The sequence below is a fragment of the Schleiferilactobacillus shenzhenensis LY-73 genome (assembly GCF_000469325.1).
In the GTDB taxonomy this organism is placed as follows: Bacteria; Bacillota; Bacilli; order Lactobacillales; family Lactobacillaceae; genus Schleiferilactobacillus; species Schleiferilactobacillus shenzhenensis.
On sequence record NZ_KI271588.1, the window covers coordinates 1 to 43,072 of the forward strand.

At 56.3% G+C, this 43,072-nt stretch carries 38 protein-coding genes and 1 pseudogene; 10 read left to right on the plus strand and 29 right to left on the minus strand.

Annotation, left to right across the window (positions count from 1 at the left end; genetic code table 11):
• Nucleotides 1–89 precede the first annotated feature (89 nt).
• Nucleotides 90–1,109: a sugar kinase gene (locus L248_RS06890; protein ID WP_022529424.1), complete on the plus strand. Its 1,020-nt coding sequence runs from the start codon at nt 90–92 to the stop codon at nt 1,107–1,109.
• Between the two features lie 286 nt (nt 1,110–1,395).
• On the opposite strand, the gene L248_RS06895 is transcribed toward L248_RS06890, so the two are convergent.
• The 3 genes from L248_RS06895 to L248_RS06905 form a co-directional block, all read right to left on the minus strand.
• Nucleotides 1,396–2,223, minus strand: coding sequence for an AraC family transcriptional regulator (locus L248_RS06895; protein WP_022529425.1), 828 nt, complete (start codon nt 2,221–2,223; stop codon nt 1,396–1,398).
• A gap of 230 nt (nt 2,224–2,453) precedes the next feature.
• The gene (locus L248_RS06900; protein ID WP_022529426.1) at nt 2,454–4,241 is read right to left on the minus strand and encodes an ABC transporter ATP-binding protein; all 1,788 of its coding nucleotides are present in this window, start codon (nt 4,239–4,241) and stop codon (nt 2,454–2,456) included.
• On the minus strand, nt 4,234–6,027 hold the full coding sequence (locus tag L248_RS06905) for an ABC transporter ATP-binding protein (protein WP_051999890.1): 1,794 nt from the start codon (nt 6,025–6,027) through the stop codon (nt 4,234–4,236). Before L248_RS06905 ends, L248_RS06900 begins: the two co-directional genes overlap by 8 nt.
• A 317-nt stretch (nt 6,028–6,344) precedes the next feature.
• On the opposite strand from L248_RS06905, the gene L248_RS16415 reads away from it, so the two are divergent.
• Nucleotides 6,345–6,467 (plus strand): hypothetical protein, encoded by a 123-nt coding sequence (locus L248_RS16415; protein WP_022529429.1) that lies wholly within the window; start codon nt 6,345–6,347, stop codon nt 6,465–6,467.
• A gap of 162 nt (nt 6,468–6,629) precedes the next feature.
• On the opposite strand, the gene L248_RS06910 is transcribed toward L248_RS16415, so the two are convergent.
• Together L248_RS06910 and L248_RS06915 are read right to left on the minus strand one after the other, a co-directional pair.
• Nucleotides 6,630–7,676: a helix-turn-helix domain-containing protein gene (locus L248_RS06910; RefSeq protein WP_040535432.1), complete on the minus strand. Its 1,047-nt coding sequence runs from the start codon at nt 7,674–7,676 to the stop codon at nt 6,630–6,632.
• Nucleotides 7,666–8,568: a helix-turn-helix domain-containing protein gene (locus L248_RS06915; RefSeq protein ID WP_022529433.1), complete on the minus strand. Its 903-nt coding sequence runs from the start codon at nt 8,566–8,568 to the stop codon at nt 7,666–7,668. The genes L248_RS06910 and L248_RS06915 overlap by 11 nt, the downstream gene beginning before the upstream one ends.
• 438 nt (nt 8,569–9,006) lie before the next feature.
• Here L248_RS06915 and L248_RS06920 point away from each other — a divergent pair, with 438 nt between their 5' ends.
• Nucleotides 9,007–9,678: a hypothetical protein gene (locus L248_RS06920; protein ID WP_022529434.1), complete on the plus strand. Its 672-nt coding sequence runs from the start codon at nt 9,007–9,009 to the stop codon at nt 9,676–9,678.
• Nucleotides 9,679–9,762: 84 nt separating this feature from the next.
• On the opposite strand, the gene L248_RS06925 is transcribed toward L248_RS06920, so the two are convergent.
• From L248_RS06925 to L248_RS06940, 4 genes are all read right to left on the minus strand, one after another.
• Complete coding sequence (locus tag L248_RS06925) at nt 9,763–12,294, minus strand: AAA family ATPase (RefSeq protein WP_022529435.1); 2,532 nt, start codon at nt 12,292–12,294, stop codon at nt 9,763–9,765.
• A 21-nt stretch (nt 12,295–12,315) separates the two neighbouring features.
• Nucleotides 12,316–13,035 (minus strand): RodZ family helix-turn-helix domain-containing protein, encoded by a 720-nt coding sequence (locus L248_RS06930; RefSeq protein ID WP_022529436.1) that lies wholly within the window; start codon nt 13,033–13,035, stop codon nt 12,316–12,318.
• A gap of 77 nt (nt 13,036–13,112) precedes the next feature.
• Nucleotides 13,113–14,015, minus strand: coding sequence for a helix-turn-helix domain-containing protein (locus tag L248_RS06935; protein WP_022529437.1), 903 nt, complete (start codon nt 14,013–14,015; stop codon nt 13,113–13,115).
• A complete protein-coding gene (locus L248_RS06940; RefSeq protein WP_022529438.1) occupies nt 13,993–14,910 on the minus strand; it encodes a hypothetical protein in 918 nt (305 codons plus the stop codon). The genes L248_RS06935 and L248_RS06940 overlap by 23 nt, the downstream gene beginning before the upstream one ends.
• A 462-nt stretch (nt 14,911–15,372) precedes the next feature.
• Between L248_RS06940 and L248_RS06945 the strand changes: the two genes are divergently transcribed.
• Both L248_RS06945 and L248_RS06950 read left to right on the plus strand, forming a co-directional pair.
• Nucleotides 15,373–15,606: a hypothetical protein gene (locus L248_RS06945; RefSeq protein ID WP_040535437.1), complete on the plus strand. Its 234-nt coding sequence runs from the start codon at nt 15,373–15,375 to the stop codon at nt 15,604–15,606.
• The gene (locus L248_RS06950; protein WP_051999891.1) at nt 15,607–16,383 is read left to right on the plus strand and encodes an acyltransferase domain-containing protein; all 777 of its coding nucleotides are present in this window, start codon (nt 15,607–15,609) and stop codon (nt 16,381–16,383) included.
• 135 nt (nt 16,384–16,518) lie between these two features.
• On the opposite strand, the gene L248_RS06955 is transcribed toward L248_RS06950, so the two are convergent.
• The 11 genes and pseudogenes from L248_RS06955 to dhaK form a co-directional block, all read right to left on the minus strand.
• Entirely contained in the window at nt 16,519–18,198 is a 1,680-nt protein-coding gene (locus L248_RS06955) for an ATP-binding cassette domain-containing protein (protein WP_022529441.1), read from the minus strand.
• Between the two features lie 316 nt (nt 18,199–18,514).
• On the minus strand, nt 18,515–19,345 hold the full coding sequence (locus L248_RS16420; protein ID WP_281169983.1) for an ATP-binding cassette domain-containing protein: 831 nt from the start codon (nt 19,343–19,345) through the stop codon (nt 18,515–18,517).
• Nucleotides 19,328–19,951, minus strand: a pseudogene (locus tag L248_RS16425) (ABC transporter transmembrane domain-containing protein); the annotation flags it as partial. The pseudogene L248_RS16425 and the gene L248_RS16420, both read right to left, overlap by 18 nt.
• A 15-nt stretch (nt 19,952–19,966) precedes the next feature.
• Nucleotides 19,967–20,155 (minus strand): hypothetical protein, encoded by a 189-nt coding sequence (locus L248_RS15840; protein ID WP_022529443.1) that lies wholly within the window; start codon nt 20,153–20,155, stop codon nt 19,967–19,969.
• Nucleotides 20,156–20,563: 408 nt separating this feature from the next.
• Nucleotides 20,564–21,994 carry an aldehyde dehydrogenase family protein gene (locus L248_RS06965; RefSeq protein WP_051999894.1) on the minus strand — a complete coding sequence of 477 codons (1,431 nt, stop codon included), beginning with the start codon at nt 21,992–21,994 and terminating at the stop codon, nt 20,564–20,566.
• Between the two features lie 289 nt (nt 21,995–22,283).
• A complete protein-coding gene (locus L248_RS06970) occupies nt 22,284–22,904 on the minus strand; it encodes a hypothetical protein (protein ID WP_022529445.1) in 621 nt (206 codons plus the stop codon).
• A gap of 12 nt (nt 22,905–22,916) precedes the next feature.
• The gene (locus L248_RS06975; RefSeq protein WP_040535440.1) at nt 22,917–23,786 is read right to left on the minus strand and encodes a GRP family sugar transporter; all 870 of its coding nucleotides are present in this window, start codon (nt 23,784–23,786) and stop codon (nt 22,917–22,919) included.
• 143 nt (nt 23,787–23,929) lie between these two features.
• On the minus strand, nt 23,930–24,784 hold the full coding sequence (locus L248_RS15150; RefSeq protein WP_022529447.1) for a M20/M25/M40 family metallo-hydrolase: 855 nt from the start codon (nt 24,782–24,784) through the stop codon (nt 23,930–23,932).
• A gap of 360 nt (nt 24,785–25,144) precedes the next feature.
• Nucleotides 25,145–25,525 carry a dihydroxyacetone kinase phosphoryl donor subunit DhaM gene (dhaM, locus tag L248_RS06985; protein WP_022529448.1) on the minus strand — a complete coding sequence of 127 codons (381 nt, stop codon included), beginning with the start codon at nt 25,523–25,525 and terminating at the stop codon, nt 25,145–25,147.
• A 15-nt stretch (nt 25,526–25,540) separates the two neighbouring features.
• Nucleotides 25,541–26,119: a dihydroxyacetone kinase subunit DhaL gene (gene dhaL, locus L248_RS06990; RefSeq protein WP_022529449.1), complete on the minus strand. Its 579-nt coding sequence runs from the start codon at nt 26,117–26,119 to the stop codon at nt 25,541–25,543.
• On the minus strand, nt 26,109–27,137 hold the full coding sequence (gene dhaK, locus L248_RS06995) for a dihydroxyacetone kinase subunit DhaK (RefSeq protein WP_022529450.1): 1,029 nt from the start codon (nt 27,135–27,137) through the stop codon (nt 26,109–26,111). The genes dhaL and dhaK overlap by 11 nt, the downstream gene beginning before the upstream one ends.
• Before the next feature lie 211 nt (nt 27,138–27,348).
• On the opposite strand from dhaK, the gene L248_RS07000 reads away from it, so the two are divergent.
• A complete protein-coding gene (locus L248_RS07000) occupies nt 27,349–28,719 on the plus strand; it encodes an FAD-dependent oxidoreductase (RefSeq protein WP_022529451.1) in 1,371 nt (456 codons plus the stop codon).
• A gap of 129 nt (nt 28,720–28,848) precedes the next feature.
• On the opposite strand, the gene L248_RS07005 is transcribed toward L248_RS07000, so the two are convergent.
• Together L248_RS07005 and L248_RS07010 are read right to left on the minus strand one after the other, a co-directional pair.
• Entirely contained in the window at nt 28,849–29,652 is an 804-nt protein-coding gene (locus tag L248_RS07005) for a hypothetical protein (protein WP_022529452.1), read from the minus strand.
• 93 nt (nt 29,653–29,745) lie between these two features.
• The gene (locus L248_RS07010; protein WP_040535444.1) at nt 29,746–30,618 is read right to left on the minus strand and encodes a LysR family transcriptional regulator; all 873 of its coding nucleotides are present in this window, start codon (nt 30,616–30,618) and stop codon (nt 29,746–29,748) included.
• A 114-nt stretch (nt 30,619–30,732) separates the two neighbouring features.
• Here L248_RS07010 and L248_RS07015 point away from each other — a divergent pair, with 114 nt between their 5' ends.
• Both L248_RS07015 and L248_RS07020 read left to right on the plus strand, forming a co-directional pair.
• On the plus strand, nt 30,733–31,146 hold the full coding sequence (locus tag L248_RS07015) for a cupin domain-containing protein (RefSeq protein WP_022529454.1): 414 nt from the start codon (nt 30,733–30,735) through the stop codon (nt 31,144–31,146).
• 1 nt (nt 31,147) lies between these two features.
• A complete protein-coding gene (locus L248_RS07020; RefSeq protein WP_022529455.1) occupies nt 31,148–31,468 on the plus strand; it encodes a carboxymuconolactone decarboxylase family protein in 321 nt (106 codons plus the stop codon).
• A 53-nt stretch (nt 31,469–31,521) separates the two neighbouring features.
• Here the strand turns inward: L248_RS07020 and L248_RS07025 are convergent, their stop codons facing one another.
• Entirely contained in the window at nt 31,522–34,338 is a 2,817-nt protein-coding gene (locus L248_RS07025; protein ID WP_155828588.1) for a WxL domain-containing protein, read from the minus strand.
• A gap of 657 nt (nt 34,339–34,995) precedes the next feature.
• Between L248_RS07025 and L248_RS16520 the strand changes: the two genes are divergently transcribed.
• A complete protein-coding gene (locus L248_RS16520) occupies nt 34,996–35,139 on the plus strand; it encodes a helix-turn-helix domain-containing protein (RefSeq protein ID WP_425423447.1) in 144 nt (47 codons plus the stop codon).
• On the opposite strand, the gene crcB is transcribed toward L248_RS16520, so the two are convergent.
• The 3 genes from crcB to rfbB form a co-directional block, all read right to left on the minus strand.
• Complete coding sequence (gene crcB, locus L248_RS07030; RefSeq protein ID WP_022529457.1) at nt 35,129–35,479, minus strand: fluoride efflux transporter CrcB; 351 nt, start codon at nt 35,477–35,479, stop codon at nt 35,129–35,131. The two genes, L248_RS16520 and crcB, sit on opposite strands and share 11 nt — an antisense overlap.
• Nucleotides 35,476–35,883, minus strand: a complete 408-nt coding sequence (locus L248_RS07035) for a FluC/FEX family fluoride channel (RefSeq protein ID WP_051999896.1) — start codon at nt 35,881–35,883, stop codon at nt 35,476–35,478. Before L248_RS07035 ends, crcB begins: the two co-directional genes overlap by 4 nt.
• Nucleotides 35,884–36,050: 167 nt before the next feature.
• Nucleotides 36,051–37,031 carry a dTDP-glucose 4,6-dehydratase gene (gene rfbB / locus L248_RS07040; RefSeq protein WP_022529459.1) on the minus strand — a complete coding sequence of 327 codons (981 nt, stop codon included), beginning with the start codon at nt 37,029–37,031 and terminating at the stop codon, nt 36,051–36,053.
• Nucleotides 37,032–37,158: 127 nt separating this feature from the next.
• Here rfbB and L248_RS07045 point away from each other — a divergent pair, with 127 nt between their 5' ends.
• Complete coding sequence (locus L248_RS07045; protein WP_022529460.1) at nt 37,159–37,953, plus strand: N-formylglutamate amidohydrolase; 795 nt, start codon at nt 37,159–37,161, stop codon at nt 37,951–37,953.
• On the opposite strand, the gene L248_RS07050 is transcribed toward L248_RS07045, so the two are convergent.
• From L248_RS07050 to L248_RS07060, 3 genes are all read right to left on the minus strand, one after another.
• A complete protein-coding gene (locus L248_RS07050; RefSeq protein WP_022529461.1) occupies nt 37,906–40,218 on the minus strand; it encodes an HAD-IC family P-type ATPase in 2,313 nt (770 codons plus the stop codon). The two genes, L248_RS07045 and L248_RS07050, sit on opposite strands and share 48 nt — an antisense overlap.
• A gap of 109 nt (nt 40,219–40,327) precedes the next feature.
• Nucleotides 40,328–41,614 carry a phosphopyruvate hydratase gene (eno, locus tag L248_RS07055; RefSeq protein ID WP_022529462.1) on the minus strand — a complete coding sequence of 429 codons (1,287 nt, stop codon included), beginning with the start codon at nt 41,612–41,614 and terminating at the stop codon, nt 40,328–40,330.
• 204 nt (nt 41,615–41,818) lie between these two features.
• A complete protein-coding gene (locus L248_RS07060) occupies nt 41,819–42,802 on the minus strand; it encodes a hypothetical protein (protein ID WP_022529463.1) in 984 nt (327 codons plus the stop codon).
• Nucleotides 42,803–43,072: the final 270 nt, after the last annotated feature.

Sequence of the window (43,072 nt, forward strand, 5' to 3'; positions counted from 1 at the left end):
TCGGTATCTGATATATTAGCTATAGGAAACCGCTTCACAGCATGCTATACTGAACCGAGATAAGAGGTATGGAAGGGACGACCTAACGAATGGATAAAGTACTGACCATGGGTGAAATGATGCTGCGGCTGAAGCCGCCGGAATACCAGCGGATCCTCCAAGCGGACAGCTTCGCCGCGAACTACGGCGGCTCCGAGGCGAACGTGGCGGTGTCGCTGGCACTGCTGGGTGACAACGCGGCCTACCTGACCAAGCTGCCGGATAACGCTTTGGGCGACACCGCCCTGGCCACCGTGCGCAAGTATGGCGTCGACACCCGCCTGATCCGCCGCGGCGGCCCCCGTCTGGGCATCTATTTCTTTGAGAAAGGCACCAGTGTTCGCGGCACCAACGTGGTCTACGACCGCGCCGGCAGCTCCTTTGCGTTAGCCCGCGCTGACGAATTCGATTGGCCGACACTGCTCGCTGGTGTGACCTATTTCTATTTCTCCGGGATCACCGCCGCCCTCTCCGCCGAACTGCGCACCGCCCTGCTGGCCGCTTGCCAGTACTGCCAAGCCCATGACATCACCGTGGTCTGCGACGTGAACTACCGGGGCAAGATGTGGTCGCCCGCGGAAGCCCAAGCCGCCATGGCTCAGCTCATGCCCTTCGTCAATATCTGTATCGCCAACGACGAGGACTTCGCCGGGGCGCTGGGCATTGACGCCTTCGACGGCGATATGACCCGGGGCATCGAACAGAAAGACAGCTTCGTGGCCGCCATGCAGTCGATTCAGAAACAGTATCCCAGCATCCACACCGTCGCCAGCGTGGTCCGGGACATGCCCACCGCCGACGACAACACTTGCACTGCTCTGCTCGTCCAGGGCGATGGCGTCTGGCAAGGCCGTACCTACCACGTCCACGTCATGGAAGGCGTCGCCAGCGGTGATGCTTTCGGGGCCGCGCTGGTGCACGGGCTGATCAACGGCTTCGCGCCGCAGGAATTGATTGATTACGCCAGTACAGCCAGTGTGCTGAAGCTGACGATCCATGGTGATTTGAATATCATTACGGATGCGGATATTCGGAAGGCACTGGCCAGTAGCAGTAATGTGAGCCGGTAGTCTCCACAGTCAGAAAAAGCTCCCCTGCAACCACCTTGATGGCGGTTCAGGGGAGCTTTTTCATTCGTGCCGCTGCCGATACGCATCGACAATCCAGTAGCCCAGTACAAACGGCAAATTGATCTAAAACGGCATAAAACAATACAGCCACCCAATCGGCGACGGCCAGGCATGGACGACGACCGCCACAATCAAACTGGCGCCTCATCCGCCCAGCGGCAAGCCGTACGTGTAATACAACACTTGTTTCTCACACGGTGTGCATTTCTTCCTCTGGTGCATTTCTTCACCGCTCGGCCGACGGCGTTCGGCCAAAGTGCTTCTTGAACTGCTTGGAGAAATACAGCGGGTCAAGGTACCCCACCCGGGTGGCCACTTCCTTGATGGTCAGCTGATCATTGTGCAGGAGCTCCTCCGCCCGCTGCATGCGAATGCGGGTCAGGTAGCTGCTGGGGGTCTCACCGGTCACCGTCTTGAAGAGGCGGGACAGGTGGGCACTGCTGACGTGGAGGCTGGCGGCCAGCTGGGCCAGAGAGACATCCTCATCGTAATGGGCGTTCAGATAATACGTGGCCTGGGTGACCACCGCCTGCGTTTCCGCCGGCGAGTCCGGCGACTGCTCCCCGCCTAAGATTTGATCGTCGGCGACGCAGTTCTCCGGCAGTGCCCGCAACAAATACACCAGCAGCTCAGTCACCATCGCCCGCTCCAGCAGCTGCTTGCCCAGCGCCTGGCGATGGTTCTCGCTGATCAGCTGATGCACCACTGCAAAAAACTCGTGCCACTGGTTACCCAAATCGATAACAGAATTGGCAAAGGGCAGCTTATCACTGCCAATCCCCGGCAGGACGAAGTTGCGGAAGCCGATGTGCACCTGGTAGCTGAACGTCCCCGCCGGCTGACTCTCCTGGTGCCACGTGTGGGGGTTGAACATCAGCACCTGGCCCTTGGTGATGTGGAAGCGCTGGTCGCCAATCAAGTAATTGGCGCAACCGTCGACCATGATGGAGATCTCGGGGAAGTCGTGCTGATGCAGCCGATTGTCCCCGACCTTGGTATTCTTGTAAGGAAACACGTAGAGCACTTCCGGTACGGTGCCGGATAAGTCCAGCATAGTGATCACTCCCCTGGTGCTCTTAGATAGTTATATTATACCGTTTTCACGGGAGAAAGGCGCGGCGGTTGAGCCGGCGGCTGCTCCCTTCTCTGAGCCGGAAGACTACGGGCTGCGCACACATTTTGCCGGCCCAGTCACCCGGGAGTCCAACTCGCCAGGTCGCATGCCCCCCTTTTCTCCCCGGCACCAAAAAAGGAAGCACCGCCCTTGGGTGCTTCCAACCTTTCTTACAGTGCCTTCAACATCCGGTACTGGGCATCATACAACTCGAAGTATGGCCCACGGTCCTGCATCAGGCTGTCGTGGTTGCCCCGCTCGACGATCTCGCCGTGGTCGATGACGAAGATCTGGTCGGCGTTCTGAATCGTGGACAGCCGGTGAGCGATGATGAAACTCGTTCGGCCCTTGAGCAGGGCGTTGAGCCCCTGTTGCAAGAGAATCTCCGTCTGGGTGTCAATGGCGGCGGTGGCCTCGTCCAGGATCAGGATCCGCGGGTCCGCCAGCAGCGTCCGGGCGAAGGCAATCAGCTGGCGCTGGCCAGCAGACAAGGTCGAGCCCCGCTCCTGCAGCTCCGTGTGGTAGCCGTTCTTCAGATGGCGGATGAAGTCATCCGCCCGGACCACCTTGGCGGCGGCAATGACCTCCTCCTCCGTGGCGTCCAGCTTGCCGTAGCGGATGTTGTCGAGAATCGTACCGGAGAAGATGAAGGTATCTTGGAGCATCACCCCCATCTGCTGGCGCAGGGACTTCAGAGTGACCTTACTGATGTCAACGCCGTCGATGAGGATCTCCCCCTCGGTCACGTTGTAGAAGCGGGACAGCAGGTTGATGACAGTGGACTTGCCGGCGCCGGTGGGTCCCACCAGGGCGATGGACTGCCCCGGAGTGGCGTGGAAATTGATGTGGTGCAGGATCATCGGGCCGTCTTGGTCATACTTGAAGGAGACGTCGTTGAAGCGCACGTCCCCGCGAATCGGCGGCAGGGCAAAGGCGTCCGGTGCATCCTTGATTTCGGGTTTCTCATCCAGAGTCTCGAAGATCCGTTCCAAATACGCTGTGGCGGTGATCAGCGAATTGTAGAAGTTACCAATGTTAATGACCGGGTTCCAGAAGTTGTTGATGTAACCGATGAAGGCAATCAGCGTCCCGGTGGTGACAGCGACCCCGACGTGGTTGACGCCGACGAAGTAGATCAACGCCGTGGTCATGACGGCAATGTTCTGCACCCCAGGCCACAAGGCGAACTGGATTTTCACTGCATGCATCCAGGTGTCGCGATATTCGTTAGAGACATCGGCGAAGCGCTGCTCAGCGTTCTTTTCTTGCGCGAACCCCTGAGTCACTTTGATGCCGGCGATGCTTTCGTGGATGTACGCGTTCAGGTTCGACTGTTTATTACTCAGAATCTGGTACGCCACCCGCTGCTTGTTCTTCACGACCCAGGCCCAGACGAACAGGATGGGCAGGAACGCCATACTGAACAGCGTCAGCTTCCAGTCGATGACGAACATGAAGATCAGTGTGACGATCAGGCTGATGAGGTCAGAAATCAGGTTGATGAGCCCGTTGCTGAGCAGGTCGGACAGCGTGTTGATGTAATTCACCACCCGAATCAGGATCTTCCCGTGGGGCCGCGTGTCGAAGTAAGAAAACGGCAGCGTCTGCAGGTGGTCGAAGATGTCCGAGCGCATGTCCTTGAGCATGTCCTGACCAATCTCAGTGATCGCCCAGATGCGGTAGCGCATGCAGAAGAACGCGACGACCAGGGTCACCAGGAAGATGCCGGCGATGAGCCATAACTGGCGCATGTCCTTGTTGGGAATCGCCGAGTCGATGGCCACCTTGGTCAGGTACGGGCCAAGGATCACGGCGACGTTGGCCACCAGAATGCTGCCCAGGACGATCATCAGCCGGCCCAGGTATGGTTTCAAATACTTGCCCAGACGTTTGTAATAACCCCAGTTGAATTCTTGTTCCAGTGCTTCGTCTTCGTTGTAGGTATTGCGTTTAGCCATTGGTAATCGCCTCCCCAGTGCGGTTGTCGTGGTGTGCCGGGTGCGGGGCCGGGCTGACACCCAGCGCCCCCAGCTGTTTCTCGTACGTGTCGTAATAGTAGCCGTGCAGGGCGAGCAGCTCCTCGTGGGTACCCCGCTCGATGATGCGGCCTTTCTTCAAAACAATGATCTGGTCGGCCTGCCGAATGGAAGAAATACGGGTGGCGATGATGAACGTCGTCTTGTCCTTGGTGATGCGCCGCAGTTCTTTCTGAATCTTGGCCTCGGTCTCCATGTCCAGCGCGGACGTGGTGTCGTCCAGAATCAGGATCGACGGGTCCTTGACCAGTGCCCGGGTCAGCGAGATACGCTGCTTCTGGCCGCCGGACAAGCCGACGCCCCGCTCGCCGACGACGGTGTCGTAACCGTCGGGCATTTCTTCAATAAAGTTATCCGCATCGGCAACGCTGGCCATGTCCCGGATGAAGTGGGGATTGGCCTCGCGGTTGCCGTAGTTGATGTTGTCTTCAATGGTGTCGGAGAACAGGAACTGGTCCTGCATGACAATGGTCACCTGGTCGCGGAGCTGCCGGACGGGGTATTGCTTCGCGTTCTTGCCGTCGATCAGAACCTCACCGGTGGTGGGATCGTAGAACCGGGTGATCAAGTTCATCAGGGTAGACTTGCCGGACCCGGTCTCCCCCAGAATACCCATGGTCTGGCCGGGGGTGACCTTAAAGTTGATGTCGTGGAGCACAGGCTGGGTCGGGTCGTCCGCGTATTCGAAATTGACGTGGCGGAACTCGACGGTGCCCTTGATGTGCTCGTAATGGGCCGCGTCCGCCACCGGAATGGCCGACTTGGCGCCCAGCATCTGGCGAATCTTAATGGTCGCCGCCGAGAACCGCTGGATATCGTTGATCAGCCAGCCGCTCATCCGCATGGGCTGGTTCAGCATCCACAGGAAGCCGTTGAAGGCCACCAAGTCGCCCAGGGTCATGCTGCCGTTGATGACGAAGTAACCGCCCAGGAGCAGGGCCACCACGGTGAGCATGGAGGCAAGGAAGTCCAGGATGGGCAGGTAGCGGCGAGACACCGCTGCCGAGTCCATGTTTTTCTGCTTGTATTCATTGTTCAGCTTGTCAAACTTCTGAATCTCGTACGGTTCTCGGGTGAAAGCCTTGACCACCCGGTTACCGGAGATATTTTCTTCCACCATGGAGTTCAGCCGGGCGAAGCTCTGGCGAATCTGGAAGAACACGGGGTGGGCCGAGTTGCTCATCATGATCGTCAGGACCCCGATGATCGGCGTCACGGCCACCAGGGCCAGCATCAGCGGCCAAGAGATGGTGCTCATCACGACTACCGCCGTGAAGAACCAGAGCACACACTCGATGACGTTGTAAGAGACCCAGGAAACGAAGTGCCGGATGGCGTCCATGTCCCCGGTCATCCGGGCCATGATGTCCCCTGTCCGGACCGTATTGAAGAAATTGAAGTCCAGTGTCTGAAGCTTGTTGAACAGGTCCTTGCGCACGTCGTACAGCGTGTTCTGGCCGACCCGTTCGAAGAGGATCTGGTACAGGTAGCGCATCAGCGTCCGGGCCACCGTGGTGCCCATCATCACCGCCAGCATCCACGGCAGCTGATCCGTGTGCCCTTGGTTGATGACCACGTCGATGATCTTCCCGCCCAGCAGCGGTACGACGATAATGCCCAGCGCGTTGCCGACAATCAGCAGCGCTGCCAGCACCATTCTCCCCTTGTACTGCCTGGCATACCGCCAGATCCATTGATAAGGATTCATTGTGTTTTTCCTCCCGTAATCGATTGTTACTGTCAAGGAGCTATTATGCGGGATTGGCGGGAGAAGAGAATGGATTTATTTGTCGGTAAGCATGGAGAAATATGATGATAAGACCCTCGGGCAAAGTGCGCCCGAGGGTCTTATCGGGAACATTGGGGTGCTCGTGTGAAGGCTGCACTCGCTACACTGTGTAATGGCACACTTTCAACGAGTGCTTTTGAGAGGATGTGAAAGCAAAGCGGTTGCGGGTATACTTATGGCTGAGGGGGCGTACTTTTCGTCTCCATGCTACTAATTACACGAAAGGGGGAAACGCCATGTGTGAATACAACTTGCGGAATCGGATCGTGACGACGATTATCAAAAAGGCACCAGTAGCAATGGCTGCCTTGGGCGCGGTGACTGTGATCGTTGGCTTGTTTTATAACGCCATCAGTTAACCAACGTCAAATGTAGAACCAGACTCTGGCGAGTTGATAGAGAACAATAAGAACCAGGACAAAGCCATACAATTACCGGATGGTTTTGCCCTGGTTTGTTTTGATGATTCGTTGTTCTTTTTTCCTCTTTGTTCCATGATCCTGCAATGAGTCGAACTGTCATCATTTGGAGTTTCCGTATGCGTTTTGCTCGTACTCAACTGGGTCAAAGGGGTGAATATTGTAATAAAAATAGAATCCTGCAGGTATTCTACTCAAATCACCGCCGTATATTTGCTCTTTAGCTCGCCGTGCTAATGGGACGCGCTCATCCTCTCGAATGGACTTTGTCCACACATCCCAAGCATGGGTAAGATATTCACCAAAATCCGAATCAAGTGTGGACATGCTGGCGAGGAAGTCAGCCATTTCAGCTTCCACTGCGCCTCGCTCACCTTGCCCATAGCGCGCACACATGTGGGCATCATATAACAGCATCCGTGCTTCAGCCTCTGTCGGTGGCCATTGCATTTGTTTTGCAATAGAATACACTCTCTCGCCTAAATCAAATCGGCGATGTATATTACAAAAGGTTAAAGTATTCGCCATCAATACCCATACCCAGTGATTCCGTTCCTGATTGCTGACGTCAACTGCGGCCCCCGACATTGCCTTCAAGAGATAATCGATAGTCGTGTCTGGTTTATACCACTGCATCAGTGTAGACAAGACAATCAGATCATAGGTGCTGAAATATTTAAGAGAATTGAAATAAGCCTGTGACTCTTTTACCATTGTAGGAACATCGGGAACATCCAAAGTATTCACAGCAGCCAATACCCGAATCAACATATAATAGTTCAATTTGTGATAAATCAGCCCTGTCTGTTCAAACGCGTTCTTTTCTTGGTCAAATAGATGGGCAAACATCGCCCACGCATCTTTCTGCTTCCCTCCTTGATTAAAAAGCATCAGCGCATCATTCATCGGTCCTACGAAGTCATCTGGATCATTCCCAGAAAATTCGGTTTGAATATCCCCAATGTCTTCCCGCAGTCTGGTCAGTATTAGCCAAAACGCTGGGGCAGAAAGTTGAGAGCCTCCGCTTTCAAAACGGCTAACTGCAGCTTGGCTTGCTTTGTCTTGTCCAATATCAGCCAAAGTCAGATTATTGACTGCACGCAAGCGTTTGAAAAACGTGCCAAGTGATTCTGGTTTTTCAGCCTTCATGGTGATCATCTCCTTGTGCCACCAGCATAAACGTCAGTTGGTTCCACTCAATAAATTGGCTCAGATAATTATCAGCACCAAATAGAGTAAATCCATTAATCAATTTAACAAATTCCTGTTTAAACCGCTGAGCCTGTTTTGGTTGTTCCAGAACCGTAATAGCAAATTCGGTAAGGCGAATTTCCGCTACTGGATATTCCCCGCCATCCCCTGGCGAACCAATCTTCTGAACCAGTTCAATCAAAGCATGGGCCTGCTGAAAATGACCTTGACGACCGCGTAACAGTGCAAGTTGGGTTACTAACGGGACATCCGCACGTAATGCATCTCGCAAGTTAACGTGCGCCTTGGCGCGGTCAGTCATGTAGTGCTCAGCAGAATCCACAGAGCTGGGGCGTACTTTAATCAACGCGCTGGCAAGTATCTTATCAGCCTCAGACCAATCAGTCATCCTAAACAAATAATCAACTGTCCGATCGACAATCAATGGGTTAAGCGGGACCATGTCTGGATAAAGAATATGGCCAATTAAGTGAGCCGCAAAAATTCCGCTTCGATTCTGGGGTTGTCGGTTTTCCTCCATAATCGTCATTTTCCGGGAGAACTCCTTCCAGGCGATGTATGAAGGATAAGACCGAAAGGCAGAAAACGCTTGACTAAAAGTACCATTGAAGTACCGTTCAGATTTAGGAACAAAAAGGCTCCAATCCAAGTGCAACCGGTTAACAAGTGCCACCATATCTGTTGCGGATAACTGTGCCTTACCGTTTTCAAATTTTGAAAGCGCAGCAACAGAGCATATGCCATCAGTTGCTTCTTTCAAAGTGACTCCCCGTTCTTTACGAAGTGCCTGAAATTTTGGACCAATCCATGAATTATCTGCTACGACCATAACCAGAATCTCCCCCCATGTTAAGACACACCAGCAATTGCATTCACTCTGAGTTATTATCTCACGCAAACTGTAAAATTAATAGGCGGAAGGGGCGATGACAATTTGCCCACGACAAGGCAATCGTATTCCGTTATTGATTAAAGAAAGTTACTGGTCGCTGCAACTGATACGTATACTTCAGCAGAATTCGCTGCTTTTACATATACTGGCCGTCACGGTACCCGCTTTGCTGTTTCGAAACTTTACGGCCTGGAACAATACCGCCTGTCATTAAGGGACGTCCCTTAACAAACAACGTGACAACTGATTAGGCACTGATTTGGAACACCAAGAATAAACACTGGCTCGTGATTCCATTATCGTAATCAACACAACCCGCCGTTCATGGCTGTGTTACCGTAAAGGACAGTTTGATATCAACGGAGGAATGCAATTATGAGTGAACGTCCCGTATTTGGGCCCAAGGCGCTCTCAAATCAGCAGAGCGGCACACCTGCTTCGACGCCTCAACAAGATCAGCAGCAAGCATCACCCGCCCAAACAAGCAATACTGGGCAAACTGCCGCTAATCAGCAGAGTAATCAGTCCCACCCCCAGGTGAATCCATCTTCCCAGGCCGTCCTAGACGCCGCCAAGACGGCCGCAAAAACCGGGAAGGCGGTTGTCGGTACTGGCCTCCACTGGTTTGGCCAAGTTCTGAAAATGCAGCCTGCTGGCACTTGGATCAAGTACTTCCTGATTTCGGCCTTGGGTTTTGCCGTTATGTTGGATTCAGATCAGGTGACCGGCCAAGTGTATCCACTCAGCGTCAACATCATCAACTTTCTCCTTTATCCGCTGACTGCCACAATTTTTCGCACCCTGGGCGATCTTATTCATCACCGCCCGGGTCAGTACAGTCAGAACCTGGCCGAAGCCAGTCTTTGGGACATGGCCTTCTATGGCAATGGCGATGGCGAGTTAAGCAGAGGATTCTCTTGGGTCGTCATCTTTTTCTACGGCTTACGGTTCCTCTTTTTCGTCATGAAGTATTACTTCAGCTATATCATTGGCCCGGTCGCGTTCCTTTTCTTATTGCACAAAGCACGGCAGGCCAATAACCAGTGACCCGCTGATGCAAATAAAAAGGCGGTAGTGACAGCACGGAACGTGGTTGTCACTATCGCTTTTTGTGTATCGTTGGCGGCGGCACTAGATGTCCCAGCTCAAGCTGGCCACGACAGTGCCGTCTTGAATTTGTTTCACATCGTCTGTATCCAAATGGTCGACCAGCCAGAGCTTGTGCTGCTGAACCAGTTTTTCAGCGAAAGTCCGCGCCCACCGACCGTTGGCCTGTTCTTTCGCTGGGATTTGCTGGTAATGGGCAGCGACGACTTTCTTCAGTAGCGCAGAATTCACATGGAGATGGCGGGTAATCAAGCGATTGACGATCTCCGCCACTTCATCCGGGGTATAAGGCTGGAACTCCAGTGTATAGGGGACCCGCGACCGCAAGCCAGGGTTAGCATCCAAGAAGTGCTGCATGGGTTGTGTATACCCGGCAAAAATAGCGACGAAATCCTGGCGATGGTTTTCTAACTCGGTAATGAAGGTCTCCACGGCCTTCTGCCCAAAATCTTGGTTGTCATTCTCGGTGACTAATTGATACGCTTCGTCAACGAAGAGAACGCCGCCGAGTGCATCGCGGATAGCCTTACTCGTCTTTTCTTCTGTTTCACCGATATACCGGCCAATGAGTTGGGGTCGAGCCACTTCGATGACCGTGTCTTTGGGCAAAACCCCCAGATTGTAGAACAGTTTGGCCAGAATACGGGCCACCGTTGTCTTGCCTGTCCCTGGGTCGCCAGCAAACACCATGTGATAAGTCGGCTTATCATTATCATCCAGCTTATCCCCCACCTTTTGGGTCACGCGAACTTGGTCGACGAGATCGTGAATTGCATTCTTGACGGTTTGTTGGCCGACGAGGTCATCTAGCTGTTTGAGTAGTGCGGTGACCGTATCTGCTTTCGCCTGCGCATCTCCGCCAAGTAAATCGTCGATGTCTGTCTTGAGAATCGTGGAATCATCTCGCTTGGGGTCTGCCATGACGTTATTGGCGACGACGCGCAGCAGTTTGTCATTGAAGTTTCTGATCCACCGCCCGTTACTGTGATCGACATCAGCCGCGTATGCCTTGACGACTGTGGCCCGATAGTAATCCGGATCGACCTTAAATTCTTTCCCGGCAATTTGCTTCAGACCAATCGTGGCGACTTCAGCGGGCGTGTAATCGGTGAAATGAAATACGTTCGGCGTGCGGGACCGGATACCAGGATTCATGTTTATGAAATCCTGCATTGGCTGAGTATAACCGGCAAAAATAATCATCAATTCGTTACGGTGATCCTCCATATATTGCATAATGGTATCCACCGCTTCCTGTCCCCAGTTCGTACTGCCCTGTTGATAGAGGGTGTACGCCTCGTCAATGAACAAGACGCCGCCAAGCGCACTGTCCAAGACGGCTTTCGTTTTCAATGCCGTGCCGCCAATGTTCTCCGCCACCAAATCAGCGCGCCCCACTTCGACATAGTTATCTTTGGGCAGCACCCGCTCCTGAAACATGATTTTACCTACTAAGCGGGCAACTGTGGTCTTGCCTGTCCCCGGGTTGCCCAAAAACAGGGAATGCAATGACTGTGTTACCCCTGGCAGGCCTTTTTCTATCCGGCGGCGATTGAAGACGGCAAGTTGAATAAACTGGTGAACTTCCGTCTTAACTTGCGTGAGTCCAATCATCGCATCGAGCTGCGTCAGTGCCGCCGGCATGCGGGTCTTGAGCGGCGTCTGAGTACCGTCTTGGGTTTTATCTTTAGCCTCCGGGGCATCCGGCTGGGGATCCGCTTTGCTTGGCGCCGGCTTAGCTGGTGCGCCGTCTGTGGTACTTGTTGCTTTCTTATCCACCTGGACGATTGCACCAGGCACTTGGACGGTACTGCCTTCGTCCTGAGAAATCGTAATCAGATGTGTTGCATCAACATTCGCTGCCTTAAGGACTGCACTGCTGTCTTTGACCTCTGCATTGGCATGGCCTTCCGCCACAACCAATTTATCTGCTCGAAATACAGACCCGGTACGCACGGCAAAAGTAAAAATACGCGGGTTGGTGTTAACCAAATATAAGGTATCCGCGTCTACCTCGCTATTGTCAATAATCATTAAACAACGCCGCACCTGTGTCATCTGCAGTGTCAACTTTGATTTGGCGACAGAGATATCATCGATATCGCATTGGCTGATAATCAGCGTGCTAGTTTTGTCCGAATACACGGCGTTTTGTTGAGGGTCACTCTGTAGGACGGTACACGCAGTGAGTCCAATCGTTCCCCCAGTAACCGCCAAAGTCGGCCAAGCTTGAGATGTTTCAAAAATCACACCGCGGGCAATCAGTGTGCACTGGGCCGTGATGTAACACGTATTGCCGGTCATCGCATGGGAATCCATGGTGAGATTTTCTAAATTCAGTGTGCCGCTCTCCACAACTTGGAAGCGCGTCTCCAGGACGACATCACTGGGCTGCTCCCCCAGTCCGCGCATCCGCACATTAGCGACACGGTAACCCCTGGGTTCTGAGTAATGTCCGGGTTCCAGTAAAATTGTGTCTCCGGCCCGGGTCATATCCATGGCCTCTGCAAACGTGTGCTTGCCAAACCCGCGGCCGACGGTAATCGAACGTCCCATGCAAGTGTCTCCTCTCTACGATTACTTGCTAAATAATGAAAACAACCCGACAACGATGCCCAGAACACCGGCAACACCGCTTAACACAAATTTGATGACAGTGAAAAGAGGCCGCAATATCCAGTACGGCCAAGCGCGGCTGCCTTGAGGGGCTGGCTGGCTAAAGAAGGCCAAGCCCGTCAGTGTATGTGCGGGTTGGCAGTGATTGCGCAGCCACCAAGTAATCGGCGGGAAGAAAAGAACACAGAGAATCTGGTAGACTTGCGGCCCCATCAGTTCAAACGGATCAAGTATCCGGTTCACTTCCCACATTCGGTAGTACCAAATACCAAGAAAAGACACGGGTTGCGTGGTCACAAAATAGAGAGCTGCGGCCAATGCGTAATACACAAGCCAAAAAACCAACCCTTTTTGATTCAGCAACTGCCCAATCCCATCGATGATAATGCCGGCTTGGCCAGCTTGCCGTTCAGCGGGATCCACGGTTGAAGCACCCGCGGATTGCGCCCCAGCGCCAAACTTGGGTTGTGTATTTGCCCCCGCGGGCTGGGTGGATGACGTCTCCTGCCCAGCATCGGAGTCTGCGGCAGCCGAATCCTGCGTGAACGCGCCCGCACCAAACGGTGCCGCCGTCCCAGGAGTTTCAGTACTTTGCTGCACTGGGACGGTTGGTTTAGGCGCGTCTGCTGGTGCCGTATCATTCTTCAAAGTGTCCGGTCCAAATACTGGTTTGTCAGCCATCTATACTTCCCCACTTTTCTAATAGAGCGATGTTAACACAAGGCGTTCACAATCAGCTTGATTATTACGGAAATGGATTAATCGGCAAGCTTATCCGGGTTTTGTTGCATTCTTAATAGACTGTTGTCGTTTTGTTGCTGGGGAATCAACCACCTAGTAATGGCTGGTTCTCGACCAAAAGTACGCACGACGTCCGGAGACGCCAACCGAGCGAACAACTGCATTGCGCGCACAACCTCTTGGGTGGCTGCAGGTGCCCCTGTCTGTGCTCGCACAACAGTCTGCAAAACCTGACTGACAAGTGCCCACACGGCATCGTGCCACAGGGGAAACTGAATCAAGGCCACCATGTGAGCGGCTTGTTTAGGTTGCCGTCTTTCAAAATCCACCAGGGCGATGGCCGTGAGTAATTGATTGAAGGCGGCACGGGAAGATGCCGACGGCTGGATTTTCTGCACCGCATGGGCGAGACTCGTAACTTGCTCTGGTGTCGCCACCCGGGCGAGGGCCGCACCAAGAAAAAGATCCATCTGACCATGGGAGGCGGTATTCATGAAATAATCGAAGCACGTATTCACGAGTGCCGCGTCGGCCGACTGCCACTGGGGAAACCAGCGCATCAGGTGGAATTGGATAAGCCACAGGGCCGCCTGCCGATTCTTCACGGACCATTCAGGAGCCGCCGCGATTGCGCCAGACAATTGTTCCAAGGCCAAGGCGCTGCCCGCAGCCAGTGCCTTTTGCAACGCAGGCAAAAAGCAGACGGGGACGATTACCGCAGCCGACTGGGCGGGGGCAAAGAAGCTCTCCCAATCCAGCTGCAGCCGATCAATCAGGGCGATCAGGGTAACCGCAGCAAGGTGAGACTGTCCGTTCTCGAAACGAGATAATGTGGAGGGTGCACAGATACCGATACTGGCCTGGTTAATCGTGATTCCCCGTTCTTCACGGTATTGCTTAAATTGCTGACCAAACGTCATGCACTTTGCACCCCTTCTCGTTGTTCGTACCATAATGCCAAATAAGCGATGCACCCCGGGAAAGGTGCACAGCACCAGCTTCGCGGAGATCATGCTGTAAAGCCTGAGCTTGCGCGGTCTGCAAACCCTGCTGGGCGGGTGCGCGATGCCAGGCCAGGATGAGCCGACTGAGCTGCAGGCAAACCCTGACCGCCGTCGGCGTGTTGTCGGCGCTGCCCAACCGCTGAGCAATGTGCTGCCATCGCTCAGCCTGACCAAGGTGCCCGTGGCGAGCGGCTGTAATCACCCCGGCAACAGTAATCAATGTTACAACCTGCGTTTGGCGGTCGTCATCAAGCCGGACATGAAGTAAGATGTGTTGTAATAAAGCATCACGGTCTGATTCAGAAACGATAAGGACCAAAAAAACGGCTGTTTGGAGTTCTGCTTCGCTATAATACTGCACACGGGAAAAGTAGTGCACCGCCACCGCGCTTTCGACAGATTGATCCATTGGGCGAGTAAAAACCAACTTGACCGCATCGGCTTGCAAACGATAAAGGGGTATCTTTGTGAGATCGAATTGCGCTTGATACAGGCTGATAGCCTCGGTAATCTTTTGCTGCCGTGTGCGCGCTGTGGCGGCATCGCTAAGAAGGATGCTGATTGTTTCAAAAAGTGATGGTACGTGCTGCGCGGCATGGTATTCTCCTGCCAAGACGGTCAAAGGCACGGGAAAGTGTATGAGCAGCTGACCAAAAAGATCGCCCGAAAGAGAACTATGACCGGACTCAAAGCGGCTCAAAGTGGCGGCGGTCGTCACTGGCGCTGCCGCATCAGCGAGCAAGAGCCGATTCATGATCCGCCAGCGGTTGAACTCTCGAGCCAATGTGGATTGCTTCGGCTCTTTCTCCATGTGTCTCCCCCCGATCGGCTTTTCTCAAATCAACGTGTTCATTCTATTGGATAACCGAGGGAAACGGCCGGAACTTGCATAATCGAAAATTTTTGGCCATTCACCGCCGCTTTTTTTCGTGGCTGGCATACTTTTTGGCGCCGATTATCCTGGAATCCAGTGGCGTTAATGGTTAGCCTACGCCATCTCAAGGATATCGTTAGCGTGATTACTTTAGAAATTTGCAACAGCTGAGCCCCATATTTCCATTTTGCCAAACATTCCCGTCACAAAGCCTTCACAACCGGCGCGTAGTATACAAACTGTCAGCAAGGCAACTTCCTCCCCCAAAACGAACGGCCTTGCTGGTTATCCTCCCTCATATTTCTTCTTGTTACCCGCTGCCGGTCCTCCCCCGGCGGCGGTTTTTTGGTGGCGCGCACATGATACAATTGATGGGCAAGGAAACGGAGGCCATCTGCCATGCACCAAAATAGACGCATGCCGCATAACCGAACAGATCAGCATAATGCGCAAATTCATAATCGTTTTGATGGCATTGCTAAACACGTGACCAATACCAAGCGGCTTAATCATGATGTGCGGATGTCACTGCAAGAAGTCATCGGCGATCTTGCCCAGCCTCATCTCGCACGGGCGAAGACAGCAACGGATCTCAATCGAATATTAGGCATCGTGCCAGGAAGGATCAAGTGAGTGAACCTATCAACGATGTTAACGCTGGTCAACATGCCGCCCCAAGCCCAAGAACAAATACGCAATCAGAAAATTAGTTTTTCTCAGTGGCAGCATTGCCTCACGAATTCCCCCAAACAATTTATCGCCCAGCTCCTCGCCGACCCAGCACTGGCGCTGACTGTCCTCTCCCGCCTCGCAGCCGAAGACGATGCTTACTTCCCCGCCCATGGCCTCAGTCAGCAAGTCTACATTGACTCTTACCGTGACCTGACCATCTGGGCGGAGGATCACCACGCCAAGACCGGGGTCTGGGGGATCACCGAAGTGCCTTGGCTTACCCTCACCTTGCAGCACAAGCTGTTCCGCCTTGGCCGACTCCAGTTCGAGCCGTTGCCATCTTCGCCGGACCCGCGTTTGCCGCAGGCTGCCGAGAACTGGCTGAACGTTCATATCCCCGCCGATGGTCCGTTACTAGCCGCTGACTGCGACGCCTCATTTCAACGGGCTCAAGCGTATTTTCACCAAAGGTGGTTCTGCTGCCACTCTTGGCTGCTTGCGCCCGCGTTGCAGCAGCTCCTGCCAGCAACCAGTCACATTATTCAGTTTCAGGAGCGGTTCAGCAACGTCGCTTTCTTCCCTGACGACCGCCAAGCCGAAGAGCGCATCTTCGGGGGCTTGCGCGATGACCCCGGCCAGTATCCCACGCATACCGAACTGCAGCGAACGGCCAGGCGGTATCTGCTTAGCGGTCAAAAAATCGGGACCGCCCTGGGCTTCTTTCACCTGCCGGCATAACAAAACCCGTTGGTGTCGCCGCCTCAACCAAGATTTTGGCTGGGGCGATCGGCATCGACGGGTTTTGCTTGGATATCTGGCTGCTGGCAGACCATCGGCGACCCAGTTTGGTGACAGCCGGTCAGCCGCCTTCCCTTATGCCCCGGCCAGCTTGAGTCCCGCCAGATGGTCCTGAATGACCGGGTCCTGCGCTTGGCCGCGGGCGACGATGGTGCCTTGGTCCACGACCAGAATCTCGTCGGCATAGTCGAATAGTTGGCGATTGAAGCGGTGGGTAATCGTCGCCCAACCGCAGGGCAAGCTCATCAACATGGTTTCGATGCCGCTGGCCGTTTTCGGGTCTAAGCCGCTGGCGGGTTCATCGAAGAGCAGAAAGTCGAAGCGGCCCAGCAAAGCCCGGGCAATGTAGAGGCGCTTGGTCTCACCACCAGACAGCTCTTGCCCAGAAAAAGTCACCTTTTTCGCCAGTCCGGCAGGCGTCGCATACTGCGACAACTGCGCCTGATCTAACGCCTGGGTGATTTCTGCCGCCGTATACTGATCGCGAAACATGGTGACGTTATCTTTGATGGTGCCGGTGAACAGCGCTCCGTTTTGTTCGGCGATCCCCAGATGGTCCCGGAGACTGGCCAAATCGATCTTCTTTTGATCGACACCATTGATCAGAACGCGGCCTTGATAGCCTGTCTTGCTGAGCAACGGCAGGTTCAGCAGCGTTGACTTGCCGCTGCCGGTTTTGCCCACAATGAGATAATGCTTGCCCGCCGAAAGGGACAGCGATATGTCGTGGAGAATTGTCTTGCTGGACTTTTCCTCGGCGACATTCTCGTAAGCAATGGTGTGCAGCTGATCGATTGCGGTGCCCTTGGCGGACGGCTCGTTGGCGGCCAAACTGTCGCTGATCTTGACGGCGGCTTCCTTACCGCCCACGTAATCCGCAATCAAACCAGATGCCGACTGCAGCGGCTCAGAAATGAATACCATCAATTGGGAGAAACCGACCAGTTCGCCCAGCGTCAGCGATCCTTGCATCACGAAGAAGATCCCGCCGACCCAGGTCCCCAGATACAGGACATTGTCCAGGAGCTGAGAAATCCCACTGATGGTCTTCCGGTTGCGCTGGTCTGCGTTTTGATCCTTCAGCCACGCACTGTTTTTCTTGGCAAAAACCCGCTGCATGATGCGGTGCACATTAAACAGTTGGATCGTGCGTAACCCGTTCAGAATGTTCTGCATCGTCTGGGTGTACTGCTCTGATGATGCCAGCACCCGGTTCTTGGACCGCTTCAGCACTTTCTGATTGAAGACCGGAATCAGCAGAATCGGCAAACACAGCGCGATGACGATCAAGCAGAGGACGGGCTGGATGAAGACGGACATCACGATGGCAATGAAAAATTGGCACAGTTCGCTGTAGATATTGACGGCAGCGGCCAAGTAATCGTTCTGGAGGACATCCACGTTGTTGGTCATCTGGTTCAAGCGGGTGTTCTTTTGGCCGTGGTCGGTCTCGGCTAGTGTTTCTGTCTCGGACAGATAGTGGGTCATCAAGCTGTCCCGGACGCCGGCACTGATGTTGTTCAGCCACTTGGACCGGATATAAGAACGGTAAGACCAAACGAGCGCGTCGATGACCACGTATGCCAGCACAACCAGGACCAGCATTGCGTAGCTCAGTCCGGACTTGCCGTTTGCAGTATCGGTGATGAGCTGCAGCACCGCTGAGACGGAGACCGAGACTAGCGCAGCAATTGGGATCACGAATAGAAGAAAGATAGTGTCGGCTTTGGCAAATGAAAGAAAGCGTCGTAACATGTGAACCCCCCCCACGATGAGTGCAAAAATGGGCCAGGAACAAGTATGTCGTACCAAACGGTGCCAGTCGCTAGCGTTGTGAGGGCGGCTGAACGCTGTTTCTCCAGCGTATGAATCACGATAAACACGGGAAACCTTGTCCCTGGTCGCAGCATCGATTATTAAAGAATCATGAGCGTGCGGCTCACCTCACACTATACCGGAGTATGTGTGCCGACACAAGCACAAAAAATCCGTCCCGCGACTTGATCAAAAAGCGCGGAACGGATCATTCTTGAAAGGCCTGATACCGATTCCCCAGCCAGCTCGTCTGTCGCTATTCGACCACGACATCCGGCACCGTTGCCGGTGAATCGCCGGTCTCTGCCAAATCTTCAGGGAACGTATAAACCCGATCCATCATGGCTTCGATTTCCGAGAACGGCTGGTGGGTCACCATGATGACCATAATGTTAGGATTCAGGACCAGGGTCCGTTCAATGGCGATGGCCATCTCCGTCTGCAGACCCGAGGTGCTTTCGTCGGAGAAGACAATGTCTTTGTGCCGGAGAAAACCGCGGGCCAGGGCAATTCTCTGCTTCTCCCCGCCGGAGAGATTGTTACCGTCCTCCCCCGCATCAGCGTCCAGCCTGGGCAGCAGAATTTCTCCGCCAGCATCGGTCAGTGCTCGCCGTACTTCAGCATCGCTGTAATTCTCATCGAGCAGAATATTGGACCGAATCGAACCGGCCAGGATATGGTAATCTTGGCTGAGATAGATCACATGATCGCGGATCAGTGCCGGATCAAGGGCTTTAAGCTCGACCCCGCCTAAGGTGACTGACCCCGTGTACTCCGGGTTCTGCCCGCTGAGCACTTTGAGAAATGTCGTCTTGCCGCTGCCGCTGGGTCCGACGAGCATGTATTTGCCATGCTGGGCAAAGGTGAAGGCCAGAGGCGGCGTGACGGCGTTATTTTTTACGGTGGGCACCAGTCCCTGCGCCGTATATTGCAACGGCTCGTCCACCGGTAATTTCTGCCCAGCCTGGCGCGGTCTGTCTTCCACCGCGGCAAACTTGGCAAAAATACTTTTAGTTGACGCAATGGACGCAAAATGGTTGCTGAGATTCCCAAGGGTGTTGAAAATATTGGTGCTCAGGCTGCCCACCGCATCGACTGTGCCGATGGTCAGCACTCGGGCAATCGCCAAATACCCGGTGAGTAAGAGAAGTGCCAGGTTAGACACGATATTCCCGGCAAACCCGAGGACAGCAACAATGGCCTGCATGCGCGTCTGCTTGACCATCACATCTTTCAGACTGAGTGACGCTGCCCGAATTTTGTTAACGATGTTGCCGACAACGTTAAACGACTTGTACACGTCATAGGCTTTCAGCATATTGTCGGAAACGGACATAAAGTGTTCGTTTTCTTTGGTGGCATTTTCACCCACCCGGTTCATGGGTTTGGAGAACAGCATCGGGATCAGCATCATCAGCCCAGTCAATACTAACGTCGCGATGCCAATCCAAACACTATAGAAAAACAGCGTGAAAATGGCGATACCGGCACCGAAGAGCGACGCCGTCAGGTCAAAGAAGTTGGCAAAGGCAGCCTGATCAACCGTGTTGATATCATTGCTGAGCCAGGATTCGTACGTGCCAATTGGTTTTTCGTGAAACTGGGAGAATTCTTGGGCCGTCACCCCGCCCAGCACATCGACTCGGATAGTCGTATTGATCGTCTGGATGGTTTTCTCCTGGGAAACCGCGCCAAAGTACGCGAAAACCTAAAAGGCGACCCACCCCGCAAATTGAATCAATATGGCTTGGATGAACGGCGTCCAGCGCAAAGAAATGAGGGCATTCAACGTATTTGCTGAACGGGCGGAAGTAAATACGATTGCCCCTTGTTGGCAAAAGAGCAGAATGCATGTGACGCACACACCCCAGAAATTTGATTTTAAATATTTGAACATACGGCCTGCCCCTCCCCCGCTTTGTCACAGTATACTCATTGGCATATGGTGTTCTTGAATACATTCATTGTAAGCAAGGGGGAGGGCTGTAGGAATCAACAAAAGGTGGGAAAATGCTCTAAAATAAGACCGTCGTTGCTGTTTAACAGGAGTATAATTAACCGTATCTGTGGATAATTAGTTGCAAATGTGGCGATGTGTCTATGGTCAGTGTGTCTCTTACCATGCCCAGGCCAATACCATATACGGCCTTTTTTGCCAGCGTTCTGACTTACTCGACGAGACGTCATGCTATACGTACGCTGCGCCTCAACCAAAGCATAACAAAAGACCCGCCCCAGAATGATCATCAGTGGACTGATGATGCGGCCCGGGACAGGTCTTCTCTTTTCTCACGACGAATGATTGTTACAGCTGCTGCTTCCGAATCACTCCGCGCAATTCAGCAATCAGCGCGTTCGGATGGCGGGTCGGAGTCGCCACGGTCTTGATGTTCAACAGGTCGGTATCGGTCAGATTGTGGGAAATGGAGTTCTTCCCATACGTCCCGGTGCCCAGCGTCAAGGATGGCGTCAGGGCATTGAAGAGACCGCCGATACCGCCGAGGGAAGCGGGCTGGTTGACCAGGATCCGGCAGGCGGGCATCATCTGGCCGAAGGCGGCGATGACGTCCTTGTTGGTGGTGTGCAGTGCGGCTGTATGGCCGAGGCCGCCGTAGTTCAGCAGTGCCAAGCACAAGTTGAAAGCGGCCTGGCGGTCGTTAGCCCGGTACATGGAAAGGACCGGAGACAGCTTCTCGCCGGACAGCGGGTAGTTCGTGCCGATGCCGGCCACCGGGGCGATCAGGACCTTGGTGCCAGCCGGCACGGTGATACCGGCCAGCTTGGCGATCTTCTCAGCGGTCTGCCCAGCAACCGGGCCGCGGACGGTGTGCCGCTGGGGGTCAATGACAGCGGCGCTGAGTTTGGCGACATCCGCTTCAGGGACAAAGTACGCACCCTGGCGCGTGAATTCTGCCTTGACCTGGTCCTCGATGGCGGCATCAACGACGATGCTGTTCTCAGAAGCGCAGATCATGCCGTTGTCGAAGGTCTTGCTGAGCATGATATCGCTGACCGTGGCCTTAATGTCGCAACTCTGTTCGATGTAGGCCGGTGCATTACCGGGCCCAACACCCAGGGCCGGCTTGCCGGTGGAATAGGCGGCTTTGACCATCCCCGGACCGCCGGTGGCCAGGACGATGGCCACTTGCGGGTTGTTCATTAAAGCACTGGTCGCTTCAATACTGGGGTGGTGAATGTACTGGATCAGGTTCGCCGGAGCACCGGCATCCGTCGCAGCCTTCGCCAAGACCCGGACCGTCGCGGCCCCGCATTGCTGGGCCTGGGGGTGCAGGCCGAAGATAATGGCGTTGCGCGTCTTCAGCGCCATTAGAATTTTGAAGATGACGGTGGATGTCGGGTTCGTCACAGGCGTCACACCAGCCACGACACCCAGCGGTTCGGCGTACTTGGTGATGCCGTGGATCGGGTCTTCTGCAATCTTACCCACGGTCTTATCGTTCTTAATGTTGTTCCAGATGTACTGGCTGGCGTAGATGTTTTTGATGGCTTTGTCCTCGGCATTGCCCCGGCCGGTTTCTTTCCAGGCGAGAAAAGCGAGAACGCGGGAGTGGACGATGGCCGCATTGACCACGGCCTGGCAGATGGCGTCCACTTGTTTTTGGTCGAATGCTTGATATTCTTTAAACGCGTGTTGGGCAGCGGCCACTAAATCGTTGACCTCTGTGGTAACAGATTCTTGTTCATCGTAAACTTTTTTCAATTGGGTAGCAGGCATCTTCAGCATCTCCTGATGAGTGATTTCACGATTACCATACCGCCCCGCTACCCGGATGTAAACACCTTGAAAACGCGTCGGAACAGCATTCCCCATCTGTATTCAGAATACTTCACAAAGTCCTGGAAACCACGTGAGGACGGGCATTGATGAAATTTCACAAATTCACAATGGAGCCGGTTGCAGAAAAGCCAAAGTGATACAGATATTTTTTTGAATGAAACAGCAAAAACGCCCGTCTGACGACTGCTATAGCAGTTTTCAGACGGGCGTTTCTTACCTTACTGTACTACTTGGCACTGTCCCCTAACGCCTTAAACGCCGCAGGGGTGAGATGGAGGATGTCCGCCTGGCGATCGGCGTGGACCAGGGCGTCATAACTATCCTCTGGTAAAGCCGCCAAGAAGGCCGCCGCATTGACCTCGGCCGGCTTCAGCCAGCGGTTCAAGTGGTGTTCGTTGAAATAACTGGACTGCTGTTTATACGTCGACTGCGCGGCTTGGGGATCGACTTCGATTTGGGTCGAGCCCTTGGGCAAGGTGATCGAGGCCAAGGGGGCCACGACCAGATAGTAGGTGCCCAAGTCGGTCACCGTCGTAATGGGGTCGGCCACTTGGGCGGTGGAGCGCAACTGTTCCTGGGGCAGCGCCTGCCACACAACCTTGGTCAGCCGCTGGCGCTGGACCAGCAGCAGGATGGGATAGGCCGTTACCGCCGCGAGGATAACGATCAAGACGACGACGGCAGCCACGGGCAGCGTGGCCGCGCTGCCGTTAGCGAACAATACCTGTTGGATCACGATACCGGCGAGCAAGACCAGCCACACCGTTGCTGTCAGCCACAGCGCGCGCTGAATGTTGCGGGCACTCTGCACTAGGCGTTTGATTTGGTTCTTTTCTGCCTCTGTCATTCTTCGTCCCCCTTATGCTTGCATGACGCCCAGCAGGACGCCGCCGACGATCACCAGGCCGCAGCCGATGAGCGTGTAGACCAGTTCCTTGCGGGTCTTGTGCTCCCGCAGGATCACGATGCCGCCCAGGGTGGAGATGACGACGCCCATCTGGGACAGTGAGAAGCTGATGGCCAGCCCGCTCATCTGCACCGCTTGGGTGTAGAACAGGTTGCCCAGGGCCCACAGCAGGCCCAGGACCATGTTGTAATAGGTGAAGCGGCTGTTCATCTTCCGCGCCGGCTGACTGCTGCTGGCGGCGAAGCCTTCAATCAGCACACCGATCGCCTGGGGCAGGATCAGCGCCGCCGGGTCGGGGGTGAAGGCCTTGTTCACGATGGAGTAGAGAGAAATGCCGACCCCGGACAGCAGCATGGCAATGATGCCCACCAGCTGCTGCTTGTTGCCGCCGGCGTCGGGGGCCGCCCCAGCCGTCTTTTCTTTCTTCGATGTGAAGACCGCCCCGATAATCAGGATGATCAGCGCGGCGAAGCCGAAGAGATAATCCCGCATCCCGGTCCATTCGCCGAAGATGAAGGCCCCGGCCAGCGTGGTGATGACCAGCTGGGCGGCGGTGGACAGGGGCATGCCCATGGATACCCCGATGGCTTCCAGGCCGCGGAACTGCTGGTTTTGGCCCCAGCAGTAGAACAGGCCCGAGGCCAAGCCGACGAGCATCGTCTGCAGGCTGATCGTCGGCTGCTCGATTAAGTAATAGATCAGCGCGAAGAACAGGATCCCGTAACTCTCGCCGAGGATCTGGTTCTGACTGCTGCCGCCGATCTTGTGGCTGACCACAGAGATACTGCCCCAACAGGCGGCGGTGATGAGGGCAAACAGGATACCCGTAACGCATCATTCCTTTTCTTGATATGTGTACTACTGTAGCACATTTTTCAGAAAGGAGACCAGGCAATGCGCGCAGCAGAACTCAAAAAGGCCGCCCCCCGCGGCAGGCAGCGGCCTTCATTTCTGAAACTGACATATTACAACATGGCTAAGTAATGCTTGTACAGATCGATGTAAAAATTGATGTAGCGATGGTAAAGCGCCAAATCGACGTATTCAGCGTGGTCCGGGCTGGTCCAGCTGCCGGGGCCGGTGACGACGGCCTCGATGTCTGGATTGCGGTCAACAATGGGCTGGACGTCAATGTCGGCGGCACCGTTGATCACCGGCAGGGGCTGCTTCAGGTGCTTCTCCCCCAACTGCTGGGCAAGGTTCACCAGCCGGGTGCTGGTCGTTCGCTGGGCGGCAATCACAAAGTGCTGCCGACCGGCGGGAACGGCGCCGGCCGTGACGACGGCCTGGATATCATCCGCCAGCGCCGCCACCGGTTGGGTCTGACACGCCTTGGTCACCGTGCTTGGTTCGCCGATGATTACGCCTGTGATGTCATCCAGATACCCGTGCTCGGCCAGTGTCTGCATCCCCTGGGCACTGATGGCCCGGCCAGCGGTGGCCAAGAGCCGGACGCAGCCGTTCAGGATGACGCCGGCGTCGTGAAGCTGAATCAAGGCAATCAGTCCCGCCGCCAAGCCTGCCTTCATGTCGGCCACACCGGGCCCGTACAGCTTACCGTCCTGCACCTGAGCCCTGGGCGGGTCATCGGCCGGCACCGCCGCGGCAATACCGGTGTGGGCAGCGAAGCCCAGAACGGGACCGCGGCTGTTGCCGATCTCCGCCACGAGATTCATCTGGCCCCCAGAGCAGACCACTCGGTGGACTGGAATGTGATGCTTCCCCAATAAGCGGGCAATATACGCCACCGCGTCCCGGCCATCAGTCCCGGAGATGGCCACGAGGTCTTTCAATATTTGGTTATAATCCGATAATCGCATGATACACACGCCCCCATCTTTATTCTCACACTCTATTGTATAGGGGCCTTACAGAAATGTAAGAAACCGAGCTTGACATCGGTCTAGGCCGCATTTCAGAAAATGGGTATACAAAAGCCGACTCTGTTTTCAATAGACAGAGTCGGCAATGTGTCAAAATATTGATCATGGTCCCAACAAGTTCACCGAAACGGCGCCCTGCCGCGTTTCTCAACCAGTGGTCAGAATTTCGACGGTTAAGTGCGACCGGGGCAGCCCGCTATGAGAATGGGCGCCGACTCCCACGGTTTGCGCTGCCCGCCGCAAATGTTGGTCCCCCGTCCCCGGGATGCCGCGATGCTGTGGGCTGGCCGATTCGGGTCACTTGATCTTCAACGGGGCTAATTGCTTCTCGATTTCCGCCCGGCTGTCCCCCGCTTGAAGCAGCGCCGCGCAGGTGTACGCCCCTTCGACGAAGGCCACATCGTAACGGTGCAGCGGTTTATCGGTCATGTCGGTGACGAGATCTAGGTTCATCTTGGCACTGCCCAGATCGTAGAACACCATCAGGTCCGTCGCCGGATTGGCGTCGATGGCCTGGAGAATGTGGGTGGCGTCGGTGCCGATGTCACCGTCACTGGTGCCGCCGGCGGTGGTCAAGGCCACGTCGGGGGCGACTTGCCGGATCAGTTTGGTGATCCCGGCGACGATCTCGGGCACGTGGGAGACCAGGACCATGCCGGTTTGTGTATTGGCTGCCATAGAAAGGCCCCTTTCTTACTTCGTCGCTTGCAGCAAGGTCTTCAACAGCATCCCGGTACTGACGGCGCCGGGGTCCAGGTGGCCGATGGAGCGCTCACCCAGGTAAGACGCGCGGCCCTTCAAGGCCCGCAACGGCTTGGTCGCGGCCACCAGCTTATCGATAACGGCATCATTCAGCTGGCCCTGCTTGGCGTCGGCCGCGGCCGGCAGCCAAACGTCGACCATGGTCTTATCGCCGACCTTAGCGCCGCCGCGTTTAGCGACGCCGGCAGCGGCGGCTTGCAGGAGCGCCGGCAGATCGTTTTCGTCGTCCTTGGCGGCCTTGGCCATTTCCAGAAAGGCCGTACCGTACAGCGGACCGGACGCGCCGCCGACCTTGCTGATGAGGCTCATGGCGATGCTCTTGAAGGTTTGTGCCAGGTCCGTGGGCTGGTCCTTGGCCAGCCCGGCCTCGACGGCTTTGACGCCCCGGGCCATATTATTGCCGTGGTCGCCGTCACCGATGTCGGTGTCTAACTGACTGAGGTAATCCTTGTTCTTTTCGATTTCTGCACTAAACAGCTGCATCCATTGCTTGACTTGTTCAACGTTCATTCCGTGTATCCCCCCAACCGATCGTGGCTGCCGGTGCGTTCAAGTACGGCAGCCAGTGCTTATCCGTCAACTGCAGCAAAGTCAGCGACAGGCCTGTCATGTCCAAGGACGTGACGTAGTTGCCGACCTTCGTGAAGGCCGCTGTCGCCTGGGCCTCCCCGAGCTGGTGGAGGACATCGTTAGCGAAGATGAACTGCTCGCCCAGCGGGGTGGCTCCAAAACCGTTGACCAGAACAGCGAAAGACTTGTCCGCCAGACCGCCGGGAAACTGGTCCCCGATCTTGCCCAGCAGCTCTTTGGCCAGTTGCGCGGACGGCACCATCTTTTCCCGCTTGTAGCCGGGCTCGTTGTGGATACCGACGCCGTACTCCATCTCGTCCGGCCCTAGTTCGAAGCCGGGGTGGCCGACTTCCGGTACCGTGGCGGCGTGGAGCGCCACCCCGATGGTCTTGGTCTGGGCAATGACATCCTTACCCAGCTGGACCAGCGTCTTGAGGTCGGCGCCGGCCTCGGCGGCCGCCCCCACGATTTTCTCCACGAAGACTGTCCCGGCAACGCCGCGGCGGCCCTGGGTGTACAGGGAATCTTCCACGGCCACATCGTCATCGACAACGATGGATTCCACCGGGATGTCGTCGATACCGGCCAAGTCCTTGGCCATGTCGAAGTTCATGACATCACCGGAGTAATTCTTGATGATGAGCAGCACCCCGCGGCCCTGGTTGGCTGCCTTGATGGCTTCGTAGATCTGGTCCGGTGTGGGCGACGTGAAGACTTGCCCGGCCACCGCCGCCGTCAGCATTCCCAACCCGACGAAGCCGGCGTGGAGCGGTTCGTGCCCGCTGCCGCCGCCGGAGACGACGCCAACCCTGGGTTCATGTTTCTCCGTGAACGCCTTATCGTTGCGCACCACGGCGGTGGTATCCGGAATCAAGCGGACATATTGCGGATAACTGGCGACCATGCCGGCCATCATTTCCGGTACAAGGTCGCTGGGATCGTTCAGAATTTTCTTCAACCTACTGGCACCCCTTTCAACGTACACCCCCATTATAGGCTATCGCCCCTGGTCCCGTGAACCGGCACTTTTCTTGCGTCATTAATATTGAATCCTTTTTTAGAACTGTTACAATCTAAGCTGTAAGATGTGGTCAGAAAGACAGCCATGTGCTACGATTAACATGTGTGATTGTCCACAATCTAATTTGATCAAAGGAGTGCGTTTTCTGATGAAAGTTATCGTTGTCGGTTCGTCCCATGGCGGTTATGAAACTGTTCGGGGAATCCTCGCGCAAGCCCCAGAGACTGAGATTCAGTGGTATGAGAAAGGCGATTTTCTCTCCTTCCTCTCCTGCGGCATGCAATTATACTTAGAGGGCGTTGTCAAAGACGTCAACAGCGTCCGCTACGCCACGCCGGAGGGCATGCGGGCTCAGGGCGTCCACGTCTTCACCCGGCAAGAGATCACCACGGTGGACCCGGCGGCCCATACCGTCACCGTTCATGACCTGGCCCACGACACCACCCGGACAGAGCATTATGACAAGCTCGTCCTCTCCGTCGGCGCGGTCCCAGCTAGCCTGCCGGTACCCGGTGCGGACCTGCCCAACGTGTACGCCATGCGCGGGCGCGACTGGGCGGCTAAGCTGAAGGCCAAGACCGTCGATCCCAGCGTTCAGAACGTGGTTGTCGTCGGCGCTGGCTACATCGGCACCGAAGCCGCTGAAGTCTTCGCTAAGGCGGGCAAGCACGTCACCCTGGTGGACATGATTCCGCGGCCCCTCGGCGTCTACTTGGATGAAGAATTCACCGACATTCTCGAAGACACGATGAAGGCCCACAACATCTATCCGGCCACCGGCCAAACGGTCAAGGAATATACCGCAGAGAACGGCCAGGCCACGCAGGTCGTCACCGACCAGGGCACCTACCCGGCCGACCTGATCATCCAAACCGCCGGTATCAAGGCCAACACTGACTGGCTGCAAGGTATCCTGGACCTGGATGAGAAAGGCCTGGTCAAGATCAACGACCATCTGGAGACCTCGGCCCCCGACATCTACGCCGTGGGCGATGCCACCAAGGTCCCCTTCGCACCGACGGAAGGCCACGAGCAAATTGCCCTGGCTACGAATGCCCGCCGCCAAGGCCGCATTGCCGCCAAGAACCTGCTGGGCGAACGCATCGCCATGCCGCCAGTGTCCGGTTCCTCCGCTCTGTCCGTCTTTGATTACCACTTTGCTTCTACGGGGATCAAGGAAGGCACCGCCGACAAGTTCGGCGTCAAGACGGCCTCCATCTTCGTCCGCGACACCACGCAGCCGCCCTTCGTGCCGACCACTGCCGGCAACACCGACGTCTACTTCAAGCTGACCTATGCCCCGGACAGCCACCGTATCCTCGGTGCCCAGATCATGGCCAAGCGGGACGTCACGGCCAACATCAACACCATCAGCCTGGCCATCCAAGCCAAGCTGCGTCTGGAAGACCTGGCTTACGCCGACTTCTTCTTCCAGCCCGGCTTCGACCGCCCGTGGAACGTGATGAACGTCGCCGCCCAGAAGGCCTTGTTGGGTGAGAAGACCGCTGTGCTCAGTTAAGCAACGAGAAAAGTCATGAAAAACGTCATCCGGCTGCGGATGGCGTTTTTTGGGGCTTGCCGACCCTGTCTGGCATTTTCCAAGGGTAGAAAAACGCCGCCCGACAGGCGACGTTTAGTCTTTCTGCTCTTACTTTTCTAAGTTACATTGCGTATACCCTTTGGCCCGGGCCTGGGCTAAGGTCATCGTCCGCAGTTTGCCTTTATCCGCATTCGACAGGCCCACGCAGTTCGTGATGAAATGGTATTTCTTGCCGCTGGCCGCTACATAGACAGTCTGGCTGTCGGGATGGGCGGTGCTCGGCGGGGTCACGCTGCCACCGTTGTTGTTATTGCCACTGTTATTCCCAGGTTTGACCAAGTCTTCAGGCGCGGTCGCATATTGCTTTGTTCCCCGGCTCTGCTCAGAGGTCAGATAGAAATAAGTGCCGTCAATCCACTGATTCGTGCCCAATTCATACCAGACGTGGCCGTTGACCACTTGCCGGCGATTGACCCGCCAAGCAGAATTGTGCAGCAGCTTACGCCCCGGGACCGGCTTCTGCCCGCTAGTGGCCTTGGTCCAAATGGCAATACTGTAACCCGGCACGTATTTCACCCGGCCAACGGCACGGAGAGCCTGGGTACTCGACTCATTTTGAATATCGAAATACTTGCCTGACATGTACTGTTTACCGCCGAGGTTGAAGTAATAGTCATTCCCCGCCGCTGCCCCGGCAAAGACCTGCCAGCGTGTGCCGGTTTTGAGGAACTTGTTCAGAACGTGGGCGCCGGGCTGCTCATACAGCGCGATACCGTAATTCTGGACATAGTTGACCGTCCCCACTGTACTGCCCGTCGCTGCCTGGGCAGAATGCCCGACCGCCAAGGCACCAAATAAGAGACCCGCGCCAACAACAGCGGCGCGCAGCCAGTGCATCCATGTTTTCTTCATCAAACAAACAACTCCCCTAAGTATTTTGCATCACATAATTCATTCTACAGGAGAAATGGTCCTCTGCCTACTCCTAAAGATACAATGGGCTGGCTAAGCGGGGGATTGCGTGAATACTTTCAGAAACGCCCGAGCCGGCGGTGACAGCACCGTATTCTTCGGCCAGATCAGCGTCATGCCGGTGGACAGTTCCGGAGTGAACGGAATAAACCGCAAACCTGGCGCCACGGTCTCGGTCAGGTGGCTGATGCCCACAACGGCACCCATGCCGGTTTCAGCCAGAATGGCTGCGTTGAAGATCAGGTTGAAGCGGCCCACCACTTGGTCTTTCCCTAGCGGTGCGCCGAGCCAATTTTCTAACATCTGCTGGACGGGTGAGCGGTCGGAGATGATCAGCGGCGTGTGCCGGAAGACCGCCCGGGTGATGGCTGGCCTCTTCGCCAACGGTGATGCCGGCGGAACGGTCAAGCCCCAGATGTTGCGGCCGGTGAGCGGCGCCCAGGCGTACTTGTTCTTATCCGCCGGGTCGATCACCACGCCGAAGTCCAGCACGCCCCGGTCCAGACGTTCAAAAATATCGTCGGCGTTGCCGCTATAAAGATGCAGCTGGACCGCCGGGTGCTCCCGGCACAACTGGGCCGCGGCTTGAATGACCTGCCGATTCAGGGCCGATTCGCCCAGCCCGATGGTCAGCGGTCCGCTCAGCGGTGTCTGCTGATTTAGAGCGGCGGCCGTGCCGTCGGCCAAAGCCAGGATCTGCCGCGCCCGGCTAACCAAGTACGTCCCCGCCGGCGTCAGGCTCAGCCCCCGCCCAGCCCGGTCGAACAGCGGTGTGTGCAGCTCGTTTTCCAGGTCGCTGATCTGGCGGGACAGTGCCGGTTGAGAAATATGCAGCAGCGCGGCGGCCGCCGTCATTGTCCCGGCATCGACGATGGCGACGAACGACCGCAAGGTATGGAGTTCCATCGGCTTTCTTCCTTCCATAATTAAAACACATGAGTCGTTATGACTGATTACGATTATACATTGGTCACAGCCAGGCGTATAGTGAAACCGACAACTTAAAAGGAGGACGATTCAATGACCACAAATGAAAACCACGGCGGGCTGTTCGGGCTCGGTGATAAGAATTCTGCATATGCCCAATACTTCATTGGCCAGAGTTACCTGCAGTCGCTGATTCCCCTGGATGATGATATTGACGTGCACGTTGCCAACGTCACCTTCGAACCGGGGTGCCGGAACAACTGGCATATCCACCACAACGGCTACCAGCTGCTGCTAGTCACCGCCGGCGAAGGCTGGTACCAGGAAAAAGGCCAGCCGGCGTGGCGGCTGCATCCCGGCGATAGCGTCGCCATTCACCCGGGGGTTGAACATTGGCACGGTGCGACAAAGGACAGCTGGTTCAGCCACATTGCCATCACCAAGGGCACGACTGAATGGCTGGCGCCGGTGAACGACACGGAATACAACACATTGGAGGCTAAGTAAGATGGCCAAGAAGCAAACGGCCGGGCGCGACCAATTGGGCGACTTCGCGCCGAAATTTGCAGAGTTGAATGATGATGTCTTGTTCGGTGAAGTCTGGTCCCGGGAGGACAAGTTATCTGCCCGCGACCGCAGCATGATTACCTGTGCGTCGCTGATGTCCCAGGGGCTGTTCCCCCAGCTGGAGGCGCACATGAAGATGGCCAAGACAAACGGCGTCACCAAGGACGAGATGGTGGAGCTGATTACCCACCTGGCCTTCTACGCCGGCTGGCCCAAGGCCTGGTCAGCGTTTGGGTTGGCCAAGGAAATTTACAAAGATTAGCGCATGAAAAAAGCAGGCAAACGCCTGCTTTTTTTCATGTCCGCACGCAACCTTCACAACGTCGTATCAGCGTCCGTCAACGTATACATCACGGTTGCCTTGTACTGATCCGTCTTCAACGTCGCCCCAGCATTTCCAGAAACCTCCAAGTTGATGGCAGAGAATGGAATCGTGTTCCCCGTTCCTGCATGGCTGGTCATTTTCCCGGTAATGGCCGTCGCAGTCCCCGGGGTGTCACCATCTGCCCCTGCGGGCACCTGCACCGCTGTGCCGCCCGTGGGGGTGAACGCAATATCTGCCTGCGCCAACGGGGCTGCGTTCGAATGGGTCAAGTCCTTGAATCCCGTGAGCGCGGCACTGAGCTGCACACTGTGGCTCACGCTGCCGGCAGCGTATGTAAACGTCCCGGTGCCTTTGTTGGGATACGCTGCGTCTGCCTGCGGCAAAGGATGTTGGCCAAACTTCAGGTCGGGGACGCTCAAGCTCAAGGAGAGCGGTTTGTAAACGAACGTGATGTCCACCGACCCGGTGTTGCTGTCGGGTAGATTGCCGGCCGCATTCGCAGGCAAGCTGGATTGATCCAGGGCGTACGTCCCAATGGTTAATGGCGCGTGCCCAGTCAAATCCGTGGCGGCCGACGCGGTCACGTCAGCGGCCGTCGCGGCGAAGTCTTTGAAATTATACGCCGTCCCAGCAGTGCCGCGCTTGGTCACGGGTGCCCGCAGCACTCGTCCGGCAGCTGTCTCGAAGTGGAGAACAGCCTGCGCTTTCGGGTTGATCCGTACGGTTTCAATGTTGGAAACCATTTCCTGGGTTTGGGTCGCGTCCGGGACATCCACGGCATACAGATACAGGGTGTGTTCGTCGTTGTCCTTGACGGCTGTCTTGATGGCCTGCAATGTGCTGCTGCTCAGCGTTCCATTGAAAGGCAGGTAATCGTCATGGGGTGCGGCCGCGATGCCGTAATCCACCGAATCCAGCAAGTGCCGATCCGCCGCCGCTGGAACGGTCGTCGGCGTCACTGGTTTATCCAAGGAATAGTAAACATTCACTTTCTGACTGTTTTCGTCAGAGACTGTTCCGGGCACACTGGCATTAGCGGTATTTTGATCCACTGTCAGTGTCTTGTTGTCAACGGTAAGAACAGGGGGGTAACTGTTGTTCACTTGGGAATTGAAGACCATCGTTTTCTGGTCGCCCGGTGCAAATGGGCCCACAGCCTGAGAGGACCACTTCATGGCAATCCCGGTATCGCCGTTTGTCCCATTGTGATCGTCATAAGCTACGCTGCCGGCCGTTTCTTGTTTGCTCGCCATGCCTCGATCAGTCAGGCTTGTGAAGCCGTAATCATCGTGGGGCGGAATGTTGATCGATTCGCTGGTGGCCTCTTTCGGCGAGATGTCTGTGTCACTCCAGCCGTTCACCTGCATCCAGTGGCTGCCCAGCCAGGCATCCGGACCATTTTTGTTGTTGAAGTTGTAAGAAATGGTATAAGGAAACGTGGTTTCCGTTGAACGAATTGCTAAACCCTCGTTATACCCCTTTAGTGGACCGTCATTGGCGATCGGCATATAGTCAATCGGCACATAATCCTCTGGAGTACCGCCCCCGACAGTGAAACAGGTGTCGTAGGTCCGCTCAAAGAAAATTTTGTTAGTCAAATCCAATGTATTGGCTTGACCCGCCACCGTCTTCGGGTTACTTACCGTTTCAAACATCGCCATCTGCGTATTGCCCGTACTCGGCATGAGCGTACTCTCAACGTGCAGCACGAGCTCTGGGACATCGAGCCCAATGGCGGCGAGGCGACTCTGGTCGGTGATGTAGCCGTCGTAACTGAGTTGCAGTGTCTGGCCGCTGGCGGTCATCTCGATATGGCGAATGTCATCGAACTGATAAATCGCATAGTAGCCTGGTACGGCCTCTGTTGTGTCGTTAGTGCTGACCAGTAAAGAACTGGACGTAAGAGGGGGCCCAAATGACTCCGGGGAAGAATTATCCGTATCCCCATATAATCCATGAATACGTACTGGCGTGCTGCCACTGTTATCCAGCACATTGACATTGGGAACGTCCATGAGCCGAGCGTCGCTAATCGTCATCGGATCATGAGTCGTCGTACTGCTGCCGGTGTAATAGCCGGAATACATAAACTGGAGCTCCGACTTGTTCCCCAAATCTAACGACACATGGGCACGTTGGATACTCGGCCGCCAGACGTTGACCACGATGGAAAGCGGCTGCTGGGTCGCTGTTGGGCCTGTGACTGCCAACGTGATGTTCGTTCCTGTCGGCGTTAGCTGGCTCACCGCGCTATCCGTCAGCGTCAACGTCAGCTGCCCAGCAGCATTCTTCACTGTCACGGCACTGGCAGGAATCCCACTATTAGTCGTCACGTGAAAATCTGTAGCCTGCAATGCTGCAATTTGGTCACTCGTCCAATTTCCGGGATTGATGGCCGTTGTATTGACTTGGGCACTCCCGCTGCTGGCGAAATTGAGGCTTACGCCGCCGCTGGTATCTGGTTCCGCTTCTATGTAAGTCTTTGCCGGGGTACTGGCGGCTGCGGTGAGCATCTGGGTGGCCGCCAGCGGCTGGCCTGGGCTGATGGTTGATTGGACCGGCGCACGGGATAACCCCGTGGCCGCTTCCGTACGCACCTTGCCCACTGAGGCCGTCGCGGTCACCTGGGCGAGCGCAATGTCCGGGTGCAATGTTTTGACGAACTGTTCTTGAGTCGCCACCGGCAGACTAAGAAATTCTAGCGGCGTGTATGCCGTCCCGATACAGGCTTCTTCGACCCATTGCGGCAGCGTACTGCGGCTTGCGGCCGCGGCCTTAGTTGCGGGCGTCACCGTATCTGCTCTCACCAGGGTTCTGCTGCCCGCCGCACTGCCGCCAATCAACACAGCAGCTAAAACAATAAGCAGTCGGATGAACGGCTGTAAATAACATCTTTGTGTTTGCTTGCTCAATGGACATATCCTTCCCCACAAGAATGATTGATCAGCTGCTTGCGGATCATTTGCCGCCCCTGCCTGCCGCGAGATGACCGGCAGCGGCGGGATATTTTACCGCAAGCAAGCTAATATATTGTCACCTGTAAACCATTGTAGTCCAATGCTGTAGTTAGGGAAGTACGCCAATAATAATTATCCCACATTTCTGTCATAAAATTATTATCATGGATGCTGTGCCATGATGTCTAAGAAGCCTTCACTGACCGGCAATATAATAATCTTGGTCGCGTCAGTCCAGTGACAGCGATTGGAAAAGACAATAGAAAATGTACGGCATCAACGTAGTAAACAAGGCGTCCGCATTGTTTACCAATACTCATTGAACTTTTAAATAACAGCATGACCAGTTTTGTTCCGATATCTCTCCCGCCTTCGACTAACGCCGCAATCAAGGTTACTCGGTATTTTGATTTGCCAGAGATTGATACAGTGCGGGCTGGCCAGTCGATGAACCAAGCCGTCCGGCCCCCCACTGAGACACAAACGAGGCCAATCCGCTAATCACTGCTGCGCAACACCACCACTGCCGCCAAGCGCATCGCTGCGGATGTCGGCTTCCAGTCGCCGTATTACTTCAGCAGCAAGTTCAAGCAAGTGGTGGGACTAACCCCGACCCAGTACCGCCAGCAGTCGGCGGACCCTAGGCGGTGAGCAACAGCCCCAGCCACGCGGCCAGCAGACCAAAGACCATAGAACTAGCGGCATACACCACAGTCCACGACCAGCGCCGGTTTCTCAGTAAAATGGCCATGTCCACGGCAAACGTGGAAAATGTCGTGAAGCCGCCGCACACACCGACCAGCAGCAAACTGCGGGCCAATACCGGCAGGGGTGCCCAGCCGCTGACCAAGCCGGCAGCGAACGCCCCAGCGATGTTGATCAGCATTGTGGCGATGGGCCGCTCCGGCCACCAGCGCTTACCCGCCATCGTCACAGCGTACCGGCAAAGTGCACCCGTACCAGCGCCCACGCCAATCATCAGCCAGATCATCGCGCCCCCTCCCGTCGTGTCGTCCCCCGGAAACCCCAGGCGTACCCCGTGACAGCCAGCACCAAGCCGCCGACCAGATTCACCAGCAGGAAACCAAGTGTCTGTAGCGGTGCCCGGCCCAGATGGCTCACGGTGGCCAGCATCAGGGTGGAAAACGTCGTGAAGCCGCCCAGCACACCTGTCCCCAAGCCCAGTACCAGCCGGTCCGGCCAGTCGCTGTCCACGGCGTAAGCCGTCAGCCAGGCGAGCAGAAAACTGCCCACTAGATTTTCCGCCATTGTTCCCAGAAAGCCGCTGGTGTCCCCAATCACCCAGTTCAACCCATACCGGGCCAGGCCCCCCGCTGCACCGCCAATAAAGACCACCACGCCATTGCCGCGCCGTGCCGTCTTATCCATGATCATGTTTTTCACCATTCCTTTCATTATAAAAAAAGAAAAGACGCCTGCTGCCCGAGTCATTACCCGGGCGGCAGGCGTCATTAATGACACTATCGTCATAGTCGCGGCGAACGTCATCGCCGATTCACTTATGAAAAACAGTTTACCCGCATCGGTGACTTTCTGCAAATTCACCGGACGGGCTGTTGATTCAAATCCCGCCACCAATCTTGATGGTCTTGGTACCACTGAATCGTCCGGTGCATGCCCTCCGCAAAGCTGACGGTTGGCTGCCAGCCCAAATCATGGTGGAGCTTGCTGGCATCCAAGGAATACCGCCAGTCGTGGCCCGGCCGGTCCGCCACGTGCCGAATGAGCTGGGGATCAATATGCAGCTGGGTGATGATCTCGTGGATGATCGCCAGGTTGGTCCGCTCGTTATGGCCGCTGATGTTGTAGATGCTGCCAGGGGCGGCCTTTCTCAGCACCAGGTCGATGGCCCAGCAATGATCGCTGACGTACAGCCAATCGCGGATGTTCTCGCCGGTACCGTACACCGGCAGTGTCTTGCCTTCCAGCCCATGCTGAATCATGAGGGGAATGAGCTTCTCGGGATACTGGTACGGCCCGTAATTGTTGGAACAGCGGGTGATCGTGACATCCTGACCGTAAGTGCGGTGGGCGGCGAGGACCAGCAGGTCGGCACTGGCCTTGGCGGCGGAATAGGGTGAGCTGGGATTCAGCGGCGTCTCTTCGGTGGCCTGCTGGGGTGCGGGCATACTGCCGTAGACCTCGTCAGTGGAGACCTGCTGGAAGCGGCGCACCCCAGTGGTCCGAGCAACGTCCAGCAGCGTTGCCACCCCCTTGATATTCGAATCGATGAAGACCATCGGGTCAGAAATGCTGCGGTCCACGTGGGACTCGGCGGCAAAGTTGACGATGGCGTCGATCCGGTATTCCCGAATCAGGTGGACGAGCAGATCGTGGTTGAGGATGCTGCCGCGAACGAAGTGATAATGGGCGTCTTCGGGTATGTCAGCCAGATTCGCCAGGTTGCCTGCGTAGGTCAGCGCGTCCAGGTTGATAAGGGTGTCCTCCGGGTGGGCTTGACGCATATAATGGATGAAGTTGCTGCCGATGAAGCCGGCTCCGCCGGTGATCAAGAGATGCATAGAATCCCTGCTTTCTAGAGTCTTGTCACTGCCAGTATACCGTTAATTCGGCTGACCGTTTTTTTCTTTCAGCGCAGAAAATGCGTACTTAATCATGAGAGAACAGTAAAGAAGGAAGTCCCGCCTCTTGAACAAACCATTGCCGTACCTGATTCAGAACGGACACGACCGCACCCGCCCCGTCGTCATCAGTCTGCCCCACAGCGGCACCTGGCTGCCGCCAGAAATGCAGCAGATGCTGCTGCCTACGGCTATCTTGGCTAACACCGACTGGTTCCTGCCGGCCCTCTACGCCTTTCTCCCCAGTGCTGGCTTCACCACCATCACTAACCAAGTCAGCCGCTATGCCGCCGACCCCAATCGGCCGGTGGTGGTGGCACCGGTGGGCCGTTATCAGCGGACCACCGTGTACGAACGCAACACCTTCGGCCACCCGTTATACGCGGCACCATTGCCGCTGGCGGTGATCCATGATCGTCTGGCCCGCGATTACCAGCCGTATCGGGATGCGCTGCAGCAGTTGCTGGACGAGAAGATTGCACAATTCGGTCACGTCACCCTCATCGACCTGCACAGCTTCGGCGCTTATCCGGGGCGGCCGGGCGCTCCCACCGCCGACATCGTTTTGGGCAACCGTAACGACCAGGCCAGTAGCGCCGCGCTGCGGCGAGCGTTCGCGACGGCACTCACGGCCCAGGGGTTCACGGTCGCCCAAAACACGGTCTTTCGCGGCGGCGACATCACCGCCCATTATGGCGCGGAGCCGCACATTTCTGCCTTACAAATCGAACTGAATTACCGCTGCTACATTGGCCCGCGGCAATACAAAGAAGAGGTGCTCACCCGCTATGATGAGCACCTCTTCACGGCCGCCTCACGCCGCTTGCGCGCGATAGAAGGCTTGCTTGACCAGATCCAGTAACACAGCGAAGACCAGGACGCCGGCGATGACGATGAGGTACGGCCCAATCGCCACCCGGGGCGTGATGAAGCCGGTCAGGGCCATCACCGTGGTGGCGGCCATATCCAAACAGGTCACACCCAGCACCGTCTTGCTCGGCACCGCCCGCCAGAAGGCACCCCGGGTGCGGGTCATGTAGATGGTGGCCATAGCCGAAAAGATCAGGTACGCGAATAACAATGTACTGACGCTATTCGCCGAAAGCTGCTGGTGATACTCGAAATACCAAAGCAGACCAAAACCGAGGATCAGCCACCCCACCGTTAAGCCGCTGGCGATCTTCGCCAGATCGGTCAGGTGCCAACGGGTGGGCCGATCACTGGGATAGGTACGGTCGGTGCCCAGCGTCAAGGTCACCGTATCGTTCATCAGCACGATGAACACGATCATACTCAGCGATACCGGGAAGTAGCCGGTGAACAAATAGCCGAAGGTGAGCAGCACGGTCAGCTGAGCGGTGCGGGTGAGCTTGGTGATGATCCAGGTCATCATCCGCTGATAGACCCGCTGGCCGGCGTCAACGACATCGTTGATGGCGCCCAGATCCGGCTCGGTGAGAATGACGTCCGCCGCCAGCTTGGCAATGTCGGTAGCGGTGGTCACGGCGATCCCGACATCCGCCTGCTTCAGGGCCGGCGCATCGTTCACACCGTCCCCCAGCATCCCGACGACGGCACCGGCTTGCTGCAAGTCTTGCACCAGCCGGAACTTGTCGGCGGGCAGGACGTTGGCGAACCCGGCGTAGTCCCGGGGCGCCCGGTCCATGTCGGCTGGGGTACCGATGGCGCCGTGCAAGCCCACTTGCTGGGCGACCGCCTGGGCAGTGGCTTGGGTATCGCCGGTGAGCATGATCACTTGGATGCCCCGCTTGCCCAGCCGCTGAATCAGCGCGGGCACATCCGGCTTAATCGGGTCGGCAATGGCAATCAGCCCCACGATAGCGCCGTCCACGGCGGCGGCCACCACCCGGGCGCCGGTGGCGGTAAGCTTGGCCAACGCTGCTGACATATTAGCCGGCACGTTCGCGGTTTGCATCAGCACGGTGGGCGACCCCAGCTGGACGGTCCGGTCGCTGCCCTGCCAGGCAATGGTAGCTTGGGAATATTTCTTCGCCGGATCGAAGGGCGTGAAGGTAGCCGGTTGAGAAAGGGGCCCTTGCTTCTCCGCCCTTTCCCGAATCGCCCGCTCAATACTGCTGCGGCCCTGGGGGTCGCAGGCCGCAGCCGCCAGGGTGAGGACAGCGGCGTCATCATAAGTAGCCGGTACTAAGGGCGTGACTGCTGCCAAGGCCGTCCGGTCCTGGGTCAGCGTGCCGGTTTTATCCACCAACAGGACATCCAGCGACGCCGCCTCTTGAATACCGGTCAAACCGCTGACCAGAATCTTCTCCTTGGCCAGCCGCGACGCCTCCACCGAGTTGGCCACGGTGAAGCTGGAGGGCATCGCCACCGGGATCGTGGCGATGAACAGAATGACCAGAAACGGCAGCAGGTCCATGATGTTCGTGCCTCGAATTAAGGCGGTCACGGTCAGCACCGCGACCAGGGTCACGTCCAAAATGACCAGCAGGCGGACGATGCCGAAGAGCAGTTTCTCCAAGCGGCCCGGCGCCGTGGCGTGCGTCAGCAGGTCGGCCGTCTTGCCGTAGCTGCTGTTGGTGCCGGTCTTCGTCACCTGCACGATAGCGTCACCGGACACCACCGTGGCGGCCGCATAGACCGGGTCCTTGACGCCCTTCGCCACCGGCACACTTTCGCCGGTGAGCGCTGCTTGATCCGCACTAACGCTGCCGATCAGGACGGTGCCGTCGGCTGGGATCACATCCCCCAGCTGAATATGGACGATGTCCCCCGGCACCAGCTCATCGGCCGGCAAGTTTTCCCACTGTTCGGCCCGTTTCACCCGGGACTGGGTGCGCAGGTCGGCATGCAAGCCGCCCAGCGCCTTCATCGAGCGTTTTTTCTGCACCGCCCCATCCACGGCGGAGAAAACCAGCAGGATCAAGATAAACGTTGCCTGCAGGGCCTTTCCCAAAAAGAACTCCAAGATGATTGCTGCCTCCAGCAGCCACGGCAGCGGTCCCCACAACCCGTTCAGTACGAGCCGCCAAAAGTTCGTCGGCAGCGCCGGCTGCCGGTTGGCCCCGAACTTCTTCTGTTGGGCCGCCACTTCCGCGGCCGTTAAGCCCGGTTGCGGGTACTTCTCCTCCATTGGTGCACTGGCCATCGCTGACCTCCCCTTTCTTGTTCCAAGGACTACTATACCCGCACAGTCCGACGACCGTGCGGGTATAGCGGCGACAATTAATATTCTTTAAACACGCAGTTCAGCGAACTCAGTCGTAATCCACGCTGTCCGGGAACCGGGCCAGCCGGCTGCTGTCTTGACCCAGCTGTTCCTCGATCCGCAGCAGCTGGTTGTATTTCTCGACCCGTTCGGAACGCGCCGGCGCCCCGGCCTTCAGTTCGCCGCCGTTAACAGCGACGGTGAAGTCGGCCACGAAGGTATCACCGGTCTCGCCAGAACGGTGAGAAATCATCGTCGTGTAGCCGTTCTTCCGCGCTAAGCGGACGGCCTCCAAGGTCTCGGTCACCGTCCCGATCTGGTTCAGCTTGATCAGAATGGAGTTAGCCAAGCCGCGCTTGATGGCTTCCGCAATCAACTGGGGATTCGTGCAGACCGGATCATCGGCAACGATCTGAATCTGGCTGCCGTATTTCTTCGTGAACTTGACGAAGTTGTCCCAGTCATCTTCGCTGTACGGATCTTCAATGGAGATGATCTCCGGGAACTTCTTGAACCATGCGGCATAGTGGTCGGACAACTCATCGGGCGTATAACTGTGCCCTTCCAAGTCGTACTTCTTCGTATCCTTGTTGTAGAAATATGACGCAGCGGCATCGAAGGCAATGCCGATCTCCTTGCCCGGCTTGTACCCGGCTTGGGTAATGGCATCGTGCAGCAGCTGCAAGGCTTCCTCCGAAGACTTTAGGTTCGGGGCAAAGCCGCCCTCGTCGCCTAAGCCGGTGGATTCGCCACGCTTGGCCAGGATGCGCTTCAATGTGTGATACGTATTAACAATCTTCTCGAACCCATCCCGGAAACTCGTCCGTTCGATGGGGGTGATCATGAATTCCTGAATGTCGATGTCGTTATCGGCGTGTTCACCACCATTAATGACATTGTGGAAGGTTTGCGGCAGCTCCAGATCGGTCCCGCCTAAGTAACGGTACAGCGGCGTATGCTGTTCGTTGGCCGCGGCCCGGACATTGGCCATGGACACACCCAGAATCGCATTGGCGCCTAACCGCGCCTTATTCGGCGTGCCGTCCAAGTCGATCATGACGTGATCAATGTGGCCCTGATTGAATGGGTCGAGGCCCTGCAAGGCCTTGTTGATCTCCGTGTTCACATTCTTGACGGCTTTCAGCACACCCTTGCCGCCCAGACGCTCACCGCCGTCACGTAATTCAACGGCTTCTTTCTCACCCGTGGACGCGCCAGAAGGCACTTCGGCACGGCCCATGGTGCCATCTGACAACGTCACCTCTGCTTCAACCGTGGGATTGCCCCGTGAATCGAAAATTTCCCGTGCGTGGACCTGACTAATGGTAACTGCCATGACCTAAAAGCTTCCTTTCTGAAATCCAACAAAAGAAAAAGCGCCTGCAATAACCCGTTCACCACGGAATATCGCAGACGTCATCAACTACAGCAAACTGTAATATTACGGCCGCAGACAAGCCGCGGACCTGGCGAACGTCATCGCCGATCAATTGATATTACACGTTGAGCATAACGCGGGGGTAGGGAGAAAGCAAGCCCTTTATAACGTGACGTCCACGCCGGCCTTGACCAGCCGCTGGGCAAAGCTGTCCCCCTGGATGACCTGAATCTGATTCTCTTGCACGTAACCCACGGCCTCGTCTTCACTCTCCGGCAAATGCCCCGTCGTCACGAACCACTTCACGGGCGCAAAGACATCGTAACCGGAAAATGTGGTGTACTGGAAACCGACCAGGTCCTGAATGCCCTCTTCCGGCACGGTGCCGGCATACTGCTGAACATGGGCAAAGACGACGGCACCCAGCGCGGGGAAGACGCCGATGACGTCCACTGGCGTGGTCTCGTCATCGTCCACCTGACTGGACTCGGTACTCGGATAGCGGACTTCAATCGCCCCAATGGCGGCGAAATAACGTCCCACCATCTGGGTCAGCTGAGCCAGCGGCATCCGCTGGAGCTGTCCTTGAACCGCGGCCACCGCCGCTGGGTCCGGCAATTCTGTCGGCAGCGGGCGATGGGCGACCAGGGCGTCGACCTCCTCCGCCGCGCGGCCGCACAGCAGCAGGTCCATGCCCCGAAAATGCAAGGCCCCCTGCAGGGTCGGGCCGGCGGTGGCCATGGGTTCGGTGGCGACTTTCTTCACTGCCACGGTGAAACCGATGTCGTGTTCCCGGGCCACGGTGGGGACGGCCTGGGGCAGCCCAACGGCTTCATAAACGGTGAAGTCGGTGGCGGTGGGCAGACCAGGAACAATGATCGTGTCCCCTTCGTGGAGGCGGAGAAAATAGTACAGCCAGTGGCTGCGGGTCCGGGTGGCCCAAGGAAGCTCCATGGTATGGCCCAAGGCGCCAAAGTAGACGGCAAAGTCGGATTTGCTCATCTGCTGGGCGTGTGCAATCAACGTGCCGCCCTCCCCGGCTTGCACGAAGGCAGCGTAGCCAATAGACAATTTGTTTTCCTTATTCAACAACTTGATCTGCATGGCGCCAGATGTTTGGTTATCGATACGATGCAGCAGGTACACGACGGCAACTCCTCTCCGATTAGACAGAACACGGTGAATGCTTATTCCATTATAGCAGAGTGGCGGGGAAGCACAGAGAGAAAGCCGTTATTTTTATCGGCGTTGCGCTCCGCGCTGCCGCCTCGTGGCGCAGAGGTGATTCGCGAAACCCGGCGATTTGGGCCGATACGGCGTTGTGCTTCGCACATCTGCCTCGTGGCGCGAGAAAAGATTCGCGAAACCCGGCGATTTGGGCCCTCCGGCTGGCTGGGGCTGGAACGCCATGGGCAC

What these genes read in the sequence shown, in the direction of transcription:
- L248_RS06890 (WP_022529424.1), top strand. Translation starts at nt 90, where the DNA reads ATGGATAAAGTACTGACCATGGGTGAAATGATGCTGCGGCTGAAGCCG.
- L248_RS06895 (WP_022529425.1), bottom strand. Translation starts at nt 2,223, where the DNA reads ATGCTGGACTTATCCGGCACCGTACCGGAAGTGCTCTACGTGTTTCCT.
- L248_RS06900 (WP_022529426.1), bottom strand. Translation starts at nt 4,241, where the DNA reads ATGGCTAAACGCAATACCTACAACGAAGACGAAGCACTGGAACAAGAA.
- L248_RS06905 (WP_051999890.1), bottom strand. Translation starts at nt 6,027, where the DNA reads ATGAATCCTTATCAATGGATCTGGCGGTATGCCAGGCAGTACAAGGGG.
- L248_RS16415 (WP_022529429.1), top strand. Translation starts at nt 6,345, where the DNA reads ATGTGTGAATACAACTTGCGGAATCGGATCGTGACGACGATTATCAAA.
- L248_RS06910 (WP_040535432.1), bottom strand. Translation starts at nt 7,676, where the DNA reads ATGAAGGCTGAAAAACCAGAATCACTTGGCACGTTTTTCAAACGCTTG.
- L248_RS06915 (WP_022529433.1), bottom strand. Translation starts at nt 8,568, where the DNA reads ATGGTCGTAGCAGATAATTCATGGATTGGTCCAAAATTTCAGGCACTT.
- L248_RS06920 (WP_022529434.1), top strand. Translation starts at nt 9,007, where the DNA reads ATGAGTGAACGTCCCGTATTTGGGCCCAAGGCGCTCTCAAATCAGCAG.
- L248_RS06925 (WP_022529435.1), bottom strand. Translation starts at nt 12,294, where the DNA reads ATGGGACGTTCGATTACCGTCGGCCGCGGGTTTGGCAAGCACACGTTT.
- L248_RS06930 (WP_022529436.1), bottom strand. Translation starts at nt 13,035, where the DNA reads ATGGCTGACAAACCAGTATTTGGACCGGACACTTTGAAGAATGATACG.
- L248_RS06935 (WP_022529437.1), bottom strand. Translation starts at nt 14,015, where the DNA reads ATGACGTTTGGTCAGCAATTTAAGCAATACCGTGAAGAACGGGGAATC.
- L248_RS06940 (WP_022529438.1), bottom strand. Translation starts at nt 14,910, where the DNA reads ATGGAGAAAGAGCCGAAGCAATCCACATTGGCTCGAGAGTTCAACCGC.
- L248_RS06945 (WP_040535437.1), top strand. Translation starts at nt 15,373, where the DNA reads ATGCACCAAAATAGACGCATGCCGCATAACCGAACAGATCAGCATAAT.
- L248_RS06955 (WP_022529441.1), bottom strand. Translation starts at nt 18,198, where the DNA reads ATGTTACGACGCTTTCTTTCATTTGCCAAAGCCGACACTATCTTTCTT.
- L248_RS15840 (WP_022529443.1), bottom strand. Translation starts at nt 20,155, where the DNA reads ATGTTCAAATATTTAAAATCAAATTTCTGGGGTGTGTGCGTCACATGC.
- L248_RS06965 (WP_051999894.1), bottom strand. Translation starts at nt 21,994, where the DNA reads ATGCCTGCTACCCAATTGAAAAAAGTTTACGATGAACAAGAATCTGTT.
- L248_RS06970 (WP_022529445.1), bottom strand. Translation starts at nt 22,904, where the DNA reads ATGACAGAGGCAGAAAAGAACCAAATCAAACGCCTAGTGCAGAGTGCC.
- L248_RS15150 (WP_022529447.1), bottom strand. Translation starts at nt 24,784, where the DNA reads ATGCGATTATCGGATTATAACCAAATATTGAAAGACCTCGTGGCCATC.
- dhaM (WP_022529448.1), bottom strand. Translation starts at nt 25,525, where the DNA reads ATGGCAGCCAATACACAAACCGGCATGGTCCTGGTCTCCCACGTGCCC.
- dhaL (WP_022529449.1), bottom strand. Translation starts at nt 26,119, where the DNA reads ATGAACGTTGAACAAGTCAAGCAATGGATGCAGCTGTTTAGTGCAGAA.
- L248_RS07000 (WP_022529451.1), top strand. Translation starts at nt 27,349, where the DNA reads ATGAAAGTTATCGTTGTCGGTTCGTCCCATGGCGGTTATGAAACTGTT.
- L248_RS07005 (WP_022529452.1), bottom strand. Translation starts at nt 29,652, where the DNA reads ATGAAGAAAACATGGATGCACTGGCTGCGCGCCGCTGTTGTTGGCGCG.
- L248_RS07010 (WP_040535444.1), bottom strand. Translation starts at nt 30,618, where the DNA reads ATGGAACTCCATACCTTGCGGTCGTTCGTCGCCATCGTCGATGCCGGG.
- L248_RS07015 (WP_022529454.1), top strand. Translation starts at nt 30,733, where the DNA reads ATGACCACAAATGAAAACCACGGCGGGCTGTTCGGGCTCGGTGATAAG.
- L248_RS07020 (WP_022529455.1), top strand. Translation starts at nt 31,148, where the DNA reads ATGGCCAAGAAGCAAACGGCCGGGCGCGACCAATTGGGCGACTTCGCG.
- crcB (WP_022529457.1), bottom strand. Translation starts at nt 35,479, where the DNA reads ATGATCTGGCTGATGATTGGCGTGGGCGCTGGTACGGGTGCACTTTGC.
- L248_RS07035 (WP_051999896.1), bottom strand. Translation starts at nt 35,883, where the DNA reads ATGATCATGGATAAGACGGCACGGCGCGGCAATGGCGTGGTGGTCTTT.
- rfbB (WP_022529459.1), bottom strand. Translation starts at nt 37,031, where the DNA reads ATGCATCTCTTGATCACCGGCGGAGCCGGCTTCATCGGCAGCAACTTC.
- L248_RS07050 (WP_022529461.1), bottom strand. Translation starts at nt 40,218, where the DNA reads ATGGCCAGTGCACCAATGGAGGAGAAGTACCCGCAACCGGGCTTAACG.
- eno (WP_022529462.1), bottom strand. Translation starts at nt 41,614, where the DNA reads ATGGCAGTTACCATTAGTCAGGTCCACGCACGGGAAATTTTCGATTCA.